We start from the raw sequence: 57,435 nt of genomic DNA, 5'->3' as shown, positions 1-57,435 counted from the left end.
GCTCGTCGATCCCAATAACCGCCTCGTCGCCGACACGCTCGAAGGCGAATGGAACGAGAAGCTCCGCATCTTGGCTAATGCCCGCGAAGAGCGCGAGCGCGCCCGGGAGCACGATCAGTTCATCCTCGATAAGGCCGTCCACGAGCGGTTGGTCGCAATGACGGCGGACTTCAAAAAGCTCTGGACCAATCCAGAGACCCCGAACCGCGAACGAAAGCGCCTGCTTGCCCACATCATTGAGGACGTCACCCTCCTCAAACTACCGAAGAGAGGCACAACCAAGGCTCATATTCGCTTCAAGGGCGGCAAAACCCAGACGCTCGTCACCATGAGCCCCAAATCTCCCAGCCAGCAGGTCAAGACGAACCCCGACATCATCGTGCTGATCGATAAACTCCTCGACGATCATATTTTTTCCGAGATCGCAGAGATGCTCAACAATCAGGGATACCGTCCGGGCTCGGTGACGCGCCGTGACCAGCGCAACGCCCGCTTCACAACCAAACGCGTCACCTACCTCGTTCGCGAATACAAGCTGAGATCACGCTATGACCGGCTCCGGGATCGTGGGATGTTGACAAAGAAAGAGGCGGCTGCACGCCTCAATATCCATGAGCATACCCTCGCCAGATGGGCTGAACATGGCCTCGTCACCAGCCATTCCTACAACGGACACTATTACCTCTATGAGATCCCCGAGGCAGATCTACCGCAAAAGCAATGCAGTCGATGGAACCAGCTCGTCGATCGCGTCGCCGCCCATAAGGAAAATGCCAGACACCCCAAAACCTTCAACTGAATGCGAAAGAGAGATGCAGTATGAATGCAGATCGTTCGTAAACAAACAGGCTCCCTGGCCGTCATGCCAGATCACCTTGATCAGGCCGCCACCGCGGCTGTCAATGCCGCGTGAATTTTCCCCAGAAGTGGGCTCTTCCGCAATTTCGGTGCAACTTTCTGAATCCTGTTGATTCGACACACGAATCAGCAGGAGCATGGAAATGGCGAAGCGTATTCTACCGTTGATCCCGCCGTCTTTGGTCGTCGATCACGTTCAGCAGTCGAGAGAGGCGATATCGATCGATTGTCGATTCCGATCGACAGGAGGCAAATGCCCGGATTGCCGCAAGGCCTCGCATCGTGTTCATAGTCGCTACGAACGACACCTTGCAGACCTGCCGTGGCAAGGGCGTGCGGTCACGATAACCTTGCATGTCCGGCGCCTGCGTTGCAGCAACAAGAGATGCCGCAGGCGCATATTTGCCGGAACGTTGGTGATGTGACTTGGCGCTATTGCCGGCGCACAAGACGCCTGGGAGACGTGCATCGCAGTATTGGCATGGCGTTGGGAGGAGAGGCGGGCATGAGATTGGTCACCCGCCTTGGCATGCCTGTGAGCGCCGACACCATTTTGCGGATTGCGCGGACACAGCCCTCTGAGAATTGCGGAGTACCGCGTATCCTGGGCGTTGACGATTGGGCCTGGCGTCGCGGACAGCGCTATGGAACGATCCTGGTCGATCTGGAAACGAACAATGTCGTTGATCTGCTGCCCGACCGCGAGAAGGAGACGCTCTCTGGATGGCTTGCGGACCATCCCGGCGTTGAAGTCATCGCTCGGGACAGGGCCGGTGCTTATGCGCGTGGCGCCCGGGAGGGAGCACCGAAAGCGCAGCAGGTCGCCGATCGTTGGCATCTCCTGCGTAACTGTTCCGATGCCTTGCAGAATGTCGTGGAGCGACGATACCGCGTTATTCGGGATATCGGAAAGGCGCTTATGGCGCAGATCGATACGGATGATCAAACGCGCCGCGAGCGCGGGAAAGAAGAGCTGCTTCAAAGACGAGCAGCACGACAACAGAACAATCGGCATCAAGATCGGCGCGCTCTTTTTGAGGAGGTCACCCGCCTGAGCGGCATGGGATGGAGCCAACTGGCGATCAAGCGCGAGCTTGGCATCGACCTCAAAACCATACGGAAATGGCTGAAGGACAATCAACCTGGGACATGGGAGCGCACGGTCTTCACGGAGAATCCGGCCGATACCCATGCAGACTACGTCCGCAGGCGCTGGCTTGAAGGCTGCCGCAACGCGACACGACTTTATAGGGAGGTCTGCGATCGCGGTTATCGTGAGAGCGTAAAGACCTTTCGCCAGTGGGTAAAAGTGAGGCTGCGCGACGGCGTCCCCGCACCTGTATTGTCTCGGGCCTCGCGCAAATCTTCATGGCGCACGCCTTCGTCCCGGCAAACCGTTCGTCTTCTGACAGCCGAAGCCGATACTCTCCCGCGGAACGAGCGGGCCTTTGTGAATGCCATTTCCTCGGCCTCACCTGACGTTGCCACTGCTGCCGACCTGGCACGGCGCTTCCAGTCCATGATCTGCAATCGGGAAACCGCCGCGCTCAAGCCGTGGCTACATGATGCCGCAACCGGGCCGATGTCTTCGTTCGCGCGGGGGATTCGTCGCGACGTCGAGGCGGTGCAAGCTGCATTGACGTTGCCATGGAGTACCGGGCCAGTTGAAGGCAAGATCAACAAGCTAAAGCTCATCAAGCGATCCATGTATGGAAGAGCTGGGATGGATCTCCTGCGTTCACGTATCATCGGCACCTGAGTTGCACCGAAATTGCGGAAGAGCCCGCTATTGGGGAGTATTGCTCCGGTACTGACAGCGGCCGCGGAATACGAACAGGTGCCCACACATCGGGTCACGCTTCAGCGCCTCCTGCACCATCAACGACAGATCCGGAAAACCCTTTCGCATGTCCGTATGGCCTGTCGCCAGCCAGACCTTTACACCAGCAGGGACCGGGATCATCGACGACCCAGCACACAATCAAGAATGCGGCCAAGCGCTTCCGTGTCGATATCACTATCCACGCGTACGCGTCTGCCCCGACCAAGCTCAATCGTTACATCGCTACGCTTCCGACGAGCATGGGATGTGGTGGGCGGTTCCGGTTGAACCGGAGAGACTGCTGGCGCGGTCTCGGACACGATCACCGGCACCAACGTGGTTGCCGTCTCGGTCTTCGGCTCCTCGATCCGGCACAGCTCCTTGCGCCAACGGAACAACTGGCTGACATGGATACCGGCCGCGCGAGTAATCTCAGAGATAACCGCGTCCGTCTCAAAGCACGCCGCGACGAGGCGCTCTTTGTCTTCGCGTGACCAGCGACGACGGCGCTCTACGGACGTGATAACCTCAATTGGATGCTTCGTCATATGACTACTCCTAGTGTTACCACTAGGACTGGCAGTCAGCAGCCCTCTATCGCAAGACGGCCTTCACCGTAGGCTTACCACTGTCCTTATTGACGTCAATAAGGACAGTCAGTGCCAAGTCAGACAATCTCTACAAGGCGGCCCACCTCAGACGCGTACTGATTATCAAATATCATGGCCTGACGACCGGCATCTTGAAATAACGCGACAATGAACCGACCCGCATCTTTTATTTAAGCAGGCAACTTTTGATCCACCGCACGAAATTCTTTTGCGACCGCTTCGCGCTTCGAAGTTTCCAGATTTCCTGGAACGTCCCTAAAGGCTGGGAGCTTTCGACGACCCAACTTGCTCCATCGAACAACTTCAAGATATCGGCTCTAGAATAATCATTTACCCATGCGTGCGTGCGCCTGTTAGCGGCCGTCTCAGGCGCATCCGTGATGCAATAAGAGACAACGCATGTGGAATAGTTTTTTGCCAACTCTGACATGAACGCAGCCGGGTCAAAGAGGTACTCAAGCACACCGAGGCAGGCGGCGGCATCGGCGTCTGTTTTTGGCGGGGCCTCATTGTTGAAATCACAGACGATTGTATCCGGCCCGCGTCCGGTTACGTCCACCGGAATATATTTTGTTTCGTCGGCAAGATAGTTCCGTAGAATCATTGTACCGCAGCCAAAATCAGCCACGGCAGGCTGACCAGCCAAATAAGAACCAGCTATTGCCGCACGTTCGTTCCAAGGATCAGCTTCAGGAGAGGCTAAATTTTCCCACCGCGATTTTAGCGTGCGTCCTTCCTCTATAGCCTTTTCGGTTAACTCGATCCGATCGGCTTCACCCAAATCATAGAATGACATCTGCTGCCCACAAGGTTTGAAATACTTCACCATTCAATAAAAAATGGCGACTAGCAGACCTTCATGAGCCGTAGATGAAGAAGAAGCGAAGTTATGTACAAAAGTTATTAACGTCCTTAAATCAAAAGATTAATTAGAAAATCGACAACTGCCACAACCTTTTGCAAAGCATCCGCGGTATTCTTAAAGCTTCAGTCGATGCTGAACAATAGATAAAGCCTTATCGCTCGCCCAAACGATTAGCGATCCGACAGAAATCCCGAACACAACAAACAGTCCCCCCACGCAGATGCCGAGAAGCTTTATACGCTTACCTCTTGGCTGTGCCACGTCCTCTCTGAGTTGCCCCAGCGGGGCGAAAGGGCCGACATCGTCGACCTGCTGCCGTTCAACTTCGCCAGAACCGACGCCGCCTGACACAATAAGGCTCCAAACATTGAGCCGATGCCGATCATCGGCTTGGCGTCAACATGCAGCGAGAATCGCGCTTAGGCAAAAAGTGCCAGAAATCTGCACTTATCGGATATTATTATGAAAGATCTTGCCGATCGGCGTGGCATCCGACACTTCCGGAGCGATCACCGAATGCCCGGCGGACAGAATGCCGTTGACCATTGGGCAAATAAATAGATTTCCCTTAAACGATAGTTTTTCGTAGTTCTCGATAGAATGAACAGCGGCTAAAAGATAGGTATTGCAGTCCTTAAACGAATAAACTCCTGCCGAGGCATTCGTGCTTATGACCTTTTTCTCGGCTGCTGCGGTAACTACGCCGTCCTTAATCGAGAGATAGCTGTAATCTTGGCTTGTAGACTGGAACACTGGAACTATCATTCCAATGTTATTCGCGAATTCATCGATCACCACGGGCTGTTCAAAAAGAATGTCTGCAAGGTCAACGATGCAGGCACCGCTATCTGTGGTATAGGCCACTCCACAAAGCACAGATAGCATCGCTCCTTTGGTCAGTGCTGGTATTTTGACTATCAAGCATCCCGGCCATTCCGCACTTAGGTAGGAATACAGTTGTGTGGATTCAGGGATATCCCTAACTACAAAAATGTAATCAGATGATGCCAGCTTACCGCGCCACGAACGGCTGTTAATTGCTTTGGAAAGCAAGGGAACTCCGTCCACTGGATACAGTGGACGGAGCCCAAATCGTTCAGACCAAAGATCTGGTCCGGCTAGCGGGACGATACATTTCATTGTGAGCTGCGCGAAATGTAGGCGTTTAGATCGTCAGGGGTGCCTATGCCGTGCATAGCGTTCGCGTTGACCTCGAAAACTCCGACGCTCTTCTTTTCTGCTATCATGTAATTGTACACTGGGCAGACGTAAAACTCGTTGTTTACACGGTCGTTCAGCGCGATCATATCCAAAGCGGCATTAAAGAAGGTTTGCGCAGTCTTAAAGTAATATATGCCGACGGTAGCCAGGTCGGAAATCGCAACCTTTTCACGGACCTCAGACACCAGCCCATTTTCGCCCAACCTGGCAAAAGACCATTTCGGGTCGCGAAGAACATCCTTGAAAACGAGTATGGAACCATCGAGGCGTTGCCTCTCCGCGTCCCGGATAAACATATCGCAGTCAAAATCGACAATTTGATCGCAGTTCGCAATCAGAATTGGCCTGCTTGGATCAAGTTTTGAGCGAGAAAGCGAGATTGTACAAGCCGCACCTTCGGTCACCTGGTCAACAGAAATGAAGGTAACATCTCCTCTAGCTTCCAGTTCATCTGCCAGCTCAGGTTCCGCTTGAAGATGCTCCTTTCGGGCGAGGAGAAAGAACTTCGCGCCCTCAACTTTCAAGTTGTCGAGAACCCTCTCAATCATCGTTTTGCCGAGCACATCGATAAACGGCTTCGGTTTTTTGTATCCCGCCATACTAAAACGACTGCCGAGCCCTGCCATCGGAATAACAATCTGCAAGCTATTCTGAGCTTCGGTCGAAGCCAGATCTTTAGCCTCAAGGCGACGCTCATAAACATCAACCCTCTGCGGGGAGTAAAGGCTGTGGTAGTGGGAATCGCTGATGTCGTGATAGCCCACTTTTCCTCCACCCAAGATTACCGCATTGAGTGTAGGCGAAAGGAAGAAATTCCCGCCAACGCTCGCGCCGTTCTTGATGGTTTCTTGGGCCGCGTGGACAAATGACGCTCCGGTGCGGAAAAAATAATATCCGGCGATTGCTCGGCGACTAAGTACCCTTTTCTCAGCCGCCTCACCAACCAATCCAACTCTGTCCAGCTTAACAAACGACCAGCGGGGATGAACCGAAGGAAACGTTATAACCGCCGCATCATAACCCGCGTTGAGGAAGCTTCGATTTATGGACGACAAATTTGCTTCGATGACCTGATCTGAGTTGCAGATAACAAGCGGAGATTCATCGTTAAAATGATCGATGGCCATCAGGGCGGTGCATGCAGAACCCATCGTCGGCTTTGTCAAGCGAACGATTTTACATTTCCCGTCTGTCGCCAATCGAAGGGCCTCATCCAGGCTAAATTCGTCACAGTCAGATTTACGAACCACGAAGATGAATTCTGCATCAACATCGCGGTCTCGAAGGTTGCTGATGACGTGTTCTATCATCGGTCGCCCCTCGATTTCTACGAGAGGTTTTGGGAAGTGAAATTCAGCGCGCGGGAAAAGATCGGCGTCTGCCGCCATCGGGACTAGATATCTCACTTTGCGGCCTCAATCGTATCAATCATATTGCGGATGCGCTCATAGGTCACATCGAAAACGGTCTGAACTTCCAGCACGTGGCCGCCCGAGGCACGGGCCGCTTGAATACCATGGTCATTGTCTTCTACGATAATTGCCTCGTGCGGCTGCACGCCGCAGCGCTCGATCGCCGTGAGATACATCTCTGGATGAGGCTTAGCGTTTTGCACGTCCTCATTGCTAATGAAGAAATCCAGGTATTGGGCTAGCTCCGAACTCTTCATCATCGTATCAATCGTGGCCCTGATCGAATTAGAGCACACCCCGATCATCATCCCTTCGCGCTTCAGGCGCGATAGTGCGTATTGGTGGTGAAACATCGGCCGGCAACGCTCGACTGTCAATTCGTAGGTGCGGCGCTGCTTAATCTCGTTTAGAAAGCCGTGAAGCGCACGCGGCAACCCTCGGGTGGTTGAGAGCATCTCCAGTTTGCGCTTCGTTGGCAGACCGTCATATGTAGAGAGATGCTCACTCCGGCTAATTTCCATTCCAAATAGCCTGAGAGCATCGTTGAGCGCCTCATAGTGCCAGTCTTTGGCATCTATCAAGACGCCGTCCATATCGAAAAGGACCGCCTTGATCACGTGTCGTCTCCAAAAAACTCTGCCGCCCTTAGCGGCTCGTCTGTGCAGATCATTACAAGGCGCTCGCGGTTGAAGTTGAAACCATTGCGCCATTCGGACCAGGCATCCTGGAATTCTCTTCGATGGAGCTCCGGAGACACGAGAGCCGCATATTTACCGTCCGATGTTGCCTTCTGCACCCAGCTTAAGGGGCTATAAGGGATTTCGAAACAGTCGAGCCAGACGCCCTTGCTCGTTTCATAATACGCTGGAGATGGCTCGATGTCGCTCATGCGGGTAAACGTAACGAGATTTTCTGACAGATAGCCACGCATATCAGGTACAGACATATCGAAAACGAAGGCTTTGACGACATCAAAGGCTGCTAGCTCCGCCCTAACTTTCGAAGCCAAGCCATCGGCCTTGATGTTCAAAGCCAGCCATCCGGTGGCGCCCATTGACCTGTAGAGATCGAGGAATGAAGAAAAGCTCTGCGGAGCCGAACCGCTTGTGGGCGGGTCGTGTGAAATCACCAAATCACCGTCAAAATCCCGGATGTCGGTTTCGATACCAAAACCACCGTCGAGAGCCCGCCTTAGCGCAATGGCAGAATTCTTTTCGGTCGCCGTTGTCCAGTGGCCTCTATGAGCCAGTATGCGACTTTTGATTGAAGACATCCTATTCTCCGTAAACACAAAGTATATAATTGCGTCCGATTATAGCGCCGTGACAAAATGGCCAGAAATCAAGTTAGAAGCGAAACGAGGAATGCCCTTGCATTGCTGTCAGTGGTTTCCTCGAGGTCCATTTCCACCCATTCTCTGATGCTAGAAAGATCCATTTTTCCGCGGTAGATCTGCACACCAAAGTCGGAAGGAAAAATATTTATGACATTGAGGCCGTGCTGATAAAGCAGCGTTTGAGGATATGAGTGCGGCTGCATCAGCCAGTAGTAGGCGCTCTTTATGAATCCTCCATGCTGTAAAGTCTCCTGCATGACCCGCTCAGCGTCCATAATGCGCGCGGCCGCCTCCCGCTTGGCGAAGAAGAAGCGATCTCCCACGCCAGTTAAATGGATAGCATGTGCGTCATAATCGACCAGGACGCGCCTGTCTGACGCGTCTGAATCAACCAGGGTCTTAACGTGCTCGACGAGATCGCCTGAAGTGCGTAGGTCGGTCCGAAGAAGGAAAACATCCGTCACGGCCCCGCGATCTTTCTCAGCCTGCGTGAGCATTTCCCCAAGCCGAGCGATGCGGTTCCACATACGGCCTTGGTTCAACATGTAGGGCTGGTTTGGAAACGACGAAGAAACGACCGCCCCTGCTCCAGACATATAATAGCTATCTGGGTCAATAGCGGAATACGTTTCAGAACTGACCAGACCGCGGATAAGGTCAGCATCGACTCTTTGGCCTTCTTCAGCTCGCCGCTTGAGGAACATTGCTATGGCAGGGAAAGCCTTCGAAAAACGTCGAACTGAATGGATACCATTTGTAAGACAATAGGCTTCGAAGTCGGCAGGCAACTGTTCGCAGGCGAAATTGACTGGATGGTCGTCCGCCAGCACCCGAACCCCCTGCTTGTCCCAAGTAGCCAAGCCGAACGAAATACTTGTGCGTGGGAAAGAAGTTCGGAAAAGATCCGCTAAGCGTGGTAGGGTCTCCTGCGGAAACCTGAGTTGTCCAAAAAAGCCCACAAAAATGTGTTTCTTAGACGCTACAGGAAATTGTTTCGTAGTTCGAGGCAAGGCAAAATCAGAGACGACGTTATAGCGGGCGTGAATTTCGCAGGCATGAGACCGAACGAGGCCATCTGTAAAGGCTTCTATCTGCTCGCCAAGCGCCGCGTCATAAAGAGGAGATTCAATAATCTTTCTCAGAAGCTTGTCGCGCAGGACACCCAACCGCCCAGTGCCAATGCAGTAAACGTCAACCGCCTTTGCAAGCGATGGTAGGATCCGCTCGTCATCTATGTTCTGCACGGTGTGGAGCAGTACATCAACCTGAGAGTGTTCATGGTTCGCCAACAGCCAGTTAAATACGAAGATCCGCTCACGTTCGCCGAGGCTTGGAGCAACGTGTACAAGCTCTTTAATGAAGACTTCCCGCTCCTCTGTTTTGTTGCGAGCGCGCCAGTAGCGATGTTTTGAATCCAGCGATTGAAAGAATTCAATGCCCTGCAGAGATGCGAGTTCTTCGACTTGAGCCTTCGGCTCTTCTCGGTGAGCGGAAGTAGTGACAGTGCCTGATCTAGCACGCAGCCAACGAAGAAACTGGTCACCATACATCTTGTTCGGGATGCGCCCTTCTTTAAGGCCATACAGCCGGAAGTGCTCCTCCGCAGACTGGAACGTTTTTGCCTCTATAGCTGCAGCGACATCCTGATAGCGATTGAGATAGTAAGCTTGATCGACGGCGAATTCTGCCGGAATCTCGCCTATCGCTTCATTTTCGGATTCACTACCGCTTGCCATCATGTCCTCTCAGGGGCTGCCAAATATACCGGCGCGAGGATTCAATAGACGAAAATCAGCTGGCTTGTCATCTGGAAGTTGAACTAGATAAAAGCAGAATCGATATATCCAAGGCTAGCAATTCGGTAAGCGTCCGGTCAGGCCATTTCTGACGGAACTTGCAGGTTCCACGGCAGGAGTTCGTCGATCCGGTTGATGGGATGATCGGCGATGCGGGTGAGTACCTCCCGCAGGTAGGCTTCCGGATCGAGGCCGTTGAGCTTTGCGGTCTCGATCAACGACAGGATTGCAGTGGCGCGTTCGCCGCCCTTGTCTGATCCCGCAAACAGCCAGTTCTTGCGGCCGAGCGCAATCGGCCGGATTGCCCGTTCAGCCGCGTTGTTGTCGATCTCGATGGCCGTCTTCAAGGAAGCGGCAAAGCGATTTCCGGCGGGAAAGCGCGTATCGGATCGCTTCCGCTGTCCCGGATTTTTGCGGCAGGCGTTTGAGATTGTCATCCAGCCATAGCCACAAGGCTTCGACCTTGGGAGTGCTGCTATGTTGCCGCACAGCTTTCCGCACATCTGGCGGCTCACCACGAATGGCCTTTTCGATGTCGTAGAGTTCGCCAATCCGACGCAGCGCTTCTTCCGCAATCGGTGCTTTTCCTGAAGTTGTCAGATCGAAGAACTTGCGTCTTGCATGCGCCCAGCAGGAGGCCTCCAAGATGGTCTGTGGGCCACCTGGCTTGTGTGGTTCGTAGAGGTCACGGAAGCCTGCATAGCCGTCGGCATGCAGCACGCCGGAGAAGGTGGCCAGATGCTGCTTGGGATGCAGTCCCCTACGATCCGGACTGAAGAAGTAGCAGACTGCAGGTGGGATCGTGTCACCCCAGGGACGGCCGTCGCGAACATAAGTCCACAACCGCCCGGTCCTGGTCTTACCCTTGCCTGGCTCCAGAACCGGAACGGGCGTGTCGTCACCATGAAGTCGATGGCCAGCGAACACATGGTCCCGAAGCTTCACCAGCAGCGGCTCCAGCAATGTGCTGGCCTAGCCGATCCAGTCGGCCATGGTCGAGCGGGAAAGATCGACGCCTTCCCGCGCGCAAATCTCGGATTGGCGATAGAGAGGCAGGTGATCGCAATATTTGGCGATCAGCACGTGGGCGACCAGACCCGGTCCCGGCTTGCCGCGTTCGATGGGCAGCGACGGCATCTCGGCCTTAACCTGCGTATCGCAGCCCTTGCAGGTGAAGGGGGGCTGGATATGGCGCACGATACGGAACGAGGCCGGGACATAGTCGAGAACCTCGCTGACGCTCTCGCCTGCACGGATGAAGTCGGAACCGCCACAGACCGGGCATGCACAAGTTGCCTGATGCGTCACGTCATGGCGTGGCAGATGATCGGGCAATGGCTGGCGGCTCGGTTTGGCTTTGGCCGCACCGGCAATTGATGGTGATGCCGAGATGACGGCTTCCGCCTCGGCCGCCTCGATATCTTCCAGCGCCAGTTCGAGCTGTTCAATGGCGCGGTCAATCTTCTCGGAGGAAGAGCCAAACCGAGCCCGTTTGAGAGCCGCAAGCTGCGCCTTCAATTTGTCGATCAGGGTGTCGCGGGATTGAAGCTTCCGGGCCTGTTCCGTCAGTTGATCGGCCTGCGCAGCGATGATGGCTCGCAACGCATCGACATCGTCAGGCAGGTCCGAATGGCTCGCCTCCATGCCAAAACAGTAACCGATTTTGTGTCAGATTGCCACTTATCTATCTGTAAAGATTGGCATCTGCCTTACGCAACCCGTGTCGGCGCAGAGGTCCAGGCGGGTCGCCGCCAGTCAATACCTTCCCATAGCATCGACAACTGCGCTGCCGTCAGCCGGGCCGTGCCGTCGGTTGCGGACGGCCAGGGAAAGCGGCCCTTCTCCAGGACCTTGTACCTTACCTGAGAATGCAGCCTCGACCCGCGCAGATCAGCAGCTAGTGCTGGTTACACATCAGTTTCATCCCCTTTTCGGACGGCAGCTGCCCTGCGTTGGTAAGCGAAGTAACTTGCAGGGCGAACGTTTGCTGTTGCAGACCGACGATGGCGCCATATGGCCGCTTCCCCCTCAATGGACTGATCTTGCGAGCATTGATCCAGAAGTTGTCGCGAGCAACGGGCGGGCGCTCTTGCTCGTTTCGAACTTGATGGAACTAGCCAGCATGGTGGAGCACCTTTGTGACAGGTTGGCAGCGCGATCGAGAGCGGAGTGTAAGGATAATTATGCCGCTGATGTAAACGAGATTATGCCGCAAGAGGACTCGCAATGAACGGTATACCTCAATTTTTGCGGCATATTGCTTTATTTAGCTCAGGAAGTGTCCTTGATGTAAATGAGATATGCGGTATAATTATCATTACATTAAGACCCGATCTCATACTCGGAGCCCGCAATGCCTGCGAAGTACGGCGGCAAGCGATCAAAGATGGATGCCCTCATCGACGAAGGCACCTTCAATCCAAATTCCGAGAAGGTGCGCGACCCAAAGTTCCGCGGCAGCGAGTTCTTCGATCCGCACGACGCCGTCCAGGTCAAATACGAGATGTTGCGGCGAGTCTCTGTCGACAACGTCTCCGTAACGGACGCTTCCGACGAGTATGGCGTTTCCAGACCGACCTACTACCAGGCCAAGGCAAACTTCGACACGAGGGGGATTGCCGGACTGGTGCCGGCAAAGCCGGGTCCCCGCGGACCCCACAAGGTCGACGACGAAGTGCTGGCATTTTTGCAGGCGCGGCTGGTTGCGGGCGAACCCGTTCGTGCGCGCGAACTCGCCAAGCTGGTCCGCATCGAACTCGATGTGGCGCTTCATCCCAGAACGATCGAGCGGCTGTTAAAAAAAACGATCCGCTAGACGTTACCACGGCATCGGCATGTTCATCGCCGGCCATCACAGACCAGTACGAAGTGCTGCGCCGCGCAGCTCTCGGCGAAGTTCTGCCGCTCAAGGCTCGTAGCGGCCTCATGCTCTTTCTGCGTCGCGGCATGTGGGGATGGGCCCGCGCACTGCCTGCAGCAGCAAGTCCTGATCAAGACCAGTTTTACCTGTCATCGGCCACCCGACCGGCGCACGGCGAACTCAGCGCCGTCGTTCATGTCCTGGCGACCATCGCCATGAGCATCCACCAACGGAGAGCACCATGAATGTACATCTCAAAGTCCAGTCTCATCACCGTGAACGCAGCGCCTACCTCTACATCCGCCAATCTTCGATGCGGCAAGTCATCGACAATACCGAGAGCGCCATGCGCCAATATGCGCTTCGCGGGCGCGCTATCGCCCTGGGTTGGCGCGAGGAGCAGATTATCGTCATCGATAACGATCAGGGCGAATCCGGCGCATCGGCGGTCTGGCGTGAGGGGTTTCAGCGGCTGGTCAGCGATGTCGGCATGGGGCATGCCGGGATCGTCATGGGCCTGGAGGTCTCCCGTCTGGCGCGCAACAATGCCGACTGGCAGCGGCTGCTCGAGATCTGCGCACTTGCCGACACCCTGATCCTCGACGAGGACGGTGTCTACGATCCGGCAAGTTTCAACGACCGGCTCCTGCTCGGCCTCAAGGGAACAATGAGTGAGGCCGAACTGCATGTGATCAAGGCACGGCTGCGCGGCGGCATCCTCAACAAGGCCCGGCGTGGCGAGTTCCGTTGTCCGCTGCCGACCGGGCTCGTCTATGATCCGTCCGGCAATGTGACGCTTGATCCAGACCTGCAAGTCAGAGAGACGATCGCCCATTTCTTCGAGACATTCTCTCGCGTCGGATCCGCCTCCCAGACCGTCAAGGCCTTTCGTCAGGAAGGCATTCTCTTTCCATCCCGCTTGCACGACAGCCAGACGGTTTTCCGGCCACTGACGCCTTCGACGGCGATGCGCGTGCTGCACAATCCACGTTACGCCGGAGCCTATGCCTATGGACGCCGTCGCTATAGACGAACCATCGATGGCAAAAAGCTCGTGCGCAAACAAGGTAGTGACGATTGGACAGCATGCATTCCAGATGCCCATCCCGGTTACATCAGCTGGGAGCAGCATCAGGAGAACCTGAGGATTCTAAAGTCGAACATCTGCCATAAATGGAACGCGGCGGTCGCATCACCTCCGCGCGAAGGCCCGGCGCTGCTGCAGGGGCGCGCCGTGTGTGGGCAATGCGGCAGGCATTTCCACATGCGCTATGCTGCTCGGCGTGGCCGGCAGGAAGCCTGGTACGTTTGTGATCGCGCCCGTACCAATCGCGGCGAACCCTTGTGCCAGGCGATCGCCGCACCTCCCGTCGATGAAGCCATCGGTATGCTGATCGCAGAGCAGATGACGCCGGCGGCCGTCGAACTGGCGATCGAAGTCCGCAAAGAGATCCAAGCGCGGCATGAAGAGGCGGATCGGCTGCGCTGTCGCGCGATCGAGCGTGCCCAAACGGAAGCCGATCTCGCCCAGCGCCGTTTCATGCTCGTCGATCCCAATAACCGCCTCGTCGCCGACACGCTCGAAGGCGAATGGAACGAGAAGCTCCGCATCTTGGCTAATGCCCGCGAAGAGCGCGAGCGCGCCCGGGAGCACGATCAGTTCATCCTCGATAAGGCCGTCCACGAGCGGTTGGTCGCAATGACGGCGGACTTCAAAAAGCTCTGGACCAATCCAGAGACCCCGAACCGCGAACGAAAGCGCCTGCTTGCCCACATCATTGAGGACGTCACCCTCCTCAAACTACCGAAGAGAGGCACAACCAAGGCTCATATTCGCTTCAAGGGCGGCAAAACCCAGACGCTCGTCACCATGAGCCCCAAATCTCCCAGCCAGCAGGTCAAGACGAACCCCGACATCATCGTGCTGATCGATAAACTCCTCGACGATCATATTTTTTCCGAGATCGCAGAGATGCTCAACAATCAGGGATACCGTCCGGGCTCGGTGACGCGCCGTGACCAGCGCAACGCCCGCTTCACAACCAAACGCGTCACCTACCTCGTTCGCGAATACAAGCTGAGATCACGCTATGACCGGCTCCGGGATCGTGGGATGTTGACAAAGAAAGAGGCGGCTGCACGCCTCAATATCCATGAGCATACCCTCGCCAGATGGGCTGAACATGGCCTCGTCACCAGCCATTCCTACAACGGACACTATTACCTCTATGAGATCCCCGAGGCAGATCTACCGCAAAAGCAATGCAGTCGATGGAACCAGCTCGTCGATCGCGTCGCCGCCCATAAGGAAAATGCCAGACACCCCAAAACCTTCAACTGAATGCGAAAGAGAGATGCAGTATGAATGCAGATCGTTGTAGTAGAGGCAAAATCCCTGGCCATCCCAGAACAGCAGCTTTATGCGATCACCGCGACGCCCTCGAAACGCAAACACTGCACCCGACGCGGGCTTCTGGCGAAGCGACGACTGCACCAGCGACATCAGGCCGTCGATCCCCTTGCATGTCCGTCACACCGCAGGCGAGATAGACGCGTACATTTGCGCCTGGCGCGATCATGCTTCTTCAACCGAGCGGATCAGTGCTTTCAAGACGTCAGGCGTAATGTTGGCCTCCACTTTCAACACACGGCCGCCCTTGCAGCCGATCTCGACCCGCATGGGACGTGCCGCACGCTTTGCTGCAGGTTTGTCCGTCGGAGCTGGTTGCTCAGCTTCGTCGCTGGTTCCCGTGGCGATCAGTGCGACCGGTAGAAAAGAAACCACCGGCTCAGCCTGCTCCGCCGCGAACTTCCGCCGCCAGGTATAAATCTGCTGCGGCTTGATATCGTGCCGACGCGCTATGTCGGCGATCCTGGCATCCGGGTCTGCCGCTTCTTGCAATATCGAAAGTTTCTCGTCGTCAGACCAGTCGCGCCGACGCTCGACGCCTGTCAAAATCTCCATGCGGCCCATAGTTCATCCCTGATGACGTCTCTAATGACGGAATTAGTGACGTAACTTCAGGTGTTCGTGGGAAATCTCAAAGGCAGCTTCACCGGACGCTTACGCAATTCGACTCCACCCTCGAACATATATTTGCCGGGGAAGGCCGAGCTCAATAGCGGCCACCAGCTTGCTTCCTAGTTTCTTGTCCGGGCATCGGCGCTGCATTGCACGAGGACACCACGTTTACGGTTTTATGTCGCTCGTCGGGACACGCAGTGGTCTGGTACGGCTATCGACGTGATGAAATAGCTTTCCGCCACGATCTGCGTCTTCAGCTCGCCGCTCCATTCACGGCGACGACCAGGGTCAGCTCTCAGCGCAAATCAACCGGCGCTGGTTAGGCAGCCAAGAGAAAAGCGCCAGGCGCGGAAACATGGCTTAGCAGCCTGGTCGGACGACGGCCTTACAAGATTGCCGCGGCTGCCGCAGTAAATAAACATAATGGCGCCTACTGCAGCCAGCGATTCTAAAGTTAGCCCATTGAAACGTCGTGTCTGGGAACATAGTCGCCAGCGTCAAGATGAAAACCGCGATTATAATATGGGTCCCCGCCCTCGATTTGATCGCGCCAACGATCTATAAAGATCGCTCTATCACCTAGATCATAGCCATCGTCTTTTCGAGATAAGCTTTCATGATGCAGGAGCTTAGTAGAGCTCACAGAAATTATACGCTTACCCGCCGCTCGCATGCGGCAGCACAGGTCTACGTCTTGGTAATGCTTGGCATAATCCAGAGAAAAGCGGCCCAGCTCTTTGAACAAAGAGTTCGATATCATCATGCACGCTGCGGTTACCGCAGAAACTTCTCTTGAAACCGCAAGTGAGCCGCCATAGCCATCTACGTGTTCATCAAAATGGCGCATGATATGGTCCGCTGTCCCACGCATGCCAAGCACGACCCCAGCATGCTGTATAGTTCTATTAGGGTAAAGAAGGGTCGGCCCGACCGCTCCGATTTCCTGGTCCTCGAAAAACATTACAAGCTCTCGCATCCAATCGGCTGAAAGAACTTCAGTGTCATTATTCAAGAATAATAGAAAATCTCCTGTAGCCGCCTCAGCACCTAAATTGTTAGCTTCAGAGTAATTAAACTTCTGGCTGTATTTGATATGCTTAATCGGCCACTGGGCGAAGGCCTTCAAAGCCACGGGATCTACGGTCTTGTTGTCAACGACTATAACCTCGTAGTTATTATAATTCGAAAGTACAAATATAGATTCAAGACAACGAGCCACAACTTCGCCCTGATTTTTGGAAGGTATGATAATACTAATTCGCGGCTCAGCAGTGTGTTTCGTCGGTTTCAGAACGGCGCGGTGCGGCAGAAATGGATGTGGCGCGGCCCGCCAGCTAAATCCCTTACGTTGAATGTGTTCGTTAACGGCCTTCGCCTGCAATTGGCTGATCCCAGACTTCTCGTCCCCTCCAAAAGCCAACGACCCCTGCACCGCTCGCCATTTATATAACACTCTATCAATATGCCCAATTCGATCCGTTTTTTCGGAGACCCGCAGCATAAACTCATAGTCTTGCACGCCGTCGTACGCCTTGAGTAACGGCACTTCGAGACAAATGGATCGCCGCACAACCAAAAGGTGCCCAACATACATGCAGCCAAGAAAATAGATAGGAGACCAGCTCGGCTTCAAGAAATGATGAAGTACCTTACCCGCCTCGTCAAAGGTCACCTGGTCTGAGTACCAAACGTCCATTTCTTGCTGAGCTGAGATCTTCTCAGCGACACACAACAGAGCGTCTCGAGTTAGCTCGTCATCGTGGTCTATAAAGGCTATAAAATCCCCTTTAGCGGCCGCCACTCCCACCTTTGTTGCTTCGGAAATTCCAACATTTCTTTTACTGTAGATAATCTGGATATACCCAGAGGCAGTAAGATCATCGTCAATCTTCTCTGAGAGTGCGCTGTCTGGGCCGCTGTCGTCGACAATGATGATTTCGTGAGGTTGGTACACCTGCCACACTAATGAACCGAGGACGGCGTTCAAAAGACTCTTTGGAGTTTTATAAGCAGGTATCACGATCGAAATTTTCGGCCGATATTGCAGACGCTCAAGCCGGAGCGCAAAAGCGGCATCCAATGTGGTCGCCGTCGACAATGACATCTGTGAAAGAACATTCTCCTCCGGCGCGGCGCCTCCGCGCTTGAACAACCTATGCGAAAATAATTCCGTTAACGCTTTCACAATTACTCCCCACTTCGCATCAGATCTAGCTTTACATCGCCACTGCGCTAACGTTCTGCGATGACCTGCGCCGAAATAACTTTCCTCATTGGAAACTCATCGTACGATACGGCACCTCGCCAGCGGTTGTGAGCTTCTGCTGAAAGGAAATACGTTTCCGAATCTTGCGCCGCAGCCTTAAGCATTTCATCCACGCTTTCAGTACCAAAGCCTAAAAGCTGAGCAAAATACGAGAGCATCTCCGCGTGAAAAACATCATGAGGTCCCGCCAACACGAAATCGATCGCGTGAACAGAAAGGCTTCCGGATTTGGCAAACAATTTAATGCCATCAACGACGCTTGCTATAACCTCGCGCGGAATGTGTTCAATGACGCTTATCGAGTAAATACAATCTATCGACGAAGGTTCTATCCCGGAGACTTCCGCGGAAAATAAATCTACAATATATTCGACGTTCTTGTAGAGATTTTTAAAGTGTTCGATTTCTTGGGGCCCATTTCCGGCGCCAGCATATGGATCAACCACAATAACCCTATATCCCAACCGGCCAAGGATATCGGCAACCGCCGGCTCCCCTGCTCCGATTTCTACTAACGTGGCGCCCCTCGGTTGAGTAGCAATGATGGTCTTCAGCATCCAAAATCGCTGCTGATCCTTTAGATCATTACTATAGGTTGCTAAGTTTCGAATGGTATCGTAACCCTCGCAATAGTCCCTAACCGTGCCGTAAGAAAGACCGTACGGAACAGACTTCTCTGCCAACGTCCATAGTACGGACAGTTCGTCATCATTTATGATCGCGTGCGACACGATTTCATCCTTTCAATGCCAATTCATTAGAACGCAAGAGAACGAATTGATAAAACTCTTGGAGAGCTCGCGCATTGACATCCCAATTGAGTTCCTTGCGCGCGAAATCTCGCCCACCTTTTCCGATAGCCTCCCCACGCTCGGGAGCACGAATAAGCTCTTCGATTCGATTGGCAATATCCATTCCATCGCCGCGGCCAAGTAACAAAGCATTTTGACCGTCTATCAAACGGTGGCCGATGTTGGTTTTCGGAAGTAGGACCGGTTTTCCTAAGGAAAGAAACTCTGGAATCTTTGATGGAAGTCGATAATCATTAAACTCGCCGGGCGCTCCAGGTTGGACAAAAATATCTGCCAATTTAAGGACTTCGATCAATCTAGCGCGATCAAGGAAGCCGAGATTAATAACCCATTCGCCCTTGAGATAGGCAAAGCTAGGATCAACGTTGTCGACAAAATCACGACCAGCGCGGATAAGCACTACGTTGTGGCCTCTTCGCCTCAGAATTAGCACCGCCGAATACAGGGAAAATACCTCAGCCACATTAGCCGAGTGTATATTTCCGTGATAAGCAATAGCGATTGCGTCCTTATCAATGTAAAGCTCCTCACGTAACGTTTCACGCCTCGCTGAGGAGAGATTAGGCGCAAAGGTCTCGTCATCCACGCCTGGCTCTAGTACATGGCCGGGAACCGCATTGGGACGAAATTTATCTAGGGCAGAAACGATCATTGTGACGCCTACGGCCTGACTTAAGAAGGCAGCCGCTTTGCGTGGATGGGAGAGATGCAAGGGCACAATCTTATCAAGACTTCGCGAATCCATGTTGTTTAGCGTATCTACGCTCATGCCCAAATTGGCAGCCAGCAAAAGCTCCTCGTTGTCCTCTAAGTGCACGACATAGGGGGCACCACTCTCCCTCGCCAAGCGGTCAACAAGTTGAATTACATTACCCCTTGGCGTCCAAGCATGAATAATCGTTTCACCCGAGGCAGCAAACTCCAAAATTTCTGCAGGAATTGAATCTGCAGGGTCGGGAAACTGCGCGACACGGAACCGTCTATGGCCGTACTCTGCAAGTGCTGCCTCATCTCCTTGCCCTATCACCATAACTTCTTCTACATACCGGGAAATGGAATTTGCGAAATACGCTACATGCCCGCCGCTATTACTATTGAAAATTCCGTAATTTATAAAAATAACCTTCATTTCTCTACTTACCGATGCTCAAGTGGCGACATAGCGCTCAGTGAGAAGCTGCTAATGCTGAAGTTACATTTGATATCAGTCGGATCAAAACGCATTGATCGAGGGGGTTGATCAAACTTTACTATGCTGCTCACATCCAACCGCCCACCCCTTATCGGAAAAATGAAAGAATATTCCTCCGAATATCCATTACCGAAATCAAAAAACAGCTGCGCCTTATCAGCGCCTACAGGCACACCATTCTCATGACGAAAAAGACCTTTCAGCGACAGCTTGTAGCTACCACTCTTAAGCTTCAACTTAATCATTATTTGCGGGTCAGCCTGAACGGATACATATTCATCTCGGACTTTTTCTAAGCCAATCAACCGAGTTGCACTCGCCAATACGTTAACGGGCGAGGAAACCTCCTGCATGATCTCCAGCGCTCCGATATCGAGGCATGTGGCGACGCCATCGATAACCTGAGCATGTCCATTTCCCGTTAGACAAAGGCTCGAATCACGATTTAGTGCGATCAAGCCACCAAGCTCCTGCAGCGTCTCGGCAGGCACTCCCGATTGTTTCAATGCGGCAATAAAACCGGTATCCGTCCAAAGCGCGGAAATTAATGCTCGCCAATCTTCTGCCATTTCGACCGCCGCGCGAGTATTTACGCTGAGCGGAAAGCTAGACTGAAGCCAGCGAATCAACCGCCAGGTGGGATGCCCCTGAAAGCGACCAGCCGAAGCATAACCGACAAGCCTTAGTGGAGCTTCAATTTCCTTTGCGAATTCTCTTCCCGTCACCAGCTCGCCAATTGCTTGCGGCAAGCCTTTCTGCGCATAAAATCTTACTTCATGAACACTTTGGGGTTCTCGACCTAGCAGCAGGTGGAAAATATGATGAACGCCATGAAGATCATCCAAAGCGGCGGTTGCCGGGAAATTCGCTTTTAACATCGTTCTGCTCAAACTACTATGATTGTGTCATTCCGAAGCTCACACGTAATCTGCAATTGCAGACATGTCTGAGTTTTACAAGCGCAAGCATCACCATTGGATGAAATTTCTAGACAAATCTTCACGCCGCCAAAATCGATGATCTCATTTGTCCTGGGATTTGATACATCCTTAGCTGCGTTCGTTGTAGCGCTCAACGAAGCAAATCCGTATATGATAAGAATTATGATTAGAAGGCCAGCATAGTGATTGAACTTGCCAAAACCAACTACAAAAAATTAGACGGGTCGAAGTTTTGGATCGACACAAAAAGCAACAAGGGTTTTGGCTATAACGATGGTGACGAAGTCGAAACCCGGATCTACGAGCATGTCTCCGCCTGTCAAGATCGCTCCGTTTTTTCCAGGGAAATCGCAAACGGAATCAGCGATTGGGCCAGTTTCTATCACCTAAGCTCCCTTCGCGCTAATCTCTTGCGGCCCATCGTCGACCTGTTGGGTCAAGATATACTCGAAGTCGGCGCGGGTTGCGGTGCAATAACCCGATTTCTTGGAGAGTCGGGCAAGAAAGTCATCGCCGTGGAGGGAAGTGCACGACGCGCTGCAATTGCGGCGGAACGTTGCTCTGATCTACCGGGTGTGCAGGTTCTGGCGGCCAATTTTGCGGATATTCCCGCTGAATGGCGCTTCGACACCATCCTATTTGTCGGGGTGCTGGAATATTCTCGGCAGTATTTCAGAACTGATCAAGAAGATGATCCAGTTCAAGCGGCCTTGCGGTGGGCGCGTGCACTTCTTAAGCCTTCCGGACGCCTCGTTATCGCTATCGAAAATCAACTTGGACTCAAATATTTCGCAGGATACAAAGAAGATCATGTGGGTGAAGCCTTCTTTGGGATTGAGGATCGATATGCTTCTGACGGGGTGGTAACGTTTGGTCGAAAGGAATTACTAAATCAAATTGAGGCCGCGGGTTTCTCCAAGCATCGGTGGTGGTTTCCTTTTCCCGACTACAAGTCTCCAGTTTCTGTCATATCCGAGGAGGCACTTAGCGATCACCTCGAATTTGATGCCGCAAGTCTTTGTGCAAAGTCCGTTTTGGAAGATCGGCAAAAACCTGCAACATCGTTTTTTGCCCTGCAGGAAAGCTGGAAAGCTGTCTGCCGGAACGGACTTCTTCCCGATCTGGCTAACTCATTCCTTGTTGTGTCGTCCAACACGGAGTTTCATCCAAGTGATGTAGTCGCCTATCATTTCGGAACGGATCGCGGCAGGAATCTTTCTAAAGTTGTGAAATTTAAACCGATCGATGGTCGACTCATCGCAGTCAGGGAACTGATTAATCCCAGACCAACGATGAGCGACTCGCCGGACGTGGTATTGACAATGCGAGATGAGCCTTACGTGCACGGTCGACTGTGGCAGGATAGGCTCTCCTCAGTGGTTTCCCGCAAAGGATGGGAACTCAACGACATTGTGGCATGGGCAGACACTTGGTGGAGCAATTTACTCGATCGAGCGGGATATCGTCTGCGCCGACACGAATTATCGGCCCACTCGTTACTTGACGGGATATTTATCGATGCGATTCCCCGTAATTTCATCGGCAGAGATGGGAATTTCGAATTTATTGATCAAGAATGGTCCGTTCCGGTCCCGATTGAGGCTGGTTATCTACTATTTCGCGGCTTGTCGATATCATTTTTATCGTTGGAAGTTTGCGAGGAGCCCGCGTCAACGGTGTCGCTAACCGTTGACCAGCTAGTTCTTGACGTTGCCTATCGTCTGGGACTTTGGCTGGCTCGCGCCGACGTCGTGAGATTTAAAGATATTGAGCGACAGTTCCAGGAACGCGCCTGCGGCACACTCCCCAAATACGTACCCGAGAAATTTGGTGTGCAGACTCTACCTGTTAAGCTAAAACTCGAGGGAGCCACAGCGCTTCACGAAGAAGTGCTGCGGCTCAGAGCAGCCTTACAAAAACATAACCTTTTTGCGCACAAGGACTTTCAGGACGTCGCAATGCAAACTGTCGAAACTGAGGAATACCTGTTCTCGATTTTGCAAAGAGATAATTGGATCTCAGAATTGAGCGCTAAAATAAACGTCATAAGGATGCACCAGCACGCACTTCTAACCAAAATCAGCGCCCTGCGTGATAGCGCGCAATTGCTGGGCGTTCACCACGAACTTTCTAGCTTCATAGATGCGCTTTTTTCCGAGAAATGGTATCTTGAAAAATATCCCGACGTAGCTGGGGCCGATATCCCACCGATTACACATTATTTGCTGTACGGTATTAATGAAGGAAGATTACCCCATCCGATGTGGGCCTAGCGATTTGCGGGAATGTGTCGCTCACCCTTTCTACCTTCTGGGCTCGGATTTTGACAGTCGAGCGCGCGCGACCGAATGTCGATACACTGATGCTTTTGGTCATCGCGTCTCTCTTTCACCTATATGGATTGAAGTTCCGCAACTATTTTAGAGCGATTGCATGAGAAAAACAGTGGTAACGCGTCATCGTACGATCGCTAATACGCTCCGCGAGCGCGCCAATGTTATCAACGCGGTCATATTAAGAGACGTTCGCTCTCGATATTTTAATCACGGCCTCGGCTTCTTCATCCAGTCACTTTGGCCACTCGTGCATTGCTTTATTTTGCTCGTCATAAATACAGCTGTTGGTAGATCGGCCCCCTATGGGGATAGCCCGCTGGTCTTTTTCGGCGCCGGGGTCGTCCCGACTCTGAGCTTTATGTACATCTCCAGGTTTATGGGCCTCTCAATTGTACTCAACCAAAACATGCTGTCATTCCCGGCGGTACGGGTGACTGACATCATGTTCGCGAGGGCGCTCCTTGAGGTAATTGCTGGATTCATCACCCTATTCATGATCTGGATCATTTTCCTGGCAATCGGTGCGAGCCCATATCCCAATGATCCTGCTCAGGCAGTTTTTGCATATTTAACTACGATCTTTCTGGCCGTTGGCGTTGGATCAATTGTCAGTGTGGTGTCCTCGATTTTTCCGCTTTTTGTGACTGCTTATGCCCTGATCACCATATTGTTGTATTTAGCTTCTGGTTGTCTATTCGTGACGCCGAACCTTCCAGACCAACTTGCCGTACCCCTTTCCTATAATCCCTTGGCACAATGCGTGGAGTGGATGAGAGTGGCGTATTTCGAGAATTACAGTGACCGACTGCTTGACAGAGGGTATCCCCTTGCCATTGCGGGGGTCTCCTTGCTGATCGGGCTCTTAGCTGAAAAACTTACAAAACGTGCAATGATGGATAGCTGACGTGCGGCATCGATCTGAAAGCCCCAGCCAACGCCAGACGCTCACTGAAGCTGAGTCCGTCGCCCAGGCAATCAGCCCGCCTCCCTGAAGAAGCCGGAAAACTCCAGCCTCCGCTGGTCCAGAAACCTGGGGCGGTTCAAAACCTGCCGAGGCTCTAATCGCCGCTGGATGAAAGTTCAGTGGCAGGTCATATGACCGCTGGCTGCCGGAATTTGCTATTGGCATCGCGGTCGACTTCTAAGCCTAGAGCTTAAAAAAGCGATTGATCTTCGCCGCCTTATCCATCTCCTTGCGTCGGAAATAGATCGCTCTTCCGCAGCGAATGGGACTGCGACCCTGGACAATGATGATCTGCTCATCCTTGCGCATCGACTGGGTGATTTCGTGCGGCATGATCAGCGGCCGGCGCTGGAAACTGATGCTTTCGGATTTGCGACCGCTGCTGTTCGATTTGCTCCAGCCGATATCGCGCGTACGCCCCTGCACTTCGACGGTCATGTCTCCGCATTGGGCGGAGACATTGCGCGCCGTATCGAGCGCCTTGATCGCGGCGTAGGACGTTAAGGCGCTGCCCTCAATCCACGAAGTCGCTCCGTCCTTTCCGAAATGACGCTCGAGCTGGCCAACGGATTGGTACATCAACATCAGTGTAATGCCATACTTACGTCCGCGGTCGCGCGCTTCTTCAAGAATGCGCATGTAACCTAGCAGGTCGACTTCGTCGAGCATGAAGAGCGCGCGTCGGCGGAAGTCGCCGTCGGCCCGGATCATGGCATTGATCAGTGAGCCGCTGATGACCCGGCCAATGCCCGGATAGGAACGCAGGATTGACGCAGGGATGTTGAGGAAGACGTCCTTCCGCCCGGAGGCGACGTCGCTCGATTTGAACACATTACCGCAGACCAGTGCGGCATAATTCTCGAGCGACAGCCATTGCGTATCCTTGGATGCGGTCGAATATACCCCGGAGAAGGTCTGCTCCGTCATGTTGGTGAAGACACCGAGCGTTTCACGGATAAAGGCGGACGCGGAATTTTCCTGGATGTCGCGCAGCATGGCAAGTACCGACGGTTCCGGCTCGGAAACTATCAGGCGCAGGCTACGCAGGTTGCGGCGGCCAGCGTAATCGGGCGATAGCATCACATGCGCCAAAAGCCCAGTTAACAGATTGTGCGCCTGGTTCTGGAAATAGGAGCCAGTCGAGGTGTCGAAGCGAAGACTTTCCGATAAAAGCATATGGGCGATCCCAACGATGTCCTCTTCCTTACGCATCGATCTCTCGATCCCATCAAGAACGTTGAAGCCCATGACTGGATTGGTCGGGTCGAGTACCATGACTTCGCGGCCGAGCGCATGGGTGCGATGTTCGAGAACCATCGGCGCGACCTCAGTTGATGGATCGAGACAGATCAGCGGCCCCTTGTAGCGCAGCGCTGTTGGAATGACATTGCTGGTTGTCTTGAAGCCGCCGGAGCCTGCGAAGAACAACATATGGGTGGAATCGAAATTCTGATTGAAGGTCATGAGTGGCGCCTTGCCACCCTGCCCCCAAGTCTCGTGATCGTTCGGATCAAAAGGCAACTTATGCACGCGATCACGGTCGACGCGGTAACGCTCGCCGATAACGATCTCTCCGTCCGAGGGGAAGAGCTTAGCCACTTCCGGCATGCGCAGCCAATCAGCATCGCCGAAAATGCCGCGCTTGGCGCGCTTGATCGGATCGGAAACAACGATTGAGATCCGCGCGGAGATTGCCACAATACCAAATCCGAGAATGGTCCCGGCAACCGCGAAGGCGTCGAGATAAGTGAGCGCCTCGCTCCATATCACGACGCCATTCTCCACCCATGGAACCAGACGGGCATATTCCTGCAGGGCGTAAAAGCCTGCCACGCATGAAAAGCAAAGAAGGCTCGCAAAAGCGATCGGCCAGCGGCGATGCATCGGCAATGCCGAAACCGTCAGAAGTGAGGCGATAGGTCCGAGAAGGAGATTGGGAAGCGGACACGCTCGCAAGAACCAATAGGCGATTCGCGCTGGCATGCCGATCGCCAAATCCTGCCACCGCCATCCAGTGATACAGAGTGTCAGCGTTGTCACTGCGATCGGCACCAGGACGAGAAGCAGGCTCGGATGTATTCTATCCCTCAGCGCCATTAATCAACCTTCTGGGGCGGTAGTGTTTCCGGTTCGTGAAAAGGCATTTTGAACACTGTCCTTCCAATCTGCCGACAGTTTGCTCACTGGGCAGGACCGGCTCGGGTGTCTGCGTGGTTCAAATCTTCTGGTCGATGGCCGCGCAGCCCGCTACGCGCGCAACACTGCGATGGCGGTGTGACGGAGTTGATACCGCTGGTTCGCACCCATGCGGCGGAGGACAGCGAGGTCGCGGGCAGCACCAAGGGCTGTAATGACTCTAATCCGATTGCCAATTCCCAGGCGATATCTCCGGCCCTAGTGCTCCCTTCTATGTGAAGGCAAGCGAGGCGGTTCACGTCCAGCGGAGAACCACTCGATTGCGTCATTGGAGATGGCCGCGAGTTTCAAAAGACTACCCTCTAGAAGCGTTCGAATTCCGTAGAAAACGACGAGGTCCCGGGCAGAAATACGAACAAATAAACCATCGTTGGTTGGCCGTATAATGGCGCAGCCGTCGCCAAAGTTCAGAAACCTGCAGGCTCCTGCGGTGACCGCAGATTGGCTGCCATATCGAATCTGCATCTGCGTGCAGGTCCCCTCTCCAATAATATCCGTAGTGCTGATAATTGCGTGTCCTTCCTCGCATTTGAACCTTTTTTCCCGCCCGTTAGTGATTATCGAAGGGCACAGCTCGGTAGCTTGTTGGCAAATCTGCTCAAGACACATATCGGAATCGGGTAAGGCGACGTAGGTTTCGGCGATATATTTCAGCATTTCGATCCCATCTGCCTTTAACTTGGCGTTGGGGCTAAATTCTCGGACCTCATTCAGAATGATGCCGGGGTGAGTCGATCATGGATCTGTTCCTCGTTCGGCGCGTACCTCGTTGATCGCACGTCCCAGCCCTTTAATCTCCGGAATGCCGTGCCTGGCGGTAGGGCAGACCCGCAAGCCGGCCTTGCCCTTTGCGACCGTGGGAAAAAAGATCGCCGAGGTGTAGAAACCTTTGTTGAGAATGCGGGCCGCGGCACGAATGGATTGTCTTTCGTCGCTGAACTCTATGGTGCGGATTGGTAGCTTTGAGCCGGCTTGCTCGCTGGCAACCATCCTGTCGAAAACAGCTAACCGTTCCCCAAGCGCATCCTGACGCAACTTGAGCTCATCAGTGCGGTGCAGCGCCTGAGACGCCATGGCAGCGCCGATTGCCGCTAAATTAAGCGACGCGGAAAAGGCGTAGGCGATCGAGAAGCGCCGGAACAATTCTTCCTGTCGAGGAGTGCCGAGCATCAGCAAGCCGCCCGATGCTCCAAAGCCTTTGCCGAGCGATGCGGCAACAATTGTACGCTCGCTAAGCGCAGCGCCAACCTGGGATCGTACAAATCCCTCCCCAGACTTCCCAAACAACGAAATCCCATGGGCATCGTCGATATAAAGAAATAGGCCGTATCGATCCTGGAGCGCCAGGAGGTCTGCGATTGGTGCGCTCCCGCCCATGGAATAGACCCCATCGCAAACATAGGCCACACGATCGTTGCGTCGGCAAATATCCTCGAGTGCGTTCAGATCATTATGAGCAATCGTTTCGACCGGTGTTTCATTGGCGACGACCGATTTGTGAAATGCCAGCGTCGCATGCGCTAATCGGTCGAAAACGACCGTCGGTCTTTTGTTCTCAGTGAGGTATCCGGAGGCGAGGAGTGGTAGGGCGCCCATATTGGCAGCGAGAACCGTCGTGTAGGTTATGACCCGTGCCGCAAACAAATCGGAGAGCGCTTCTTCCAGTTCGCCTAATAGGCTGAAATTAAGCCTCGTTCTAGCGCAGGACCAATGGAGCGCCTTGTATCGCTGCACCGCCTCTATTGCGCCTTCGAGGATAAGCGGATGATTGTCGAGGCCGAGATAAGAGCAGCGAACGAAGTCAATCACTTTTCTCTTGTGGCGTACCGTGGGCAACAGGACGGAGCGATCCTCATCCGGGTCCGCGTAAAGCGCCATGACTCCCTCCTGCTCAGCCGCAGCAAGATTTTGATCGGAGGAAACGATAACGCTGAGTGTATTGCGGTAGGGTCGCGACACAGCTTTAGCGGTGGGCGAAGGATGATCATCGCTCATGGGAATATCCAAACTGTTGGTAGCGGAACAGCGACACAGCAGAAGACGGACATCTGCTGCAGCGCATCGCATCTCATTGGTGACGCGATGCTATTTTATTGCCGTGGAATGGGTCCGCGAACAACGATCGTTTCGGTAATATTGCCTGAAGGTTCTGTGACGCCGATATTTCGAAAGCGAAAGGCTTGATAAACACAGCAGGCGGAATGTCACATTGATGCTCAACGGAGTTTCTCCGTGATCTTAGTGCTTACGAAGCCCGCTCTGCATTCTGACGCTCATCGAGCGCATAACCGGTGGCCCGCACCGTGCGAATAATATCGCGACCTAACACGCGTCGCATGTTCCGCCGAAGGCGCCCGACATGAACGTCGACGGTGCGGGGCTCCACAAAGGTACCTTGCGGCCATGCAGCCTCGATGAGCGCGTCTCGGGTGAAGACGTAGCCTGGCTTTTGTAGAAAATGTTGAAGGAGGCGAAATTCGATAGGACTGAGTTGGACGTCCATGCCGTTGCACTCGACGCGCCTGCTGTCGAGTTGCATCGTGATTTCCGCATAAACAAGCGAATTGCCGGAGGCTCTTTCCGCGCTAAATCTAGCGTTGCCGTCTGGCGATAAGTCTGACAAATAAGATAGAAAACGCTCTGGGTTGAACGGGCGCATGAAAATTTCGCACCCTCCGGTCTTGAGCACTTCGAGATAAAGTTGCTGATTGCCTGCTCCCACGAAGACCGCGATCGGGAGCGCTTTGTCGGCCAGCGTTTCTCTGATTTGGCTCACAAGATCGCCGATACGGAAGGTGTCGCTATGATAGTCTATTATTACGGCCATCAACTCATCGGATTTGACGCTAGCTAGAGTTTCCTCCGCTCCCTCCACCAGTGAAGATTCAAGCCCTCCCATATTGAGGATCTGGGCGAGCAGAAGGTAGAATTCGTAATCCGTTGAGCAAATTAGGACCAGTGGCTTCATCGATGATAACCTTTCGATCAGTGGGCGGTAGCGCGCGGACGATGAGCGAGTTCGAGACTCTGCGCTCCTCGGATTTTTTGATGTAACAAAAATATCCGGGATCAATTGCGATTCTGCATTCCGCTACTGAAAATCGCTATCATTTATCTGTCATACATTTATATTGCACGTAAAGAGGGAAAGTGGTATGTATTCTATCACAATTTTGTTGCATCAAAATTGAGGACTTTTGCGAGGAGTTTAAGCGGTTCGGCCAGAATTAAAGGCTGACGGATGTTGAGATCAAATAGGAAGTGGGCCAGGGATCACACGACACATGCGGCATTCGCGGTCGTGACTCACTTGTGAGAATAAAGTCCGGCCAAACTTTCCACCCGTGTCGGACATTCACGGGAGAGCTTCCTATGATTTTCGCGGATACATCAAAATATAGTCAGACGTCCTGCTCGGATGAGGACGTCTCTATTTGGTCTGGCAGGGATATGACAGTGGCGGCCCGGGTCGCAAAGGCAGCCTATGGTCCCGATGCCACGCTCGCAGTGGCTTGGTGCGCCTTAGGCGCAAAGGTGGATGGACGCGCTACCGACGCCCGTTTCTGGTTCGAGGTCTTTTGCTTGCTGCGTAGCGGTGAAATGCCGGCCACGGGCTTTTGGAGTGGCGCGGACTCTATCAACTCGGATGGCAAACCGCATTAGTCTGGGTTTCCCGTGGTCATAACGGGTGGGGCAAAACCGATATATTTTCATAATTTTCGGTAACGCCCCACCGCGCGGGTATCAGCCGACGCGAAGCGACCAGATTGAAGATAGCGGGAGTTTCCGAGTATGGCTGAGCTTGTGTGATGGTGATCCGGCAAGTGCCGACTGCCCGGAGAAAAAGGGCGACATGGCGCCCGCGGTTAGGAAGCTCAGCCGCCGATTGCGCATAGCGCTCAGAGCTTTTTCCGCAGCTTTTCGATGTGCTCCTCACAAATCGCTTTTACCAGTTGCTGCAGCGCGTCCGTACGTTCGCCAAGCCAGACCAGCGCTTCTTCGGTGATCTTGAAATGCTCGGAATAGCGGGCTTTCACATAGGCCTGGTTGATGATGTTGAACCAGGCAGTATAGCGTTGCCGATCTTGTGGCCAGATCTCTGCAAGCCGCTGATCGCGGCCTTCGGCAAGTGTCCTTAAATGGTTGAGATTGTGCGAGGCCGGGCTATAGTTTGTCAATGTCAGCAGCACCGTTGAATAAGTGTGTTCGATAGCCTGGTGAAGAAGGAAGGCGGCCTCATTATTTCGGCCCATACCTCGGGCATAGTTGGAGGTATCGTGAAAACCTATCGCCGATGGATATCGATTATCAAAATGTTTTTTGGCTATTTGGTATTCGTCGGCTGGCGCTAGCGGCTTTGGCTCGGCAAGTTCCTCGTCGTCGAGTTCGTAAAGAACGATGCCGTCGCGACGGATCTCGCTGAAGAAGTAATTGCCGAGCTTCAGTGCTGTATTGACCTCGCGGAGCGAATGCACGTTGAGGCTGACTGGCGGCTTGACGATACGGGGAAAACGGTCGGCCGCCTTGCGCCAGTATGAACCGAAGTCAGTCAGCTTGCGATTGTTGACGATCACCAGCAGATCGTAGTCAGACTTATAACCTTTACCGGTATGCTCTTCATCGACCCAATTGCCACGAGCATAGGAGCCGAAAAGAATGATCTTGAGGATGCGACCCTTCTTCTTGAAATCGGCCGTGCCTTCCTTCAGTGCATCCTCGAATTCCTCATGCACAATCTCGACAATTCGCGACAATTCCAAGCGTTTGCGTTCCGGCAGATGATCGAGGCTGAACTTCATGGAGAGCGGGACCCTTTCTGATGATTCCAGTTGTAGGTACGATCCGACTACAACGCCAGCCCGATATTGATTCTATGCCAAGCGGATAGGGTAGCAGGCGAGATCTTTCAGCCCTTCGATCGAATTCGGATTTCGAGGGCGCCTGCTCAATAATCTGCTCTGCGCAGGTCACGGTAAAATTCGTGTGTTCCCTTTATGTTCTTATGTTGCGAATGAGAAGTCAAGTCTGACTTCTGAGCATTAAGGTGGTGGTTAGCCTCATTAAATGCCGCCGATAAAAACCAAATAGCTTGCGGACAATTTCTCCTCAGAGACTCCAGGCGCCGATGTGTTTGCGAAATGTCCGTTCGCCGGAGTCTTTCGGCATCCACCCATGGCTTGTCCCCGACGCTTTGCAGTCCGATGCATTTAGTTGTGGGCTTCAACAGCAGCATCGCAGGCGCCGTCACAGCGATCGAGGGAGTCACCGGCGAAATTCCAATTTCCAATATCTTTATTCGTCGTATTCTGACGCCGTCCGATCGTAAACCACGCCCTCTTGGATAAACGCAAATCCCAAACGAGAAGGTAGCGGCGCGCGACAAAGGGGTAATTTCTGCATCGTTGCGAGGCCTCGTTGGGGAAGTGAGGCCCGCCCGGCTTCGAGCCTTTCTGCTCGCAGGCGGACCTTCTGCGGAGGTGCACTGGGGTGCGTAGGCGTCAAGCGTTCATTCAATGAACGATCGCTGAACGCTTATCTTCTAAACGTCGTGGCATCCCATGATCATGTCCAATGTTTTTCACGTCGTCATCCTGGCTTAGCGAACCCAGTTGTTCCACCGCTCCAATAGCTCCGAGGCATGCTCGTTGATCCATTTGGCATCTGGAATGACGATATTGTCGCGCACCTCTTCGGCGCTCGGCATCTGGTCACGAACGGCCTGCGGCATCATCATAATCGCCGCGCTGCTAGGCGGCGTGCACAATAATGCCTCGCACACCTTGGCCTGGATGTCCGGAGAATCCAACCAGAAGGCGATGAGCTTCATTGCATTGTCCCGATTGGGCGCCCCTTTGATAACCGTGAGACGATCGCCCACCAGAAATGCCGCCTTATTCGACCAGGCGATCGAGCGTCCTTCCGCCTTGAGCGCGCTTGCCCTCGTTAGCCAGATCTGCCCAATGCTGTAGTCGTTCTCACGAAACCCCTGGACGCTTTGATCTCCGGTTTTCCACCAGAGCGAGATGGACGGCCGCAATGCGTCAAGTTTCTTAAGGGCGCGATCGACGTCGAGCGGAAATAGGTTCTCGCGCTTGACCCCATCTGCCAAAAGGGCAGCCGCCATGACACGCCACGGATCGTCGAAATTCGGGAACGAGCGTCCGCCCGGGAACTTTGAAGTATCCCACATGTCCGCCCAGGTGACCGGCTGGTTGCCTTTAAAGGCTTGCGGATTGTAGGCCATCAATGTGGCTGTCGAAAACAACCGCACGCCGGCCGGGATGCAGGCATCGGAAACGAGATCCTGACGGTCCCTAAATTGTGTGCAAAAACCGTCAAGCGGTTCGGAAATCGCGAGATGATCCTTTGAGCTCACCTGGATTTCTCCATCGGGGTAGAGATCCCAGCTGACATTGCCGGTTTTCACCATCGCGGTCGCCTTGGCGCGCATCTCCGCGTTGGTCGCCGCTACGGAAACGACCTGGATACCAGTCTTAGCGGTGAACGGCTCGAACCACCATTTGCGTAGCGCCGCATCATAAGCGCCGCCGGTCGTGGCGATCACGACCTGCTCACTGGCAAATGCGGGACCGGGCGTTTCTCCCACAAGAATGGCTGCGCAAAACATAGCAATGCCGCTCAGCCGGATGGCTGCTCTTTTTGTCATCAATATTTCCCTCTTATGGTCCCGCCTGCTGCGGGTGTTTTTGCCGCTAGTGCTGCTCCCGGCGGCTGTTCAGGAGATGTATGGAACCCATCAAAAGCAGCGAAACGGCAACCACGATGACCGAGACGGCGGCGATGACAGGTGTCAGGTTGAAATCGATGTCCTCGAACATTTTCCGGCTGATCGTCTTGCCCCCAGTATCAGAGATGAAGAATGCCACGGTCGCTTCGTCGAAGGAGGTCAGGAAAGCAAAGACCGCTGCGGTCGCGACGGACGGCGCGAGATTGGGAAGTGTCACGGCAAAGAAGGCCCTGAGCCGCCCCGCTCCGCAGCTCAAGGCCGCCAGTTCCAACAGCGGGTCCATTCTTTCCAACGCTGCGGAAACGATGATGACGACAAAAGGTACCGCCAGTACCGAATGGGCAAGGACGAATCCCGTCAGATTTCCTGTCAGTTGCAAAGGAGAGAAGACCAGATAGAGCGCCACGCCGAAGACGATTGCCGGCACGATCATCGGCCCCAGGCAGAGAGCCTGCAAGAGTGCCTTGCCCGGTAGTTTGCCACGTACAAGAGCAACGGCCGCCATCGTCCCGACGATCGTCGCTACCACGGTGGTTAGTGCGGCGATCTGTAGGCTGAAAATCGTCGAGCGCAGCCAGTCGGGATCGGACAGATACGCCTCGAACCACCGTAGCGTCAGTCCGTGCGGCGGGAACGTTATATAGGAGGCGTCGCTGAGTGCCAGCGGTATCACCAGCAGCGTCGGAAGGATGAGAAAGAACAGCACCACCCCAATCATTAGATTGGATATATGTCGTGCCATCCATGGCCAGACTGAACGATATCGGCGAACCTCGGACGACGGTGTTGCCAATCGCTGCGTAAAGGGTTCAGATTCAATGGACACTGTTCAAACCTTTGCTGAAAGAAAGTGCACGGCGAAAGAGCAGCACCAGTAGCAACGTCGCGGTGAGCAGGATGACTGACAGGGCGGCCGCAAATGGCCAATCCAGAAGGACGATTGTCTGCTGGCCGATTAGGGTCGCCATCATCAGCGCGCCGGGTCCACCGACTAGGGCGGGCGTGATGTAAAAACCGATGGCGAGGATGAAGCAGATCACACAGCCGGCGAAGACGCCCGATAGGCTGAGTGGAAAGGTCACGCGCCAAAAGGCGACGATCCTGCTGGCGCCGAGATTTCGCGCCGCCTGCTCATACGCGCTCGGCACCGAACGCAAGGCCGAATGGATCGGCACGATCATGAAGGGCATTAGCACATGCGTCATCGCGAGAATGACAGCGCCCTCCGTATAGAGCATTTTCAACGGTGTTGAGATAACACCGAGCTGGATCAGCCCGTCGTTGATGATGCCGTTTCGACCTAGCAGCACGATCCAGGCATAGGAGCGGACAAGCACCGAGGTCCATAGCGGAATGAATAAGCATGCCGTTCCGAGCTTTAGAAACTTGCCGCGCATGCGCGCGATCGCATAGGCGGTCGGATATCCGATTGCAAAACAGGCAACGGTCACGATCGCCGCGATGCGGAAGGTTCTGAGCAGGACTTGAATATAAAGTGGACTGTCGAAGACACGCTGGTAGGGGGCAAGCGGAGCTTCCCCGGAAAGGCTGATGCCGATAAGCCTGACCACCGGATAGACGAAGCCTCCCGCCAAGAGGAGGAGCAGCGGCAGGATCAGCAAGATGGCCAATAGTGGCGAATAATGTTGGCTCGATCCTGTGAGGATCCAGTTGCGGAAAGTGGCGATCGATTGTCTCGCGAAGGATGATGCCATGGATTAGACCTCCGCTTTTGCAAACAGCCGCAAGGAGTTCGCTTCTGGGATGACGTCAACCAAGTCTCCCTGATGAAGGCCTGCCGCCACATGCCCGACGGGCATCTGGATCTGGAGGAGGCGATCATCGCCGTTTTGGGTTCGCACGAAGAAGAGGAAAAACGAACCGGCGAAAACGGTTGCATCTATGGTGCCCGTCAGAATGGCGCCGCGGTCGCGACCATGAGGCGCTAACGACAACCGTTCGGGGCGAACCGCGATAGTGACAGCTTGGCGAGAGGCAAAGGGACTGACCCCGTCTTCGGCAGCCGCCGTAGCAACGACGTTGCCGCCTTTTGGCCGTACCATGTACTTCCCGTTATCTTGACCAAGATATTCGCCGTCGAGAAAGTTCATGCGGCCAATGAAGTCTCCGACAAAGGCTGAGGCAGGCGAACGGTAAAGATCGAGCGGCGATCCCACTTGAGCCAGCCGGCCTTCTGCAACCACCGCAACGCGATCAGACATGGTGAGTGCTTCCTCCTGATCATGCGTCACATAGACGACGGTCGCCCCAAGGCGTTGCTGCAAGCTCTTGATTTCCAATTGCAGCGCCTCACGCAGTTTCTTGTCGAGGGCCCCAAGTGGCTCGTCCATCAAGAGAACGGGCGGCTCGAAGACGATTGCCCGAGCGACGGCGACGCGTTGCTGCTGGCCTCCGGAGAGTTGATGGGGATATCGATTGCCATAGCCGTCGAGATGTACCTGTGCCAGTACCGCCTCCACCTTGCGGCTGATGACATCTTTGTCCATTCGGCGCATGCGCAACGGAAACGCGATGTTGGCTGCCACCGTCAGATGCGGAAAAAGGGCATAGCGCTGGAACACCATACCGATGTTACGCCTGTTTGGCGCCGTGTAGGTAACGTCGCGACGGCCGATCATGATCTGGCCGTTGCTCGGGCTCTCGAAGCCGGCGATCATCGTCAGTAGCGTCGTCTTGCCGGAGCCCGAAGGACCAAGGATCGACAGGAATTCACCCGCCCGGATAGCCAATGAAATCCCATCCACAGCCAGCGACGTGTCATATCGCTTTTCAAGTCCTTGCAGCGTGAGTGCTTCACCAATCAAAGTTCCGCTCCTTATTGTTGTCGTTATGAAACGTGGTCGTTTGCGACGGCGTAGCGAGTTGTTCGCCGATCGCTTGGCTTCTGGTCCGGTTCCCGAGTTGAACTTTGGGAAGACGGAAATTTGCGAAAGTGCTATGACTTTTAATGTCACATAATGTTTGCAAGCACGTCGCTTTTCATTTTTGTTGCAACAAAATAAGCGCTTGTCAAAGGAAATTGGAGAAATTTTTAATGGAAATGGCACCGGAAGACGAAGAACACCAGCAGCATCAGCCCAATCGATTGGGCGAAATGGCGTATCGCAACATGAAGGAGCGACTGATCCGAGGCACTTTTTCGCCTGGAGACAAGCTGACAATTCGCGCGGTTTCGGAAATGCTCGATGTCAGCACCACGCCCGCTCGTGATGCCATCAATCGCCTGGTGATCGACGGGGCGCTGATTTATTCGGGTCCCAAAACCGTCATCGTACCCCATTTAAGATTGTCGGATCTCGAGGAGATTACGCAGATGCGCCTGGCCTTGGAAGGACTTGCGGCGGCGCTCTCCGTCAAGGGCGCAGGTGAGGCGACGATCGAAGAGCTTGAGCTACTTCAGGCGAAAATTGATGCTGCATTGGATGAGAAGCGGTATTTTGACGCCCTTTGGCATAACAAGGAGTTCCATTTTACGATTTACCGTCTGAGCGGTATGCCCCATCTCTTGCAGGTGATCGAGACACTGTGGCTGCGCGTTGGGGCGTCATTTAATGGCCTCTACCCAGAATTTTCCGAGACGCGCCACGGTGCTCGCAATCATCGTGCCACGATAGAGGCCCTTGTTGAAAAGGATGCCGCCGCTGCCCGCGCCGCTATCGAGAACGACATTCGCGATGGATTTCGGCAGATGAAAAAAATCAGCGCAGACCGCGATCAAAGGAATCTCTCCCGCCGCTGAATAATTATGTTGCACTTTCCTTCTCTCCGTGTTTTTTTGTTGCAACAAAAATGTGAACGGGATGCGAACGCGCATCTCTGCATGGAGAGGGCAAGGCATGCTTCATCAGGATTTTCCATCATTTCGGCGCGCAGCGCTCAGATCGCGCTCGCAGTATTTTTTCGAGCGAGGGCAGATCGTGTTCCCCGATGGAACCACGCGTGTCACCGTCGAACGCGATCCCCTGCCGACGTATATTTCCCGTGGCGAGGGTGCCTATCTGATTGATGTCGACGGCAATCGGCTCCTCGACCTCAATAACAATTTCACGACCTTGATTCATGGTCACGGTTACCTGCCCGTTGCCGACGCAATTGCAGATCTCCTGCAGAAAGGAACCTGCTTTTCCAATCCAACGGAGCACGAGCTTGGATTGGCGGAATTGCTCGTGCAGCGCATTCCCGCGATCGAGCAGATTCGCTTCGTCAATAGCGGCACTGAGGCCGTCATGTTCGCTATCAAGGCGGCACGCGCCTTTACAGGGCGGTCGCGCATTGCCCGCGTCGAAGGAGCCTATCACGGCGCCTATGATTGGGCCGAGGTAAGCCAGGGCGCGTCGCCTGCATCCTGGGGATCAGCCGACGGCCCTGCATCCACAACCTCTTATGCCGGCGCGCCCCAAAGTGTTGCCGAAGAGGTCGATGTGATCCGTTTCAATGATGTTGAAGGCCTGGAGCGAAGGTTGGCTGTGTCGGGCGGCGACCTTGCCTGTATCTTAATTGATCCCATGCCGAGCAGGGCGGGTTTGCTAGCCCCTGATCCAGCCTTCATCGAAGCCGTTTCCGATCTCGCCCAACAATATGGCGTTCTCGTCGTGGCCGATGAAGTGCTGAATCTTCGGCAGGGATACCGTGGTGCATCAGCGCGTTTCGGGCTCGTGCCGGATCTTATTGCTGCCGGAAAAATCATCGGTGGCGGCTTTCCGGTCGGCGCGGTTGGTGGTCGTAAGGAGGTGATGGCGGTGTTTTCAGGCTTGGGCGCAAGGCCGGCGGTGCCACAGGGCGGCACTTTTTCGGCCAATCCTGTGTCGATGGTCGCCGGAAGGGTGGCTATGGAGGCACTGACATCGGCAAGCTTCGCGCGTCTTGATGAAATGGGTGCGCGTGTGCGCGACGGCCTTTCTGCCGCGATCGCGCGTCATAATGCTCCATTTGTCGTCACCGGATCGGCTTCGCTTTTTCGCATCCACCCCAAGCGGCAGGTGCCCCGTGACTACCGGCAGGCTTTCCCGACACCAGAACAGAACAGTTGGATGACCAATCTGACAAGCCATTTTCGTCAGCTCGATATCCTCCTGCCCTTTGGCGCCGCCGCCTGCCTCTCCACAGCCATGACGAATACCGATCTTGACTTGATCGTCGAAGTCTTCGGCGATTTCCTCGAAACCTACGAAGCCGATTTTAGTGGAGCAACCGCATGACCACGAATTCCCTGGAAACTGTCGCCGAATGCCTGGCTCGCTCGCTGGTGCGCCATGACGTCACCCATATATTTGCGCAGAGCTTACCATCAGCCCTCATTCTCGCTGCTGAAGCGGCAGGCATTCGCCAGGTCGCTTACCGGCAGGAGAATATGGGCGGCGCCATGGCTGATGGCTATGCGCGACGATCCGGAAAGATCGGCGTGGTGGCTGCCCAGAATGGTCCGGCCGCCACGCTGCTGGTGCCCCCCATGGCCGAGGCGCTGAAGGCGAGCGTTCCGATCGTAGCACTTGTGCAGGAAGTCGAGCGCGATCAGATGGATCGGAACGCGTTCCAGGAGCTCGACCATATCGCGCTCTTCCAATCCTGCACGAAATGGGTGCGCAGGGTCATGGTCCCGGAGCGAATCGAGGACTATGTTGATGCCGCTTTCACCGCCGCTGCCTCCGGTCGACCCGGGCCGGTTGCGTTGCTGTTACCCGCCGATCTGTTGCGCTCGGAGCTTGGTCTCAAAACGCCATCACGATCTTTGAATCTTGGCCATTGGCCGCTTGATCGGTCGTCCCCTGATCGCGCGAGTTTGCAAAGGGCAGCGGAGTTGATCGCGAACGCCCACACTCCCGTGGTAATCGCGGGCGGCGGTGTCCTCGGCAGCGACGCCTGCCATGAACTGGCCATGTTGCAGGATCTGGCTGTACTCCCAATTTTGACCACCAACATGGGCAAGGGTGCGGTTAATGAATATCATCCGCTTTCGGCCGGCGTCTTAGGATCACTCGTGGGTCCGCGGTCACTCGGGCGCCATACGGCTGCTCTGGTCGCTGACGCTGACCTTGTCATTCTGATTGGAACGCGAACCAATCAGAACGGCACGGATAGCTGGCGGCAAATTCCTGCTGGTGCTCAGGTGATCCACATCGATGTCGACCCTCAGGAGATCGGCCGCAATTATCAAGCGCTACGCCTGGTCGGGGATGCGCGTGAGACGCTCAGAGAGCTTGTTCATGCCCTGAACGGGCAAGATCTATCCCAACGCCGGGACCAGCGGGCTGCTATTACCAGCCGCATAGCCGAGTGCTGGCGGCGGTTCGATGAGGATCGGCATCAGCTCATCCATGCCACTGCCTCGCCGATCCGACCGGAACGCATCATGGCAGAACTGCAGGCAGCATTGACACCGCAGACGACCGTCGTTGCGGATGCGAGCTATTCGTCGATGTGGGTCGTCGGCCAATTGCGATCGCTTACTTCAGGAATGCGGTTCCTGACGCCTCGCGGTCTTGCGGGGCTGGGATGGGGCCTACCCCTGGCTCTTGGCGCAAAGGCAGCTAGACCCGAGCATCCGGTTGTCGCCATCCTTGGCGACGGCGGGTTCGCCCATAGCTGGGCGGAGATGGAAACCATGGTTCGCTCCGAACTTCCCGTAACCATCATCCTTCTCAATAACGGTATCCTCGGTTTCCAGCGGGATGCCGAGACCGTGAAGTTCGGGCGCTTCACATCGGCGTGCCATTTTGCGCCTGTCGATCATATGAAGATCGCTCAAGCCTGCGGATGCCCGGCAGTGCGCGTTGAGGATCCAGCCGAGCTCACGGCTCATCTACAGGGTGGACTGGCAGGCAAGGGGCCGCTGTTTATCGAGGTCATGACAGATCCTGAGGCTCATCCCGCCTTGTCCTTGTTTACCGGCCTGGATGAGGCTGCATGATGCCAGAGCCGTCTCGCATCGCCGTCGTGACAGGAGGGACGAGCGGTATCGGATTGGCGACGGCGCGAAAGCTATTGGCGGCGGGGCATCGCGTCGCCGTCTTCAGTCACAGCGCTAAAACTGTGACTGACGCAACTGTTGCGCTGTCCGCGGAGTTCGGATCTGGACGGGTCTTGGGCCGAGTGGTCGATCTGTCGGATCCCGTGGCTGTTGCTAATTTCTTCAAAGAGCTCTCATCCAGCTGGGGAGATGCCGAAATTCTCGTCTGCAATGCGGGGATATCGCCCAAAGGCCTCGCTGGTCCTCGGCAGTTCGAAGATATCGGGCTTGAAGAATGGAACGAAGTGCTGGCCGTTAATCTGACCGGCACCATGTTGTGTTGTCAGGCAGTCCTCAGGGGAATGCGACAGGCGGGATTTGGACGCATCATTTTGATCGGATCGCTCGCCGGGCGCACACGCCCTCGTATCGCCGGCGGCGCCTACGCCGCCAGCAAGGCCGCGCTGGCCGGGCTGATGCGAGCGCTTGTCGGGTCGTGTGGTCCCTTCGGCATAACCGTCAATCTCGTGGCGCCCGGCAGGATCTTGACGCCCCTGACTGGCGATCCCAATACGCCGGCCAATCGGGACGCGATTGCACGCATTCCTTCTGCTAGATTGGGAACGCCTGAGGACATCGCCGCTGCCGTTGCCTTCCTGACGTCGGAGGAAGCGGGCTTTGTTAATGGGGCTATCCTCGATATCAACGGGGGCGAATATGCGCCAGCGTAGAGCCGTCCCACGGTCCGGCGCGTCCAACTTCAAACGCTCCCATGCGGCAGTGAAGCCCGAAGTGGTGGCCTGCAACGAAGTCATTATCTGGACCTCCGATGCAGAGCTGTTCCTGCCGTTTAGCTATATTCTGAAGACGGAAGGCTTTATCCCCTCTTTGGCTTGCAGTGCCAAGGATGTTCTGGCTTCTTGCGCGAACCGCTTACCGTGTGCAGTCCTTTTCGATTGCACTCAAGAAACCCAGGATGCCGTTTCCATATGTGGCGAAATCAGGCGATCCACCGCACATGACAACGAGGTCCGTCTGATTGCGCTCTTGCGAGGCGACGCGCAGCCGCTTCATCTGGCTTTGCTGCAAGCAGGTGTTGATGACTTCCTCTTCAGGCCGCTTTCACCGGAGAAGTTGCTGACATCTCTCAGGCAGGCAACGGGACAAGTCATGGAAACGGCTAACTCTAAAATGGATGCGTCGCTGGGTTTTGCCGACCTGGAAGTCGACGTCGACAGCCGCCGAATACATTGCAACGGTCGCGACTTTGCGCTGCCGCCAATCGAGTTCAATATTCTACGTCATCTGATGAACAGGCAGGGACAGCTCTGCAGCCGGTCCGAGCTCATTGCCTCGGCTTGGCCGTCTTCCGCCGAAGTCACGCCGCGAACGGTGGACGTTCACATTGGCCGCTTGCGCAAGGCGCTGGGAGAGTTGCCCGGATGTGGCGCTGCCATTCGCACCGTCCATGCAGCTGGCTATGTGTTCAAGCCAGCGGGCTTGCGAAAGAGCGGGTCAAGCACGTCTGCATAGTCGCTTTGTTTGGACGTTTATGGGTTTTTATTAGTTATTTTAATTCAGTTTGATTCGGCGGCTGAGATGATCGATTATCGCGCCTGAAAGTTCCGCAGCTTCTCGAAAATCTCCGGCGCGATTTCAAACTGACGGGCCTTGCCGCGCCCCATGGAATTTTTCACGAACGTCTCCGTCAGGATCCCACGTTTCAACAACGGTTCGATTGTCTCCGTTACGCCCATACGCGTGAGCTTCGTAATTTCAACTATATTTGAGATAGTTAGTGCCTGATGAGCTTGGTTCATGATGTAAAGAACACTCATCATGCCGACCTGTTTTAGCCGGGATTGCGGTGTCTCGTCCTCCTGCGGATGATCCATGATCTCATGCAGGATGAATGCTGCAAACGAAAGACTGTTCCACTGGGTGGTTAGGGTACTTGTCATCTTTTTAACTGCATTATATAAATCAGTATAAATTACGAGCAGCGCCAGATTCGTCGCCGAACGGATCGTTTGATATCGCCACATCGAAGGATCATGCTGATGAAACGCCTTCTGGTTGGAACAATCTTAGCCATTACCGGCTGCATCCCTTTATACCTCATTTCCGAGCGGTATGCGCGCGCCGATGACTGGGGATGTCAGGTTATCCTGTGTCTTTCCAATCCGGGTGGACCTACACAATATGCTGCTTGCCGTCCGCCTATCAGCAAGCTCTGGCAGGAGCTTGCAAAGGGGCATTCCTTTCCCACCTGCAGCGGTGTCGGCTTCCGGGCATCGCGTCCTGGTTACGAGCCCTATTTCTGCAGTGACAGCTATCGCCTGACGACACGTTATGGCGAGCGCGGCCAACAGCAGACCTGCGTTTCGCGAACCCTTTCCAAGGTTGACGGCGGCTATTGCGCCTCCGGTCGTAATAGTGGCGCTAGAGACGATGGGCTGGTGGTATCGGCGCGCTGGCAACGGGATGGCCGCCACATGCAGTGCATGGGTTATCCGACGGCGCGGCCGAATGTGCGATCACAACCCCATTATGTCGATGTGACCATCGACGGCGTGGGAAGCCAGCGCGTGTGGTACTGATCATGGTCGTCTCCTTCACCGATCTTGCCCAGACCTGTGCGCCGGCGATCGCGATCGAAACGCTTGCAGCGGTTGTCAGTCTCGAAAGCCAGTTCCAGCCTTTTGATATTCGCGTGCGGGGGAGCTCATCTCTTCATGAGCAGCCGAAGAGCAAGGCTGAGGCGATCGAAACCGCAACGTGGCTGATGGCGGAGCATAAAGATGTCCAGCTAGGGCTTGGCGGCATTGGCATCGCCGAATTGCGCAAGTTTGATCTCAGCATCTCAGACGCCTTCGATCCATGCCTCAACCTCAAGGCAACGGCGACACTGCTCGATGGTTATTATCGTTTGGCCGTGCACGCCGGCGCGACATTGCAGCAAGCGGAGCGCGTGATGCTGCAATCCTACTACGGGCGGTCCGATCCTTCAGTCGGAAAGATGGCGCAGTATGACGATCAGGTCCAAATCGAGGCCAAACGGCTTTCGAAAACGCTATCCGCCATTGCGATAGAGCAGAATGTCGGGCGGCCGACGGTACCCGAACCCCGGATCAATGATCCATCCTTGAACGGTGAGGAAAGGCCTTTGCCCGACCTGTCGGCGAAACCACCGTCTTGGGATGTCTTCCACGCAGCGCGGCAATCATCTGCGCTGGTCTTCCAAAATGATCAACCGGAGCAGTCTGAATGATGTCGAGGATCAATATTCGTGCATTTGGCGTCACCGTTGCGATGGCAACTGTCCTTTCGACCGCCATGATCGAGCCCGCCTTCGCGCAGAGCGCCGGTGGGATCGAGACGGTTCTCCAGAATATCGTCACCTTGCTCACCGGCAACGTCGCCAAGCTCTTGGCAACGATCGCCGTCATCATTGTCGGCATCGCCTGGATGTTCGGCTACCTCGATCTTCGCAAGGCCGCCTATGTCGTGCTCGGTATCGGCATTCTCTTTGGCGCCTCGCAGATCGTCAGCACGATTTCCGGGGGTTGAAGATGATGCTGGAGAAGGTTTCGCTTGAGGAAGACACCCTTTTCCTGGCCTGCACCCGGCCAGCGATGATCGCCGGGGTGACGATGGAGGCCATGGGCGTCAACATTATACTGACGACCATCCTCTACATTGTAGCTGGCTCGATTGCCTATGGGCTTGTCGGTGTGGTCTTTCATTTCATTTTTCGCTCGCTCGTCAAGCATGACCACAACATGTTCCGCATTCTGCTGGCCTGGATCGAAACCCGTGGTCGTTCGCGCAACGGCGCCTATTGGAGTGGTGCTTCGCTGACGCCGTTGAGGCTAGTGCGACACTATGACGAAAGGGACCTTGGCCATGCCTAATGTGTCCCGTCTCAAATTCCGTGAACTCGAGCCGGAAACGTTCATCCCTTATGTCCGCCACGTGGATGAGACCGTGATCGCCCTCGACTCCAGAGCATTGCTAGCGATGATCGCTTTGGAGGGCGTATCGTTCGAGACAATCGACGCTATCGATCTGAACAGCTTGCAGCGCGATCTCAACACGCTCTACCGCAACATTGCGGACGAGCGTCTGGCAATCTGGACCCATCTCATCCGCAGGCGCGACAACTCTTATCCCGCCGGCGAGTTCACCAATTCCTTCTCGGCAACGTTGAATGGCAAGTATCGCGAGCGAATGGTGAGCGAGGACCTGTTCCGCAACGATCTCTATCTCACCCTACTTTGGCATCCGGGACGCGATCCGGCTGAACGGCTCGCAAATCTGCTGTCACGGCTTCGCAAGGCCCAACGAGCCGCAGTCGAGCTCGATGAGGACAGTCTGAAGCATCTCCGGGACAAGGTAACCGATGTCATTGCGGGACTGAGACGCTTTGCGCCGCGCGTGCTGTCGCTCTACGATCAGAACGGTATCCTGTTCTCCGAACCGAGCGAGGTGCTGCATCAGTTGATCGGCGGCCGCCGAGAACCCATACCATTGACGGAAGGCAGGATCTCCTCGGCGATCTATTCTGATCGTGTGATCTTCGGGCGCGAGACCGTCGAGATCCGCGATGAAGGGACAAGCCGTTACGCCGGCATGTTCGGTTTCAAGGAATATCCGGCACGAACACGCGGCGGCATGCTGGATGGCATTCTGACGGCACCTTTCGAACTGATCCTCACTCAGTCGTTCGCGTTCAGGTCCAAAACCGATGCCCGCACCATCATGGGCCGCAAGCAGAACCAAATGGTGAGTGCGGTCGACAAGGCGGCCTCCCAGATTGAAGAGCTTGATGCGGCAATGGACGAGCTGGAATCGAACCGTTTCGTGCTCGGCGAGCACCATCTGACCCTCGGGGTCTTCGCTTCATCTGTCAAAGGCCTCGCTGACAATCTCGCCAAGGCGCGCTCACATCTGACCAATGGTGGCGCTGTCGTGGCACGCGAGGATCTAGGGCTCGAAGCTGCATGGTGGGCACAATTGCCCGGTAATTTTCGGTATCGAGCCCGTTCCGGTGCGATCACCTCGCGGAATTTTGCAGCACTTTCTCCGTTTCATTCCTATCCTATGGGTAGGAAGGACGGCAACGAATGGGGACCAGCCGTCGCCATGCTGAAGACGGCGTCGGGCTCGCCGTTCTATTTCAATTTCCACTATGGCGATCTCGGCAACACCTTCGTCTGCGGTCCGTCGGGTGCTGGCAAGACCGTGCTTCTCAATTTCATGCTATCGCAACTCGAAAAGCATGACCCGCACATGGTCTTCTTCGACAAGGATCGTGGCGCCGACCTCTTCGTGCGGGCTGCCGGCGGTACCTATTTGCCGTTGAAGAACGGGCTGCCAACCGGATGTGCACCGCTGAAAGCCTTAGAGCTGACACCGGCGAACAAGATATTCCTGGCACGATTTATCGCCAAGCTAGCCGGTGCGACCGTGCGTGATTTTTCGGTCAGCGATGTCAGCGATATCGCGCTGGCGATCGATGGTCTTGCCGATCTGCCGAAAGAGCAGCGCACGATCGGCGCTTTGCGCACCTTTCTCAACAATACCGATCCGGAAGGGATCGCCGCACGCCTGCGTCGATGGGAAAGAGGCGGGCCGCTTGGTTGGGTCTTCGACAACGAGGCCGATGAAATCGGTATCGGTGCCAAATTTCTCGGCTACGACATGACCGATTTTCTCGACAATGAGGAAATCCGTAATCCCTTGATGGCTTATCTTTTCTATCGCGTCGAACAATTGATTGATGGCCGACGGATTATCATCGTCATCGACGAGTTCTGGAAGGCGCTGCAGGACGAGAGCTTTCTTGACCTTGCCCAGAACAAGCTCAAGACCATCCGCAAGCAGAATGGCTTGATGCTGTTTGCCACGCAAAGCCCGCGCGACGCCATTAACTCACCAATCGCGCATACGATCATCGAGCAGTGCCCAACACAGGTTTTCCTGCCGAATTCCCGCGGTAATCGAGACGACTATGTCGGTGGCTTCAAGCTCACCGAACGAGAATTCGAGTTGGTTGCCCGCGAGCTCTCCGCTGAAAGCCGGCGCTTCATTGTTAAACAGGGTCACAACAGTGTTGTCGCCGAACTCAATCTCAACGGTTTCGACGATGAGCTCGCAATCCTGTCGGGGCGAACGGCCAATATCGAACTCGCCGATGCGATCCGGTCTGAACTCCGAGACGATGGCGATGGCGAAGCATGGTTACAAATGTTCCAGCAAAGAAGGAGTGTGTGATGGTTCGATGCAGAATGTTTCGACAAACAGCGTTAGCGTTGCTCGTCTCAGCCCATGTCGTCGGCGCACAGGGTATCCCGGTGATCGACCAGACGGCGATTGCCAAGCAGATCGAAAGCATAACCCAGCTGAAATCGCAGCTCGATGCGCTGAACCAGCAACTCCAGCAGGCCCAGCAGCTCTACGGTTCGCTCAACAAGCTCACCAATATGGCTGACGTCGCCAGCCTGTTGAACGATCCGGCGATCCGCAAGGCATTGCCAGGGGACTTTTCTGCCGTCGAAAGCCTGCTCAAGGGCTCAGGTTCAGGCGCGATTGGCGATGCCGCCTCAAAGTTCTTGACCGACAATTCGACCTACAAAACGAGCGCCAATGACTTTTACGCTCAGGAACTGTCGCGTCTTCAGAACAAAAATGCCGGGCAGATGAGCCTCGGCCAGCAAATCTACGACGCTGCGACCAAGCGGATTGACGGGATTGATCAATTACGCCGGCAAATCTCTTCGGCAAGCGACGCCAAGGACATCGCCGATCTGCAGGCGCGGCTGCAAGCCGAAACGGCCTTTCTCCAGACCGATATGCTCAGGATGCAGGGGTTGCAGATGATGCAGCAGGCCGAGGTTCAGGTCGATGAGCAGCGCAGGGCCGAGGATTGGCGCAAGCGCATGGATACAATGGGAGCGGCCCTTCAATGAAGCTTCTTGTTCTCCTCATACTCGGTCTTTCTTTGTTCGGCTGCTCGAAGCAGCCCGAGCGTACCTATTCGGTCGACGAGCTGATGGCCAACCAGACGCTGCTGTCGGATCTCATCGCCAAATGCAAAAGCAATCCCGGCGAATTGCGAGCAACGCCGAATTGCGTGAATGCCGAGGCGGCCGATTGGAAATCCCGCCTGGAGCGCATGGGCAAAGCACTCGGAGGCTGAGGCATGTATCAGATCTTTGCCTTCGTCGATGGGCAGTTCAAGGCGCCGCTGGAGAACTTCATATCGTCAGGTACGTCGAATATTGCCAGCTGGGTCACCGGGCCATTGACGGCGGCTTTGACACTTTATGTCATCCTCTATGGCTTTCTGATCCTGCGTGGATCCGTCCACGAACCGATCATGGATTTCGCCTTTCGGGCAATGAAGCTTGCCATCATCCTGATGCTGGTCACGAATGCTCGCGAGTACCAGACTTATATCGGCAGCATCTTCTTCGACACATTGCCCAAGGAGATCTCGCAGGCGTTGAACTCCGGTACGATACCAAGTGCCTCGACCTTCGACAGCCTGCTGGATAAAGGCCAGAAATGCGCGAAAGAGATCTGGTCGCGCGCCTCATGGGGTGTCGATATCGTTACCGGTCTCGGTGGCATGCTGGTCATCCTAGCAAGCTTCGTGGTTGCCGCGATCGGTTATATCGTTTCGCTCTATGCCCGCCTGGCGCTGGCGATCGTGCTCGCTATCGGCCCGATTTTCGTAGCGCTCGCCATGTTCCGCTCGACACGCCGCTTCACCGAAGCCTGGATCGGGCAACTCGCCAACTTCGTGATCCTGCAGGTACTGGTTGTGGCGGTTGGCTCTCTGCTTATTACCTGCATCGATTCCACCTTCACAGTGATCGAGAGCTACAGCGACGTACTGATGCGACCCGTTGCGCTCGGCGCCATTTGCCTTGCCTCCCTCTACGTCTTTTACCAGCTTCCGGGCATCGCTTCGGCACTTGCCGCGGGCGGAGCTTCGCTCACTTACGGCTATGGCGCGGCACGCGACGCACATGAAGGCACGCTTGCCCGAGGCGCCACCTACATGGCGCGAGCGACTGGCCGGGGTGCACGTGCCGTTGGCCGCAGCTTTCGTTCGGAAAGAACCGACTGATGTGGAACTCCAAGCAAACAACAAGATGGCTGGTTCAGGATGATCCGAATATTCGTGCTTTTTTGTGTGGTATCAACGCTCGGCGGCTGCGCGTCACATTCCTATCCCCTACCCAAATGCGATGGCTATTCGCGCCGGCCGCTCAATCGCGCCATGTGGCAATGGGACGGCGATAGTCGGTCGACGCCGCAACCTCTTCACTCTCCACCGGCACAGTCCGGTGACAAGCCACCCGCCTATGTCGAGGAAAAGCCGGACATCGTTCCCGCCGCCTTTGCGCATTTTGATGTCGGCCACTCCTATCGCCCATGCGGAGGGCAGCGGTGATGGTGACGACGGACAGTCTCAAGGACTATTTCAATAAGGCTCGGCGCTTCGATCAGGACCGCATGATCCAGATGGAACGTTCGGCTCGGATTGCCTGGTTCGTAGCCACTGCGGCCGGCGTGCTTGCGGCAATTTCGATCGTCGCCATCGCAGGTTTGACACCGCTAAAGACGGTCGAACCTTTTGTCGTGAGAGTCGACAACTCAACCGGCATTGTCGATGTTGTTTCGGCACTCACGTCTTCTGCTGGAACCTACGACGAAGCGGTGACTAAATATTTCGCTGCCCGCTACGTTCGCGCCCGCGAGGGTTACGTCTGGAGCGAGGCGGAGGAGAATTTTCGCACGGTTTCGCTGCTCTCAACGGCGCCGGAACAGACCCGTTTTGCCGCAATTTATCGCGGTGGTAATCCGGATTCCCCGCAAAATATCTACGGCCGCGGCGCCACATCGCGGATCAACATTGTTTCCATCTCACTGATCAACGCCAATGTGCTGTCTGTTCGCTATATGCGTACCATCACTCGCGGTGACGAGACCCATACGACCCATTGGGTGGCAACGCTTACCTTCTCCTATGTGAATGCTCCAATGTCCTCGACCGATCGGCTGATAAATCCGCTCGGCTTCGCCGTCAGCGACTATCGATCCGATCCGGAGGCCATCAATTGAAACATCCGAAACATCATTGTTTGATTGCACTACTGCTGACTGCTAGCTTGCCATCGGCAGCCCTTGCGCTGGAAACGCCGCGCGGCGCATCCCAGGACAGTCGGGTTCGCTTCGTCGACTATCAGCCTTACAATATCACCAGGATCGTGGGCTCGTTGCGTTCCTCCGTCCAGGTGGAGTTTGCTGCCGACGAGGAAATCGCCCATGTGGCGCTTGGTAACACGGTCGCCTGGGAAGTGGCGCCCGCCGGCAATATTCTCTTCCTGAAGGCGCGAGAGAACCAGCCGGTCACGAACATCTCCGTGGTCACGACACGTCGTGATGGTTCGACGCGCAGTTACCAGATGGAGTTGACGGTCCGTGACGGTCCGGTTGCCGCCGGCCAGGACACTTACTTCTATGTAAAATTTCGCTATCCGGCCGATGATGCGGAACGCCGTCGTCAGGAGGCGCTTGCGCGAACCCAGGCAGCACAAGCTGGACAAGCCGACACAGTGCTGGCTTTGCATGAGCAATATGGACCGCGCAACTGGCACTATTCCGCACAGGGATCAAAGGCTTTGCAACCGAACGCTGTTTATGACAACGGCAAGATCACGACTATCGCCTTCACCGGTAACCAGGAAATGCCGGCAATCTATATGGAAAACTCCGACGGCACCGAGAGCCTGGTACCTAAGTCGGTGGCCGGCGATCTCGTGCTCGTTCACGCGATCAGTCGCAAATTCATCCTGCGGCGGGGAGGAGACGTGCTCTGCATCTTCAACGAAGCCTACGATCCGACCGGCATCGATCCGAACACCAATACCACATCACCTTCGGTTGAGCGCGTCATGAAAGTGCAGGCGAGAAGTGCTGCAAAAGGAGGAGCCGATGGCCGATGAGGCGGAAGACCGTATCCCAGGCGAGCGCGCCGAGACCGATGTCAATTCGCGAACCGAGGCCAGTCCATTCCTGAAGCGCGGAGCCGTCGTTTTAGCAATGGTCGCTTTTGTTGGGTTTTCGCTGTGGTCGATGCGTGACAGGCAAAAGACTGAGACGACAAAGCCCGACCATGTCGTTATTCGCCAGACGGCTGACTTCGAGCCGGCGAAGGAAGAGGTAAAGCCGGCGGCACCCCTTCCCGAGGTGTTGCTACCGACGCCTGCGCCAAAGGAGCAGGTCACACCTGCTGAGGACACTTTGTTGGACTCTGCCCGCCGTGCGCCGGTGATGGCCTATGGACAGCAGTCCTCATCGCAACGCCGCGACACAGCAGCTGCCATGTCGCAAGACGCTGGTTCCAATTATCTCCCTGTTCCAGGCAGCCTTGGAGGCGTCCAACCTGAAACCGAGGATCAGCGCTTCAACAAGATGTTGACGCCGACCCATCTGGAAGGATCACGCGCCGGCACGCTCGGCAATCGCGACTTCATCGTGACGATGGGAACTTCGATTCCCTGTGTGCTGGAAACGGCGCTCGCCTCCGATCAGCCGGGCTTCGCCAGCTGCGTCATCAACCGCGATGTGCTTTCCGACAACGGCCGCGTCGTTCTGATGGAGAAAGGAACTCAGATCGTCGGAGAATATCGAGGCGGCTTAAACCGCGGCCAGAAGCGTCTGTTCGTGCTTTGGAACCGGGCAAAGACGCCAAGAGGTGTGATTATTACACTCGCCTCGCCCGCAACCGACGCACTCGGGCGGGCGGGCATGGATGGCTATGTCGATACACATTGGTGGGAGCGCTTCGGTAGCGCCATCCTGCTCTCTATCGTCGGCGACGCGACGACCTATGCCGGCAGCCGGCTGCAGGATAGTGACGTTCAAGCGCAGAATACAACGACGGCTGGCCAGCAGGCAGCAACGATCGCCGTCGAGCAATCTATCAATATTGTGCCGACATTGACGAAGCATCAGGGCGAACTCGTCTCGATTTTTGTCGCCCGCGATCTCGATTTTTCCGACGTCTATAGCCTGCGTGTCACCGAACCCCGCAACAGGATCCTCGATCGGGCGGTATTGGGGGACTTCATGCCTCGATCGACGCTCGTGACGAAGTAGGGCGCAAGATGGCGGAAGCTTCAGATGCTGGTGTCGTACGTGAATTGCTTTTGCCACTGTCTCGCTTCCTGAAGGATAAATCTCTCTATGAGATTGTCGTCAACCGCCCAGGTGAAGTCCTGACTGAGGGGGCGGAGGGATGGCGGCACCACGCGTTGCCGGATCTTAGCTTTGAGAAGCTCATGCGTCTGGCCCGGGCCATTGCAAGCTATTCGAACCAAGCAATCGACGAGGCCCGGCCGATCTTATCGGCCTCTTTGCCCGATGAAGAGCGGATTCAGATCATTGTTCCGCCGGCAACGAGCAAGGGCACGGTCAGCATCACGATCAGAAAGCCGCCGTCGGTGACGCTGACGTTGGTTGATCTCGAAAGGGGGGGATTATTTTCCAATGTCTCCTCGCCGAACCGTGATGTCGAATCCTCGGATACGAGGTTGGACAAGATTCTTAAGGCAGGCAATTACGCGACGTTTCTACGTGCGGCGGTTCTTGCGCGCAAAAACATCATCATCTCAGGCGCGACCGGATCCGGCAAGACAACCCTGTCGAAGGCATTGATCCGGCATATCCCGGAGCATGAGCGGATAATCTCGATCGAGGATACGCCGGAGCTGGTGATCACGCAGCCTAATCACGTCAGGCTTTTCTATTCGAAAGGAGAACAGGGGCTGGCGAAAATCAGTGCGAAAGATCTGCTCGAATCGTGCCTCAGGATGCGACCCGATCGCATTCTTCTACAGGAGCTGCGCGACGGCTCGGCCTTCTACTACATCCGCAATGTCAATTCAGGACACCCTGGATCAATTACAACGGTCCATGCCGATTCTGCGGCGCTAGCATTGGAGCAACTGACGTTGCTCGTAAAAGAGTCGGAAGGTGGTCGTGACCTTGAGCGCAGCGATATTCGTGGTTTGCTCAAGGTCGCGATCGATATCATTGTCCAGTGCAAGCGGATCGATGGGCGGTTTCGGGTGAGCGAGATTTATTTTAAGCCGTGATCGGGGCGGCCCCATTCCGTTTCGCCGTCATGCAATCCTCGGCTTCGGGCGAACCGCCTCGTTCATCGGAAAACTGAGCCGGAAAATGGCCGATGTGCATGCGAAATTCGGGGTACGTGAGCGCTCTCCAGGGCCGCATGCCATCTTTCGTCGCACGGCCTCGTAGTTGCCCGCGGATTATGCGACGAAAATAGAGAGCATTGACAAATACTTGAACTTCGCAGTGGCGAGCCGGTTGGTCGCAGCAGCATCAACTTGGCAATGACTCTCTTAGTGCGTTGTTGAGCGAAAAGCCGAGGTCGTCAGTCGCTGAGGATTCTAATTGGTTTTCTATATCGACCTCAGTTACTAATCGATTTTCGATGCGAAACTTGCGGTTTCGATGAGGCTCATATCCGGTATAATCAATTTTCGATATGATTGTTCGAATCTAAGCGTTTTTCGATAAGGATAATTGATTTCCGATGTAAGCGATTTTCGATATTATGCCTCGAAAATAATCATCCTTCGATGATGTAACTTGTTTTTCGATGAGGAAGGAAGTCGGCATGACAGCCAATCCCGCAAATCCGGCGGTCTTCCAAGAGCGTATCGTGCCAACGGATACGGTTCCCGTTGGGTATGCAGCTCTCATCCAGAAATACGGGATTGCAGCCCCCGTTCGTCGCCCCTCGTGCGTCGCGAAGGGCTTCGTCTATGGCTCGAGGAGAGCACATGAAGATTGGACGATCTTCGACAAGCGCTTCGCTCCAGAGGACAGCTTGCTTGGACATCTGTCTTTCGCACTGAGGCACGAGACGATCGATCTGTTGATCCTAAAAAAGCTATTTCACATCGCCCCGGCAAGTGAGATCGCAGCGCTGATCGAAGCCGAACCGACGAGCAGCATGACGCGTCGGATCTGGTTCTTCTATGAATGGTTGACCGGTACACGCCTTGACATTCCGGACGCCGAACGGGGGAACTATGTTGAAGCGCTTGACACCGCGAGCTACTTTACATCGACTCCTATGAATTCATCTCGCCACCGCGTGCGAGACAATCTTCTCGGCACACCCACATTCTGCCCCGTATTAAGGCGCACCGAATATCTCGTCGACACGGTCGCCCACCGCTGGGATGCTGAAGCCAAAGAGCTCATCGGAAAGATCGGGAAGGGGATCGTTACGCGCGCGGCAAGCTTTTTGCTCCTGTCGGATAGCCAGGCATCCTACCAGATCGAAGGCGAACGCCCACCGCGAAGCCGCCTCGAGCGTTGGATGAGGGCTGTTGCCCAAGCGGGAAAGCGGCCGATCACAGTGGACGAACTCGTGCGCCTCCAGCATATTGTCATCGAGGAGAACCGGTTCATCAAGCGCGGGCTGCGAGACGCCGGCGGCTTTATTGGCGATCGCGACTGGAACGACGATCCTCTCCCCGAATTCGTTTCAGCTCGGCACGAAGACATTACCGATCTTCTCGCAGGGATCATAGCCGCAGGAAGCAGGATGGCGGAGAGTGGGATCGATGCCGTACTTCAAGCCTCGGTCATGGCCTTCGCCTTCGTCTTCGTCCATCCCTTCGAAGACGGAAACGGTCGCCTGCATCGGTATCTCATACACCATGTTCTGTCTGAGCGCGGATATACGCCCGCCGGCATGATCTTTCCCATTTCTTCCGTACTTCTTGAACGCCAGGAGGAGTATAGTGCGCGCCTGCGCGGTTACACCGGACCGCTGTTGCCCTTTATCGAATGGGTGCCGACACCGGAGAAAAACGTGAGTGTCGTCAACGACACCGCCGATCTCTATAGGTTCGGGGATTACACGGAGTTGACGGAATTTCTCTATGCTTGCGTCATACAGACGATCAAGCATGACCTGCCAAATGAGATCGATCACCTCGCGCGCTTCGATGAAGCGAAGGGACGCATTCAGGATTTCCTTGAGATGCCGGACGGGATGATCTCCAGCCTCATCAATTTCATCCGTCAGAACGAGGGTACGCTTTCTAAGAAGCGGCGCAGCCGTGAATTCGAAAAGATGACGGACGAGGAGGTAAGGTCAGCGGAAGCGGTGGTTCGCGACGCCTTCGACATCGGCCTATCGAATGAGGATGGCGCGCCCAAAGGCCCGCTCGGCTAGGCTCAGCCTTTCCAGCTGGGCCAGCATGTCGATCGACGGTTCAGGCGGTAATGGAGGCGGCACGAATTTGAGGCGGAGGACCTTTGTGACTGCAGGGTTCGTAAGTTCTAACCCCTTTCAGGAGCCACGTTCTCCGTCAAAAGCATGCCATTCAGTATTTCATAAAGACGGCTCGATATGAAAGGCTCCGACCCTTTCGGGCGTAGGTGTTGTAGCGAATGTTGGCGGCGCTGCGGCTCCCGGACACTTCCACTCGGTCTTGGTTGACCGGTTGCTCGATTGAAGCGGCTCAGCTCGCGTCGGGTAAAGCGCTCTTGAGATCTGTTTCTGTAAAATCACGACCTTTGAACAGGATCGGTATGTTGAGACTGTGCGCACAGGCATAGGACAGGCAGTCGGCGAAATTGAGTTGGGCTGGGTGACCCTTTCCTTTGCCGTATACGGCAAAAGCCTCCACTGCGCGCCGAGCGATCGCATCGGTGATTGGAACCACGGTAATTTTGGCCGCTTGAAGAAAGGCGTCGAACATCTCTTGGGCATCAAGGATCTCTAGCCCAAGAATACGCGCCAGGTTGATGGTTGCCTCAAGCCGGACATGCGCGCCGGTTTGTCGGCGTACGGCGCCATCGACTGCGGCTAGGTATAAGTCGGCCTCCGGTTCTCCCGCAAGGATGGCGACGAATGCCGAGGTCTCGATGAACATCATTGGCCCCAGAGTGCGTCGCGTTCCTCTTTGGTCAAGGGCGCGGTCGGCGGGAGTTTTGCCTTGGCAAGCGCGCGGGCACGGATCTCCGCGACGTGCTGTTTCAAGGGCACAGCTTCGTCAGCCCGCTCAATCTCGTGCTGCAACGCAAGCTTGATAGCGGCGGTCAGGTTGGAGGCGCCACGTTTGCGCATGACGGTTTCCGCTAGGGTGCGAACTTCCTGATCTCGGATACTGAGCATGTGACGTCCTTGTTGTCATGACAACCACTGTATATACGTATGGACGAATTTTGTCCATACGATGGACTGGCTTCATATCTGTTTCTCGCCCCGTGCCCAATTCCAGCGCAAGCGGACCCAGGCGTTCACACCATTCTGGTCGCGGGTTCGATTCCCTCACATCAACAGATTCCATTTTTGGGCTATGGGTTGTCGTTTTAAACGAATGGAGTCGCAACCGAGCGAGGGACGATTGCTTTGCGCCCTCACATCGGCCGTTGATAGTGGAGCATCGTACAGCCTGACATAATCTGCTGGGTTCTTAGGAATTGAAAAGCGGCCTCTAACGGGCCGCCGCTTGCTCTTCCCGGTAGCGGCACGTGTCCGCATCGAGTTTCCGAAACGGACGGCTACGAATTCCGGATCGGACGAACTTGAAATCCGAATTGGACGCATGTAGCTGCCACGGATTTCCTTACGACCCCCACGCCTATGACGAAGTCGCGTCTCGTCTTGCGGACGCAGGCGCTCGCGTCATTGTCCCGTACCTGCGCGGGTTCGGCCCCACTCGTTTTCTGTTAGCCTCATCCATGCGGAGTGGGCAGTTCCCAGTGTCGACAGGGGGTTAGTTTCTCATGTCGCCCGACAGGGAGTTCGGGATCTCGCGTAAGACCGGCTATAAGATCTTCAATCGCTACAAGGAAGACGGGTTGGAGGCGCTCACGGATCGGTCACGGCGGCCTGTGCACTATGCCAACCAGCTACCCGAAGCGTTCGTACAACTATCATGCTCACGCTCTCACGGCCGCTTCCTTCATCTCAACCTTCGGCGTCGTCAAATACTCCCCCTTCAGCCGCATATGGCACCAGCAGGCGAAGGCGGAGCTTGCGAAGGCCAGGCTTTCGCCGATCGCCAGGCGGTTGTTGGAGTTACTGAGGAGCGTCAATGAGAAAAAGAAAAGGCAGGCGATGTAGGCGTGCCATGCGGCGCGCGGGATGATGCCTGCCTTGCGGGCGCGCCAGACAGCGCGGATGAAGGTGGCGAGCATGAAGCCCATGATTGCCGCGCCGAATAGGCCGTAGCGCACCAGGATTTCCAGGTATCCGTTGTGCAGCAGCGTGTACTGGATATGGGAATAGCGGGTTTCGGCCCAGCGCTCGAGCCATCTGTTGCCCCAGCCGAAGATCGGTGCGGAGGAAAAGACCTCCCAGCTGTTCGACCAGAGCTGCAGGCGCTCGTCCATTGATACAGGGGTGTTGGTCGAGCTGATGGTATTGGAGACCACGCCGCCCATCTCATGGCCGTTGGCTACATTCTCCACCATGGAAATGGCCGCCGATACGGTCGGTCCTGCCGTCTTGTCGAGATTGTGCCTGACACCATAGATGCCGGCGATCAAAAGGGCCGCAACGGCAATGATGGCGATGACGCCGCTCTTCAGGCGCAGATAGGTCAGCGTAATCAGAGCCAGCAGCGGCAGGGTGATGCCGAGCGCCAGCCAGACGCCTTTCGATTTGGCGCCGTAGATGGCGATGAAACAGAGCGCGAAGATGAAGGGCGAGACGATATAGGCGAAGCGCGCGATCCGGCGATCGCTCGATTTGTCCGTCAGGTAGTGCAATAGCCAGAACAGGGTGAAGATCACGATCATGCCGCAGGCGACGGCGCCATGGATCTGATTGTTCATGATCAGCGGGCGGATGGTCTCGCCGGCAAAGACCTCACACAGATGCTGTGTTGCCACAAGCATGATGAGGACCACGGCAAAATAGGCCGCGACGATCTTCTCCATCAGCTCTTCATAAAGCAGGAAAGCGACGCCCATGATGGGGAAGAAGAAGGGGAAGGCATATAGCCAGTCCGAGGCGCCGATATCGTGCTGCGGCGTCAGCCAGAAGGTGATGAAGAACCGGGCCATGACATAGAAGGCCCAGCCCATGCACAGCCAGCCGATCCAGTCCGTGCGCGGCCGTATCGGTGCCTTGA

Annotated in this window: 54 protein-coding genes and 3 pseudogenes (2 of these 57 only partly in view); 28 read left to right on the top strand and 29 right to left on the bottom strand. The window is 55.1% G+C overall.

Going from position 1 to position 57,435, the window contains the following annotated elements; genetic code table 11:
* From ABOK31_RS16590 to ABOK31_RS16580, 3 genes are all read left to right on the top strand, one after another.
* On the top strand, positions 1-799 hold the 3' end of the coding sequence (locus ABOK31_RS16590) for a recombinase family protein (protein WP_349956555.1). 1,301 nt of this gene lie to the left of the window's left edge; only the last 799 of its 2,100 coding nucleotides appear in the window; its start codon lies beyond the left edge, outside the window; its stop codon occupies positions 797-799.
* Between the two features lie 196 nt (positions 800-995).
* Complete coding sequence (locus ABOK31_RS16585; RefSeq protein ID WP_349956742.1) at positions 996-1,283, top strand: transposase family protein; 288 nt, start codon at positions 996-998, stop codon at positions 1,281-1,283.
* Positions 1,229-2,617 carry an ISL3 family transposase gene (locus tag ABOK31_RS16580; RefSeq protein ID WP_349956741.1) on the top strand — a complete coding sequence of 463 codons (1,389 nt, stop codon included), beginning with the start codon at positions 1,229-1,231 and terminating at the stop codon, positions 2,615-2,617. Before ABOK31_RS16585 ends, ABOK31_RS16580 begins: the two co-directional genes overlap by 55 nt.
* 27 nt (positions 2,618-2,644) lie before the next feature.
* On the opposite strand, the gene tnpB (ABOK31_RS16575) is transcribed toward ABOK31_RS16580, so the two are convergent.
* The 10 genes and pseudogenes from tnpB (ABOK31_RS16575) to tnpB (ABOK31_RS16530) form a co-directional block, all read right to left on the bottom strand.
* The gene (tnpB, locus tag ABOK31_RS16575) at positions 2,645-2,821 is read right to left on the bottom strand and encodes an IS66 family insertion sequence element accessory protein TnpB (protein ID WP_350019264.1); all 177 of its coding nucleotides are present in this window, start codon (positions 2,819-2,821) and stop codon (positions 2,645-2,647) included.
* Positions 2,818-3,228 carry a transposase gene (locus ABOK31_RS16570; RefSeq protein WP_349956740.1) on the bottom strand — a complete coding sequence of 137 codons (411 nt, stop codon included), beginning with the start codon at positions 3,226-3,228 and terminating at the stop codon, positions 2,818-2,820. Before ABOK31_RS16570 ends, tnpB (ABOK31_RS16575) begins: the two co-directional genes overlap by 4 nt.
* 229 nt (positions 3,229-3,457) lie before the next feature.
* Positions 3,458-4,087, bottom strand: a complete 630-nt coding sequence (locus ABOK31_RS16565) for a hypothetical protein (protein WP_349956738.1) — start codon at positions 4,085-4,087, stop codon at positions 3,458-3,460.
* A gap of 516 nt (positions 4,088-4,603) precedes the next feature.
* Positions 4,604-5,209, bottom strand: a complete 606-nt coding sequence (locus tag ABOK31_RS16560; protein ID WP_349956737.1) for a hypothetical protein — start codon at positions 5,207-5,209, stop codon at positions 4,604-4,606.
* An 83-nt stretch (positions 5,210-5,292) separates the two neighbouring features.
* Positions 5,293-6,765 (bottom strand): glycosyltransferase family 2 protein, encoded by a 1,473-nt coding sequence (locus ABOK31_RS16555; protein WP_349956735.1) that lies wholly within the window; start codon positions 6,763-6,765, stop codon positions 5,293-5,295.
* Between the two features lie 14 nt (positions 6,766-6,779).
* The gene (locus ABOK31_RS16550) at positions 6,780-7,406 is read right to left on the bottom strand and encodes an HAD family phosphatase (RefSeq protein ID WP_349956734.1); all 627 of its coding nucleotides are present in this window, start codon (positions 7,404-7,406) and stop codon (positions 6,780-6,782) included.
* Positions 7,403-8,062 carry a hypothetical protein gene (locus ABOK31_RS16545; RefSeq protein ID WP_349956733.1) on the bottom strand — a complete coding sequence of 220 codons (660 nt, stop codon included), beginning with the start codon at positions 8,060-8,062 and terminating at the stop codon, positions 7,403-7,405. Before ABOK31_RS16545 ends, ABOK31_RS16550 begins: the two co-directional genes overlap by 4 nt.
* Before the next feature lie 68 nt (positions 8,063-8,130).
* Entirely contained in the window at positions 8,131-9,861 is a 1,731-nt protein-coding gene (locus ABOK31_RS16540) for a hypothetical protein (protein ID WP_350019263.1), read from the bottom strand.
* A 137-nt stretch (positions 9,862-9,998) separates the two neighbouring features.
* A pseudogene (locus tag ABOK31_RS16535) lies at positions 9,999-11,565 on the bottom strand (IS66 family transposase).
* Between the two features lie 65 nt (positions 11,566-11,630).
* Positions 11,631-11,768, bottom strand: a complete 138-nt coding sequence (tnpB, locus tag ABOK31_RS16530) for an IS66 family insertion sequence element accessory protein TnpB (protein ID WP_349958994.1) — start codon at positions 11,766-11,768, stop codon at positions 11,631-11,633.
* A 53-nt stretch (positions 11,769-11,821) separates the two neighbouring features.
* On the opposite strand from tnpB (ABOK31_RS16530), the gene ABOK31_RS16525 reads away from it, so the two are divergent.
* The 3 genes from ABOK31_RS16525 to ABOK31_RS16515 all read left to right on the top strand — a co-directional run bounded on the left by ABOK31_RS16525 (position 11,822) and on the right by ABOK31_RS16515 (position 15,122).
* Positions 11,822-12,151, top strand: coding sequence for a DUF5372 family protein (locus tag ABOK31_RS16525; protein ID WP_349956553.1), 330 nt, complete (start codon positions 11,822-11,824; stop codon positions 12,149-12,151).
* A gap of 123 nt (positions 12,152-12,274) precedes the next feature.
* Complete coding sequence (locus tag ABOK31_RS16520) at positions 12,275-12,736, top strand: helix-turn-helix domain-containing protein (RefSeq protein WP_349956554.1); 462 nt, start codon at positions 12,275-12,277, stop codon at positions 12,734-12,736.
* 286 nt (positions 12,737-13,022) lie between these two features.
* Positions 13,023-15,122, top strand: a complete 2,100-nt coding sequence (locus ABOK31_RS16515) for a recombinase family protein (protein ID WP_349956555.1) — start codon at positions 13,023-13,025, stop codon at positions 15,120-15,122.
* Here ABOK31_RS16515 and tnpB (ABOK31_RS16510) read toward each other — a convergent pair.
* The 6 genes from tnpB (ABOK31_RS16510) to ABOK31_RS16485 all read right to left on the bottom strand — a co-directional run bounded on the left by tnpB (ABOK31_RS16510) (position 15,030) and on the right by ABOK31_RS16485 (position 20,954).
* A complete protein-coding gene (gene tnpB / locus ABOK31_RS16510; protein WP_349956731.1) occupies positions 15,030-15,284 on the bottom strand; it encodes an IS66 family insertion sequence element accessory protein TnpB in 255 nt (84 codons plus the stop codon). The genes ABOK31_RS16515 and tnpB (ABOK31_RS16510) overlap by 93 nt on opposite strands.
* A 72-nt stretch (positions 15,285-15,356) precedes the next feature.
* Positions 15,357-15,755 carry a transposase gene (locus ABOK31_RS16505; protein ID WP_349956729.1) on the bottom strand — a complete coding sequence of 133 codons (399 nt, stop codon included), beginning with the start codon at positions 15,753-15,755 and terminating at the stop codon, positions 15,357-15,359.
* A 505-nt stretch (positions 15,756-16,260) separates the two neighbouring features.
* A complete protein-coding gene (locus ABOK31_RS16500; RefSeq protein WP_349956728.1) occupies positions 16,261-17,991 on the bottom strand; it encodes a glycosyltransferase family 2 protein in 1,731 nt (576 codons plus the stop codon).
* Positions 17,992-18,038: 47 nt separating this feature from the next.
* Positions 18,039-18,803 (bottom strand): hypothetical protein, encoded by a 765-nt coding sequence (locus ABOK31_RS16495; RefSeq protein ID WP_349956727.1) that lies wholly within the window; start codon positions 18,801-18,803, stop codon positions 18,039-18,041.
* Positions 18,804-18,807: 4 nt separating this feature from the next.
* A complete protein-coding gene (locus tag ABOK31_RS16490) occupies positions 18,808-20,013 on the bottom strand; it encodes a glycosyltransferase family 4 protein (protein WP_349956726.1) in 1,206 nt (401 codons plus the stop codon).
* Between the two features lie 8 nt (positions 20,014-20,021).
* The gene (locus tag ABOK31_RS16485; protein WP_349956725.1) at positions 20,022-20,954 is read right to left on the bottom strand and encodes a hypothetical protein; all 933 of its coding nucleotides are present in this window, start codon (positions 20,952-20,954) and stop codon (positions 20,022-20,024) included.
* 245 nt (positions 20,955-21,199) lie between these two features.
* Between ABOK31_RS16485 and ABOK31_RS16480 the strand changes: the two genes are divergently transcribed.
* Complete coding sequence (locus tag ABOK31_RS16480) at positions 21,200-23,290, top strand: class I SAM-dependent methyltransferase (protein ID WP_349956724.1); 2,091 nt, start codon at positions 21,200-21,202, stop codon at positions 23,288-23,290.
* 160 nt (positions 23,291-23,450) lie between these two features.
* Positions 23,451-24,257, top strand: coding sequence for an ABC transporter permease (locus ABOK31_RS16475; protein WP_349956723.1), 807 nt, complete (start codon positions 23,451-23,453; stop codon positions 24,255-24,257).
* A 243-nt stretch (positions 24,258-24,500) separates the two neighbouring features.
* On the opposite strand, the gene traG is transcribed toward ABOK31_RS16475, so the two are convergent.
* The 9 genes from traG to ABOK31_RS16430 all read right to left on the bottom strand — a co-directional run bounded on the left by traG (position 24,501) and on the right by ABOK31_RS16430 (position 36,086).
* Complete coding sequence (traG, locus tag ABOK31_RS16470) at positions 24,501-26,414, bottom strand: Ti-type conjugative transfer system protein TraG (protein ID WP_349956722.1); 1,914 nt, start codon at positions 26,412-26,414, stop codon at positions 24,501-24,503.
* Between the two features lie 297 nt (positions 26,415-26,711).
* Positions 26,712-27,170 (bottom strand): hypothetical protein, encoded by a 459-nt coding sequence (locus tag ABOK31_RS16465; protein ID WP_349956721.1) that lies wholly within the window; start codon positions 27,168-27,170, stop codon positions 26,712-26,714.
* 78 nt (positions 27,171-27,248) lie between these two features.
* On the bottom strand, positions 27,249-28,508 hold the full coding sequence (locus ABOK31_RS16460; RefSeq protein ID WP_349956720.1) for an aminotransferase class I/II-fold pyridoxal phosphate-dependent enzyme: 1,260 nt from the start codon (positions 28,506-28,508) through the stop codon (positions 27,249-27,251).
* A gap of 250 nt (positions 28,509-28,758) precedes the next feature.
* On the bottom strand, positions 28,759-29,481 hold the full coding sequence (locus ABOK31_RS16455; RefSeq protein ID WP_349956719.1) for a response regulator transcription factor: 723 nt from the start codon (positions 29,479-29,481) through the stop codon (positions 28,759-28,761).
* A gap of 931 nt (positions 29,482-30,412) precedes the next feature.
* On the bottom strand, positions 30,413-31,312 hold the full coding sequence (locus tag ABOK31_RS16450; protein ID WP_349956718.1) for a nucleotidyltransferase and HEPN domain-containing protein: 900 nt from the start codon (positions 31,310-31,312) through the stop codon (positions 30,413-30,415).
* A 797-nt stretch (positions 31,313-32,109) separates the two neighbouring features.
* A complete protein-coding gene (locus ABOK31_RS16445; protein WP_349958993.1) occupies positions 32,110-33,141 on the bottom strand; it encodes an ABC transporter substrate-binding protein in 1,032 nt (343 codons plus the stop codon).
* Positions 33,142-33,226: 85 nt separating this feature from the next.
* Positions 33,227-34,003, bottom strand: a complete 777-nt coding sequence (locus tag ABOK31_RS16440; RefSeq protein WP_349956717.1) for an ABC transporter permease — start codon at positions 34,001-34,003, stop codon at positions 33,227-33,229.
* A 73-nt stretch (positions 34,004-34,076) separates the two neighbouring features.
* Entirely contained in the window at positions 34,077-34,976 is a 900-nt protein-coding gene (locus ABOK31_RS16435; protein WP_349956716.1) for an ABC transporter permease, read from the bottom strand.
* Between the two features lie 3 nt (positions 34,977-34,979).
* Positions 34,980-36,086: an ABC transporter ATP-binding protein gene (locus ABOK31_RS16430; protein WP_349958991.1), complete on the bottom strand. Its 1,107-nt coding sequence runs from the start codon at positions 36,084-36,086 to the stop codon at positions 34,980-34,982.
* 230 nt (positions 36,087-36,316) lie between these two features.
* On the opposite strand from ABOK31_RS16430, the gene ABOK31_RS16425 reads away from it, so the two are divergent.
* The 5 genes from ABOK31_RS16425 to ABOK31_RS16405 all read left to right on the top strand — a co-directional run bounded on the left by ABOK31_RS16425 (position 36,317) and on the right by ABOK31_RS16405 (position 41,761).
* Entirely contained in the window at positions 36,317-37,021 is a 705-nt protein-coding gene (locus tag ABOK31_RS16425; RefSeq protein WP_349956715.1) for a GntR family transcriptional regulator, read from the top strand.
* A 97-nt stretch (positions 37,022-37,118) separates the two neighbouring features.
* On the top strand, positions 37,119-38,480 hold the full coding sequence (locus ABOK31_RS16420) for an aspartate aminotransferase family protein (protein WP_349956714.1): 1,362 nt from the start codon (positions 37,119-37,121) through the stop codon (positions 38,478-38,480).
* Complete coding sequence (locus ABOK31_RS16415; protein WP_349956713.1) at positions 38,477-40,189, top strand: acetolactate synthase catalytic subunit; 1,713 nt, start codon at positions 38,477-38,479, stop codon at positions 40,187-40,189. Before ABOK31_RS16420 ends, ABOK31_RS16415 begins: the two co-directional genes overlap by 4 nt.
* Complete coding sequence (gene fabG / locus ABOK31_RS16410) at positions 40,186-40,959, top strand: 3-oxoacyl-ACP reductase FabG (RefSeq protein ID WP_349956712.1); 774 nt, start codon at positions 40,186-40,188, stop codon at positions 40,957-40,959. Before ABOK31_RS16415 ends, fabG begins: the two co-directional genes overlap by 4 nt.
* Positions 40,946-41,761: a response regulator transcription factor gene (locus tag ABOK31_RS16405; protein WP_349956711.1), complete on the top strand. Its 816-nt coding sequence runs from the start codon at positions 40,946-40,948 to the stop codon at positions 41,759-41,761. Before fabG ends, ABOK31_RS16405 begins: the two co-directional genes overlap by 14 nt.
* A gap of 74 nt (positions 41,762-41,835) precedes the next feature.
* Here the strand turns inward: ABOK31_RS16405 and ABOK31_RS16400 are convergent, their stop codons facing one another.
* Positions 41,836-42,189 (bottom strand): MarR family transcriptional regulator, encoded by a 354-nt coding sequence (locus tag ABOK31_RS16400; RefSeq protein WP_349958989.1) that lies wholly within the window; start codon positions 42,187-42,189, stop codon positions 41,836-41,838.
* 99 nt (positions 42,190-42,288) lie between these two features.
* Between ABOK31_RS16400 and ABOK31_RS16395 the strand changes: the two genes are divergently transcribed.
* From ABOK31_RS16395 to ABOK31_RS16335, 13 genes are all read left to right on the top strand, one after another.
* Positions 42,289-42,828, top strand: a complete 540-nt coding sequence (locus ABOK31_RS16395) for a hypothetical protein (protein WP_349956710.1) — start codon at positions 42,289-42,291, stop codon at positions 42,826-42,828.
* Positions 42,829-42,830: 2 nt separating this feature from the next.
* On the top strand, positions 42,831-43,499 hold the full coding sequence (locus ABOK31_RS16390) for a lytic transglycosylase domain-containing protein (RefSeq protein WP_349958987.1): 669 nt from the start codon (positions 42,831-42,833) through the stop codon (positions 43,497-43,499).
* A complete protein-coding gene (locus tag ABOK31_RS16385; protein WP_349956709.1) occupies positions 43,496-43,798 on the top strand; it encodes a TrbC/VirB2 family protein in 303 nt (100 codons plus the stop codon). Before ABOK31_RS16390 ends, ABOK31_RS16385 begins: the two co-directional genes overlap by 4 nt.
* Before the next feature lie 5 nt (positions 43,799-43,803).
* Positions 43,804-44,142, top strand: coding sequence for a type IV secretion system protein VirB3 (locus tag ABOK31_RS16380; protein ID WP_349958986.1), 339 nt, complete (start codon positions 43,804-43,806; stop codon positions 44,140-44,142).
* Positions 44,135-46,504, top strand: coding sequence for a VirB4 family type IV secretion system protein (locus ABOK31_RS16375; RefSeq protein ID WP_349956708.1), 2,370 nt, complete (start codon positions 44,135-44,137; stop codon positions 46,502-46,504). Before ABOK31_RS16380 ends, ABOK31_RS16375 begins: the two co-directional genes overlap by 8 nt.
* A gap of 14 nt (positions 46,505-46,518) precedes the next feature.
* On the top strand, positions 46,519-47,199 hold the full coding sequence (virB5, locus tag ABOK31_RS16370; protein WP_349956707.1) for a P-type DNA transfer protein VirB5: 681 nt from the start codon (positions 46,519-46,521) through the stop codon (positions 47,197-47,199).
* Positions 47,196-47,429: an EexN family lipoprotein gene (locus tag ABOK31_RS16365; protein ID WP_113217523.1), complete on the top strand. Its 234-nt coding sequence runs from the start codon at positions 47,196-47,198 to the stop codon at positions 47,427-47,429. The genes virB5 and ABOK31_RS16365 overlap by 4 nt, the downstream gene beginning before the upstream one ends.
* A 3-nt stretch (positions 47,430-47,432) precedes the next feature.
* Entirely contained in the window at positions 47,433-48,365 is a 933-nt protein-coding gene (locus ABOK31_RS16360; RefSeq protein ID WP_113222316.1) for a type IV secretion system protein, read from the top strand.
* A gap of 326 nt (positions 48,366-48,691) precedes the next feature.
* Positions 48,692-49,363: a virB8 family protein gene (locus ABOK31_RS16355; protein WP_349958984.1), complete on the top strand. Its 672-nt coding sequence runs from the start codon at positions 48,692-48,694 to the stop codon at positions 49,361-49,363.
* Positions 49,360-50,247: a P-type conjugative transfer protein VirB9 gene (virB9, locus tag ABOK31_RS16350; protein WP_350019262.1), complete on the top strand. Its 888-nt coding sequence runs from the start codon at positions 49,360-49,362 to the stop codon at positions 50,245-50,247. The genes ABOK31_RS16355 and virB9 overlap by 4 nt, the downstream gene beginning before the upstream one ends.
* Positions 50,237-51,403 carry a type IV secretion system protein VirB10 gene (gene virB10, locus ABOK31_RS16345; RefSeq protein ID WP_349956705.1) on the top strand — a complete coding sequence of 389 codons (1,167 nt, stop codon included), beginning with the start codon at positions 50,237-50,239 and terminating at the stop codon, positions 51,401-51,403. Before virB9 ends, virB10 begins: the two co-directional genes overlap by 11 nt.
* A gap of 8 nt (positions 51,404-51,411) precedes the next feature.
* Positions 51,412-52,401 (top strand): P-type DNA transfer ATPase VirB11, encoded by a 990-nt coding sequence (virB11, locus tag ABOK31_RS16340; RefSeq protein ID WP_349956704.1) that lies wholly within the window; start codon positions 51,412-51,414, stop codon positions 52,399-52,401.
* A gap of 548 nt (positions 52,402-52,949) precedes the next feature.
* The gene (locus tag ABOK31_RS16335) at positions 52,950-54,524 is read left to right on the top strand and encodes a Fic family protein (protein WP_349956703.1); all 1,575 of its coding nucleotides are present in this window, start codon (positions 52,950-52,952) and stop codon (positions 54,522-54,524) included.
* A 289-nt stretch (positions 54,525-54,813) separates the two neighbouring features.
* On the opposite strand, the gene ABOK31_RS16330 is transcribed toward ABOK31_RS16335, so the two are convergent.
* On the bottom strand, positions 54,814-55,227 hold the full coding sequence (locus ABOK31_RS16330; protein ID WP_350019261.1) for a type II toxin-antitoxin system VapC family toxin: 414 nt from the start codon (positions 55,225-55,227) through the stop codon (positions 54,814-54,816).
* Complete coding sequence (locus ABOK31_RS16325) at positions 55,227-55,469, bottom strand: type II toxin-antitoxin system VapB family antitoxin (protein WP_349956701.1); 243 nt, start codon at positions 55,467-55,469, stop codon at positions 55,227-55,229. Before ABOK31_RS16325 ends, ABOK31_RS16330 begins: the two co-directional genes overlap by 1 nt.
* Before the next feature lie 443 nt (positions 55,470-55,912).
* On the opposite strand from ABOK31_RS16325, the pseudogene ABOK31_RS16320 reads away from it, so the two are divergent.
* Positions 55,913-56,053 (top strand): annotated as a pseudogene (locus ABOK31_RS16320) (alpha/beta hydrolase); the annotation flags it as partial.
* A gap of 42 nt (positions 56,054-56,095) precedes the next feature.
* Positions 56,096-56,191: pseudogene (locus ABOK31_RS16315) on the top strand (helix-turn-helix domain-containing protein); the annotation flags it as partial.
* 48 nt (positions 56,192-56,239) lie between these two features.
* Here the strand turns inward: ABOK31_RS16315 and ABOK31_RS16310 are convergent.
* Positions 56,240-57,435 carry the 3' portion of an O-antigen ligase family protein gene (locus tag ABOK31_RS16310; RefSeq protein WP_349956700.1) on the bottom strand. 190 nt of this gene lie beyond the right edge of the window, so 1,196 of the gene's 1,386 nt are visible here — the last part of the coding sequence; its start codon lies off the right edge, out of view — the gene reads right to left on this strand; its stop codon occupies positions 56,240-56,242.

It is taken from the genome of Rhizobium sp. ZPR4, assembly GCF_040215725.1.
Classification (GTDB): Bacteria; Pseudomonadota; Alphaproteobacteria; order Rhizobiales; family Rhizobiaceae; genus Rhizobium; species Rhizobium rhizogenes_D.
This window is presented reverse-complemented; position numbering and strand designations above follow the sequence as displayed.

What these genes read in the sequence shown, in the direction of transcription:
- ABOK31_RS16455 (WP_349956719.1), bottom strand. Translation starts at nt 29,481, where the DNA reads ATGAAGCCACTGGTCCTAATTTGCTCAACGGATTACGAATTCTACCTT.
- traG (WP_349956722.1), bottom strand. Translation starts at nt 26,414, where the DNA reads ATGGCGCTGAGGGATAGAATACATCCGAGCCTGCTTCTCGTCCTGGTG.
- ABOK31_RS16585 (WP_349956742.1), top strand. Translation starts at nt 996, where the DNA reads ATGGAAATGGCGAAGCGTATTCTACCGTTGATCCCGCCGTCTTTGGTC.
- ABOK31_RS16415 (WP_349956713.1), top strand. Translation starts at nt 38,477, where the DNA reads ATGACCACGAATTCCCTGGAAACTGTCGCCGAATGCCTGGCTCGCTCG.
- ABOK31_RS16545 (WP_349956733.1), bottom strand. Translation starts at nt 8,062, where the DNA reads ATGTCTTCAATCAAAAGTCGCATACTGGCTCATAGAGGCCACTGGACA.
- ABOK31_RS16325 (WP_349956701.1), bottom strand. Translation starts at nt 55,469, where the DNA reads ATGCTCAGTATCCGAGATCAGGAAGTTCGCACCCTAGCGGAAACCGTC.
- ABOK31_RS16330 (WP_350019261.1), bottom strand. Translation starts at nt 55,227, where the DNA reads ATGTTCATCGAGACCTCGGCATTCGTCGCCATCCTTGCGGGAGAACCG.
- ABOK31_RS16475 (WP_349956723.1), top strand. Translation starts at nt 23,451, where the DNA reads ATGAGAAAAACAGTGGTAACGCGTCATCGTACGATCGCTAATACGCTC.
- ABOK31_RS16425 (WP_349956715.1), top strand. Translation starts at nt 36,317, where the DNA reads ATGGAAATGGCACCGGAAGACGAAGAACACCAGCAGCATCAGCCCAAT.
- tnpB (WP_349956731.1), bottom strand. Translation starts at nt 15,284, where the DNA reads ATGTCGCTGGTGCAGTCGTCGCTTCGCCAGAAGCCCGCGTCGGGTGCA.
- ABOK31_RS16335 (WP_349956703.1), top strand. Translation starts at nt 52,950, where the DNA reads ATGACAGCCAATCCCGCAAATCCGGCGGTCTTCCAAGAGCGTATCGTG.
- virB5 (WP_349956707.1), top strand. Translation starts at nt 46,519, where the DNA reads ATGTTTCGACAAACAGCGTTAGCGTTGCTCGTCTCAGCCCATGTCGTC.
- ABOK31_RS16435 (WP_349956716.1), bottom strand. Translation starts at nt 34,976, where the DNA reads ATGGCATCATCCTTCGCGAGACAATCGATCGCCACTTTCCGCAACTGG.
- ABOK31_RS16380 (WP_349958986.1), top strand. Translation starts at nt 43,804, where the DNA reads ATGCTGGAGAAGGTTTCGCTTGAGGAAGACACCCTTTTCCTGGCCTGC.
- virB10 (WP_349956705.1), top strand. Translation starts at nt 50,237, where the DNA reads ATGGCCGATGAGGCGGAAGACCGTATCCCAGGCGAGCGCGCCGAGACC.
- tnpB (WP_350019264.1), bottom strand. Translation starts at nt 2,821, where the DNA reads ATGATCCCGGTCCCTGCTGGTGTAAAGGTCTGGCTGGCGACAGGCCAT.
- ABOK31_RS16420 (WP_349956714.1), top strand. Translation starts at nt 37,119, where the DNA reads ATGCTTCATCAGGATTTTCCATCATTTCGGCGCGCAGCGCTCAGATCG.
- virB11 (WP_349956704.1), top strand. Translation starts at nt 51,412, where the DNA reads ATGGCGGAAGCTTCAGATGCTGGTGTCGTACGTGAATTGCTTTTGCCA.
- ABOK31_RS16490 (WP_349956726.1), bottom strand. Translation starts at nt 20,013, where the DNA reads ATGAAGGTTATTTTTATAAATTACGGAATTTTCAATAGTAATAGCGGC.
- ABOK31_RS16555 (WP_349956735.1), bottom strand. Translation starts at nt 6,765, where the DNA reads ATGGCGGCAGACGCCGATCTTTTCCCGCGCGCTGAATTTCACTTCCCA.
- ABOK31_RS16485 (WP_349956725.1), bottom strand. Translation starts at nt 20,954, where the DNA reads ATGTTAAAAGCGAATTTCCCGGCAACCGCCGCTTTGGATGATCTTCAT.
- ABOK31_RS16375 (WP_349956708.1), top strand. Translation starts at nt 44,135, where the DNA reads ATGCCTAATGTGTCCCGTCTCAAATTCCGTGAACTCGAGCCGGAAACG.
- ABOK31_RS16355 (WP_349958984.1), top strand. Translation starts at nt 48,692, where the DNA reads ATGGTGACGACGGACAGTCTCAAGGACTATTTCAATAAGGCTCGGCGC.
- ABOK31_RS16360 (WP_113222316.1), top strand. Translation starts at nt 47,433, where the DNA reads ATGTATCAGATCTTTGCCTTCGTCGATGGGCAGTTCAAGGCGCCGCTG.
- ABOK31_RS16465 (WP_349956721.1), bottom strand. Translation starts at nt 27,170, where the DNA reads ATGCTGAAATATATCGCCGAAACCTACGTCGCCTTACCCGATTCCGAT.
- ABOK31_RS16515 (WP_349956555.1), top strand. Translation starts at nt 13,023, where the DNA reads ATGAATGTACATCTCAAAGTCCAGTCTCATCACCGTGAACGCAGCGCC.
- ABOK31_RS16440 (WP_349956717.1), bottom strand. Translation starts at nt 34,003, where the DNA reads ATGGCACGACATATATCCAATCTAATGATTGGGGTGGTGCTGTTCTTT.
- ABOK31_RS16565 (WP_349956738.1), bottom strand. Translation starts at nt 4,087, where the DNA reads ATGTCATTCTATGATTTGGGTGAAGCCGATCGGATCGAGTTAACCGAA.
- ABOK31_RS16450 (WP_349956718.1), bottom strand. Translation starts at nt 31,312, where the DNA reads ATGAAGTTCAGCCTCGATCATCTGCCGGAACGCAAACGCTTGGAATTG.
- ABOK31_RS16445 (WP_349958993.1), bottom strand. Translation starts at nt 33,141, where the DNA reads ATGTTTTGCGCAGCCATTCTTGTGGGAGAAACGCCCGGTCCCGCATTT.
- ABOK31_RS16570 (WP_349956740.1), bottom strand. Translation starts at nt 3,228, where the DNA reads ATGACGAAGCATCCAATTGAGGTTATCACGTCCGTAGAGCGCCGTCGT.
- ABOK31_RS16385 (WP_349956709.1), top strand. Translation starts at nt 43,496, where the DNA reads ATGATGTCGAGGATCAATATTCGTGCATTTGGCGTCACCGTTGCGATG.
- fabG (WP_349956712.1), top strand. Translation starts at nt 40,186, where the DNA reads ATGATGCCAGAGCCGTCTCGCATCGCCGTCGTGACAGGAGGGACGAGC.
- ABOK31_RS16365 (WP_113217523.1), top strand. Translation starts at nt 47,196, where the DNA reads ATGAAGCTTCTTGTTCTCCTCATACTCGGTCTTTCTTTGTTCGGCTGC.
- ABOK31_RS16520 (WP_349956554.1), top strand. Translation starts at nt 12,275, where the DNA reads ATGCCTGCGAAGTACGGCGGCAAGCGATCAAAGATGGATGCCCTCATC.
- ABOK31_RS16405 (WP_349956711.1), top strand. Translation starts at nt 40,946, where the DNA reads ATGCGCCAGCGTAGAGCCGTCCCACGGTCCGGCGCGTCCAACTTCAAA.
- ABOK31_RS16395 (WP_349956710.1), top strand. Translation starts at nt 42,289, where the DNA reads ATGAAACGCCTTCTGGTTGGAACAATCTTAGCCATTACCGGCTGCATC.
- ABOK31_RS16400 (WP_349958989.1), bottom strand. Translation starts at nt 42,189, where the DNA reads ATGACAAGTACCCTAACCACCCAGTGGAACAGTCTTTCGTTTGCAGCA.
- ABOK31_RS16505 (WP_349956729.1), bottom strand. Translation starts at nt 15,755, where the DNA reads ATGGGCCGCATGGAGATTTTGACAGGCGTCGAGCGTCGGCGCGACTGG.
- ABOK31_RS16390 (WP_349958987.1), top strand. Translation starts at nt 42,831, where the DNA reads ATGGTCGTCTCCTTCACCGATCTTGCCCAGACCTGTGCGCCGGCGATC.
- ABOK31_RS16540 (WP_350019263.1), bottom strand. Translation starts at nt 9,861, where the DNA reads ATGGCAAGCGGTAGTGAATCCGAAAATGAAGCGATAGGCGAGATTCCG.
- ABOK31_RS16460 (WP_349956720.1), bottom strand. Translation starts at nt 28,508, where the DNA reads ATGAGCGATGATCATCCTTCGCCCACCGCTAAAGCTGTGTCGCGACCC.